44 protein-coding genes and 1 pseudogene (2 of these 45 only partly in view) are annotated in these 57,671 nt (G+C 72.6%); 24 read left to right on the top strand and 21 right to left on the bottom strand.

Going from position 1 to position 57,671, the window contains the following annotated elements; all coding sequences use genetic code 11:
- On the top strand, positions 1–263 hold the 3' portion of the coding sequence (locus ATL31_RS05180) for a DUF4245 domain-containing protein (RefSeq protein ID WP_245861951.1). It extends 295 nt beyond the left edge of the window; only the last 263 of its 558 coding nucleotides appear in the window; its start codon lies beyond the left edge, outside the window; its stop codon occupies positions 261–263.
- 70 nt (positions 264–333) lie between these two features.
- On the top strand, positions 334–654 hold the full coding sequence (locus ATL31_RS05175) for a hypothetical protein (RefSeq protein ID WP_101394840.1): 321 nt from the start codon (positions 334–336) through the stop codon (positions 652–654).
- A gap of 78 nt (positions 655–732) precedes the next feature.
- Here the strand turns inward: ATL31_RS05175 and ATL31_RS05170 are convergent, their stop codons facing one another.
- The 3 genes from ATL31_RS05170 to xseA form a co-directional block, all read right to left on the bottom strand.
- Positions 733–2,223, bottom strand: a complete 1,491-nt coding sequence (locus ATL31_RS05170) for an HNH endonuclease signature motif containing protein (protein WP_101394839.1) — start codon at positions 2,221–2,223, stop codon at positions 733–735.
- A gap of 135 nt (positions 2,224–2,358) precedes the next feature.
- The gene (locus tag ATL31_RS05165) at positions 2,359–2,586 is read right to left on the bottom strand and encodes an exodeoxyribonuclease VII small subunit (RefSeq protein WP_101394838.1); all 228 of its coding nucleotides are present in this window, start codon (positions 2,584–2,586) and stop codon (positions 2,359–2,361) included.
- Between the two features lie 59 nt (positions 2,587–2,645).
- Positions 2,646–3,896, bottom strand: coding sequence for an exodeoxyribonuclease VII large subunit (xseA, locus tag ATL31_RS05160; RefSeq protein ID WP_101394837.1), 1,251 nt, complete (start codon positions 3,894–3,896; stop codon positions 2,646–2,648).
- Positions 3,897–4,057: 161 nt separating this feature from the next.
- On the opposite strand from xseA, the gene ATL31_RS05155 reads away from it, so the two are divergent.
- The 4 genes from ATL31_RS05155 to ATL31_RS05140 all read left to right on the top strand — a co-directional run bounded on the left by ATL31_RS05155 (position 4,058) and on the right by ATL31_RS05140 (position 8,986).
- A complete protein-coding gene (locus tag ATL31_RS05155) occupies positions 4,058–4,963 on the top strand; it encodes a hypothetical protein (protein ID WP_101394836.1) in 906 nt (301 codons plus the stop codon).
- Positions 4,964–5,009: 46 nt separating this feature from the next.
- The gene (locus ATL31_RS05150) at positions 5,010–6,023 is read left to right on the top strand and encodes a 4-hydroxy-3-methylbut-2-enyl diphosphate reductase (protein WP_101394835.1); all 1,014 of its coding nucleotides are present in this window, start codon (positions 5,010–5,012) and stop codon (positions 6,021–6,023) included.
- Positions 6,024–6,156: 133 nt separating this feature from the next.
- Complete coding sequence (locus tag ATL31_RS05145) at positions 6,157–7,152, top strand: methanogen output domain 1-containing protein (RefSeq protein ID WP_158239789.1); 996 nt, start codon at positions 6,157–6,159, stop codon at positions 7,150–7,152.
- 58 nt (positions 7,153–7,210) lie between these two features.
- A complete protein-coding gene (locus ATL31_RS05140) occupies positions 7,211–8,986 on the top strand; it encodes a GAF domain-containing SpoIIE family protein phosphatase (protein ID WP_158239788.1) in 1,776 nt (591 codons plus the stop codon).
- 12 nt (positions 8,987–8,998) lie between these two features.
- Here ATL31_RS05140 and ATL31_RS05135 read toward each other — a convergent pair whose 3' ends face one another.
- Positions 8,999–10,198 (bottom strand): DNA recombination protein RmuC, encoded by a 1,200-nt coding sequence (locus ATL31_RS05135; protein WP_101394832.1) that lies wholly within the window; start codon positions 10,196–10,198, stop codon positions 8,999–9,001.
- Positions 10,199–10,315: 117 nt separating this feature from the next.
- Here ATL31_RS05135 and ATL31_RS05130 point away from each other — a divergent pair, with 117 nt between their 5' ends.
- From ATL31_RS05130 to ATL31_RS05110, 5 genes are all read left to right on the top strand, one after another.
- Positions 10,316–10,801, top strand: coding sequence for a glutathione peroxidase (locus tag ATL31_RS05130; RefSeq protein WP_101397272.1), 486 nt, complete (start codon positions 10,316–10,318; stop codon positions 10,799–10,801).
- 113 nt (positions 10,802–10,914) lie between these two features.
- Positions 10,915–11,424 (top strand): NUDIX domain-containing protein, encoded by a 510-nt coding sequence (locus ATL31_RS05125; protein ID WP_101394831.1) that lies wholly within the window; start codon positions 10,915–10,917, stop codon positions 11,422–11,424.
- A gap of 44 nt (positions 11,425–11,468) precedes the next feature.
- Complete coding sequence (gene ychF, locus ATL31_RS05120; RefSeq protein WP_101394830.1) at positions 11,469–12,554, top strand: redox-regulated ATPase YchF; 1,086 nt, start codon at positions 11,469–11,471, stop codon at positions 12,552–12,554.
- Positions 12,555–12,694: 140 nt separating this feature from the next.
- Positions 12,695–13,156 carry a helix-turn-helix domain-containing protein gene (locus ATL31_RS05115; protein ID WP_158239787.1) on the top strand — a complete coding sequence of 154 codons (462 nt, stop codon included), beginning with the start codon at positions 12,695–12,697 and terminating at the stop codon, positions 13,154–13,156.
- Between the two features lie 19 nt (positions 13,157–13,175).
- Positions 13,176–13,871: a nucleotidyl transferase AbiEii/AbiGii toxin family protein gene (locus ATL31_RS05110; protein ID WP_211283966.1), complete on the top strand. Its 696-nt coding sequence runs from the start codon at positions 13,176–13,178 to the stop codon at positions 13,869–13,871.
- 253 nt (positions 13,872–14,124) lie between these two features.
- On the opposite strand, the gene ATL31_RS05105 is transcribed toward ATL31_RS05110, so the two are convergent.
- The 5 genes from ATL31_RS05105 to ATL31_RS05085 form a co-directional block, all read right to left on the bottom strand.
- A complete protein-coding gene (locus ATL31_RS05105) occupies positions 14,125–15,495 on the bottom strand; it encodes a ferredoxin reductase family protein (RefSeq protein WP_245861949.1) in 1,371 nt (456 codons plus the stop codon).
- A gap of 174 nt (positions 15,496–15,669) precedes the next feature.
- A complete protein-coding gene (locus tag ATL31_RS05100; protein ID WP_101394826.1) occupies positions 15,670–17,403 on the bottom strand; it encodes a sensor domain-containing diguanylate cyclase in 1,734 nt (577 codons plus the stop codon).
- A gap of 125 nt (positions 17,404–17,528) precedes the next feature.
- Positions 17,529–17,984, bottom strand: coding sequence for a hypothetical protein (locus ATL31_RS05095; RefSeq protein WP_101394825.1), 456 nt, complete (start codon positions 17,982–17,984; stop codon positions 17,529–17,531).
- 2 nt (positions 17,985–17,986) lie between these two features.
- Positions 17,987–20,350, bottom strand: a complete 2,364-nt coding sequence (locus ATL31_RS05090) for a molybdopterin oxidoreductase family protein (protein ID WP_101394824.1) — start codon at positions 20,348–20,350, stop codon at positions 17,987–17,989.
- A gap of 67 nt (positions 20,351–20,417) precedes the next feature.
- Positions 20,418–20,906 (bottom strand): hypothetical protein, encoded by a 489-nt coding sequence (locus ATL31_RS05085; protein ID WP_143598327.1) that lies wholly within the window; start codon positions 20,904–20,906, stop codon positions 20,418–20,420.
- Positions 20,907–21,377: 471 nt separating this feature from the next.
- Between ATL31_RS05085 and ATL31_RS05080 the strand changes: the two genes are divergently transcribed.
- From ATL31_RS05080 to ATL31_RS16810, 7 genes and pseudogenes are all read left to right on the top strand, one after another.
- Positions 21,378–27,368, top strand: coding sequence for an SdrD B-like domain-containing protein (locus tag ATL31_RS05080; RefSeq protein ID WP_158239786.1), 5,991 nt, complete (start codon positions 21,378–21,380; stop codon positions 27,366–27,368).
- 64 nt (positions 27,369–27,432) lie between these two features.
- Positions 27,433–28,836: a multicopper oxidase domain-containing protein gene (locus ATL31_RS05075; RefSeq protein ID WP_101394821.1), complete on the top strand. Its 1,404-nt coding sequence runs from the start codon at positions 27,433–27,435 to the stop codon at positions 28,834–28,836.
- A gap of 2 nt (positions 28,837–28,838) precedes the next feature.
- Positions 28,839–30,173, top strand: a complete 1,335-nt coding sequence (locus ATL31_RS05070) for a multicopper oxidase domain-containing protein (RefSeq protein WP_101394820.1) — start codon at positions 28,839–28,841, stop codon at positions 30,171–30,173.
- A gap of 15 nt (positions 30,174–30,188) precedes the next feature.
- Positions 30,189–33,086 carry a multicopper oxidase domain-containing protein gene (locus ATL31_RS05065; protein WP_101394819.1) on the top strand — a complete coding sequence of 966 codons (2,898 nt, stop codon included), beginning with the start codon at positions 30,189–30,191 and terminating at the stop codon, positions 33,084–33,086.
- A 58-nt stretch (positions 33,087–33,144) separates the two neighbouring features.
- On the top strand, positions 33,145–33,660 hold the full coding sequence (locus ATL31_RS05060) for a hypothetical protein (RefSeq protein WP_101394818.1): 516 nt from the start codon (positions 33,145–33,147) through the stop codon (positions 33,658–33,660).
- A gap of 11 nt (positions 33,661–33,671) precedes the next feature.
- Entirely contained in the window at positions 33,672–35,588 is a 1,917-nt protein-coding gene (locus tag ATL31_RS05055) for a copper resistance CopC/CopD family protein (protein ID WP_101394817.1), read from the top strand.
- Positions 35,585–36,919, top strand: a pseudogene (locus ATL31_RS16810) (S8 family serine peptidase); the annotation flags it as partial. The gene ATL31_RS05055 and the pseudogene ATL31_RS16810, both read left to right, overlap by 4 nt.
- 305 nt (positions 36,920–37,224) lie before the next feature.
- Here the strand turns inward: ATL31_RS16810 and ATL31_RS16805 are convergent.
- The 3 genes from ATL31_RS16805 to ATL31_RS05035 all read right to left on the bottom strand — a co-directional run bounded on the left by ATL31_RS16805 (position 37,225) and on the right by ATL31_RS05035 (position 39,976).
- Complete coding sequence (locus tag ATL31_RS16805; RefSeq protein WP_101394815.1) at positions 37,225–38,391, bottom strand: sensor histidine kinase; 1,167 nt, start codon at positions 38,389–38,391, stop codon at positions 37,225–37,227.
- Positions 38,372–39,046, bottom strand: a complete 675-nt coding sequence (locus ATL31_RS05040; protein WP_101394814.1) for a response regulator transcription factor — start codon at positions 39,044–39,046, stop codon at positions 38,372–38,374. The genes ATL31_RS16805 and ATL31_RS05040 overlap by 20 nt, the downstream gene beginning before the upstream one ends.
- A 132-nt stretch (positions 39,047–39,178) precedes the next feature.
- On the bottom strand, positions 39,179–39,976 hold the full coding sequence (locus ATL31_RS05035; RefSeq protein WP_101394813.1) for a PIG-L family deacetylase: 798 nt from the start codon (positions 39,974–39,976) through the stop codon (positions 39,179–39,181).
- Positions 39,977–40,137: 161 nt separating this feature from the next.
- Here ATL31_RS05035 and ATL31_RS05030 point away from each other — a divergent pair, with 161 nt between their 5' ends.
- From ATL31_RS05030 to malQ, 3 genes are all read left to right on the top strand, one after another.
- Entirely contained in the window at positions 40,138–40,506 is a 369-nt protein-coding gene (locus ATL31_RS05030) for a DUF3311 domain-containing protein (protein WP_211283965.1), read from the top strand.
- Positions 40,503–42,155 (top strand): monocarboxylate uptake permease MctP, encoded by a 1,653-nt coding sequence (mctP, locus tag ATL31_RS05025; protein WP_101394812.1) that lies wholly within the window; start codon positions 40,503–40,505, stop codon positions 42,153–42,155. The genes ATL31_RS05030 and mctP overlap by 4 nt, the downstream gene beginning before the upstream one ends.
- 78 nt (positions 42,156–42,233) lie before the next feature.
- Complete coding sequence (gene malQ, locus ATL31_RS05020) at positions 42,234–44,366, top strand: 4-alpha-glucanotransferase (RefSeq protein WP_101394811.1); 2,133 nt, start codon at positions 42,234–42,236, stop codon at positions 44,364–44,366.
- A gap of 58 nt (positions 44,367–44,424) precedes the next feature.
- On the opposite strand, the gene ATL31_RS05015 is transcribed toward malQ, so the two are convergent.
- From ATL31_RS05015 to ATL31_RS04975, 9 genes are all read right to left on the bottom strand, one after another.
- On the bottom strand, positions 44,425–45,456 hold the full coding sequence (locus ATL31_RS05015) for a hypothetical protein (protein WP_101394810.1): 1,032 nt from the start codon (positions 45,454–45,456) through the stop codon (positions 44,425–44,427).
- Positions 45,457–45,653: 197 nt separating this feature from the next.
- Entirely contained in the window at positions 45,654–46,361 is a 708-nt protein-coding gene (locus ATL31_RS05010; protein ID WP_101394809.1) for a type 1 glutamine amidotransferase, read from the bottom strand.
- The gene (locus ATL31_RS05005; protein WP_101394808.1) at positions 46,361–47,092 is read right to left on the bottom strand and encodes a VIT1/CCC1 transporter family protein; all 732 of its coding nucleotides are present in this window, start codon (positions 47,090–47,092) and stop codon (positions 46,361–46,363) included. The genes ATL31_RS05010 and ATL31_RS05005 overlap by 1 nt, the downstream gene beginning before the upstream one ends.
- Positions 47,085–47,393 (bottom strand): 4a-hydroxytetrahydrobiopterin dehydratase, encoded by a 309-nt coding sequence (locus ATL31_RS05000; protein ID WP_101394807.1) that lies wholly within the window; start codon positions 47,391–47,393, stop codon positions 47,085–47,087. The genes ATL31_RS05005 and ATL31_RS05000 overlap by 8 nt, the downstream gene beginning before the upstream one ends.
- Before the next feature lie 70 nt (positions 47,394–47,463).
- Entirely contained in the window at positions 47,464–48,660 is a 1,197-nt protein-coding gene (locus ATL31_RS04995) for an ABC transporter ATP-binding protein (RefSeq protein WP_101394806.1), read from the bottom strand.
- A 4-nt stretch (positions 48,661–48,664) separates the two neighbouring features.
- Entirely contained in the window at positions 48,665–49,675 is a 1,011-nt protein-coding gene (locus tag ATL31_RS04990) for an ABC transporter ATP-binding protein (RefSeq protein ID WP_101394805.1), read from the bottom strand.
- Between the two features lie 7 nt (positions 49,676–49,682).
- Positions 49,683–50,654 carry an ABC transporter permease gene (locus tag ATL31_RS04985; RefSeq protein ID WP_101394804.1) on the bottom strand — a complete coding sequence of 324 codons (972 nt, stop codon included), beginning with the start codon at positions 50,652–50,654 and terminating at the stop codon, positions 49,683–49,685.
- Positions 50,651–51,658 (bottom strand): ABC transporter permease, encoded by a 1,008-nt coding sequence (locus ATL31_RS04980; RefSeq protein ID WP_101394803.1) that lies wholly within the window; start codon positions 51,656–51,658, stop codon positions 50,651–50,653. Before ATL31_RS04980 ends, ATL31_RS04985 begins: the two co-directional genes overlap by 4 nt.
- Before the next feature lie 111 nt (positions 51,659–51,769).
- A complete protein-coding gene (locus ATL31_RS04975) occupies positions 51,770–53,440 on the bottom strand; it encodes an ABC transporter substrate-binding protein (protein WP_101394802.1) in 1,671 nt (556 codons plus the stop codon).
- 253 nt (positions 53,441–53,693) lie between these two features.
- On the opposite strand from ATL31_RS04975, the gene typA reads away from it, so the two are divergent.
- The 3 genes from typA to ATL31_RS04960 form a co-directional block, all read left to right on the top strand.
- A complete protein-coding gene (gene typA / locus ATL31_RS04970) occupies positions 53,694–55,589 on the top strand; it encodes a translational GTPase TypA (RefSeq protein WP_101394801.1) in 1,896 nt (631 codons plus the stop codon).
- A 93-nt stretch (positions 55,590–55,682) separates the two neighbouring features.
- The gene (locus tag ATL31_RS04965) at positions 55,683–57,440 is read left to right on the top strand and encodes an ABC transporter substrate-binding protein (protein WP_101397269.1); all 1,758 of its coding nucleotides are present in this window, start codon (positions 55,683–55,685) and stop codon (positions 57,438–57,440) included.
- Positions 57,437–57,671, top strand: the start of a protein-coding gene (locus tag ATL31_RS04960; RefSeq protein WP_101394800.1) for a PIG-L family deacetylase. Its footprint extends 632 nt past the window's final position; the window shows 235 of its 867 coding nt (coding positions 1–235); it begins with the start codon at positions 57,437–57,439; its stop codon lies off the right edge, out of view. The genes ATL31_RS04965 and ATL31_RS04960 overlap by 4 nt, the downstream gene beginning before the upstream one ends.

The following is a 57,671-nucleotide window of genomic DNA, read 5'->3' as shown; positions in this document are numbered from 1 at the left end:
CGTCCGGCAGCTTCGTGGCCGTCGAGCAGACCAAGGACCCGAGCCGCGCCTGGGTCGCGGCCCAGACCAACCGCGCGCCGAAGGAGGGCACGGTCGAGATCGCCGGGCGCACCTGGGACGAGTACGTGCGCGACAACAAGGTGCAGAACAGCCTGCTGTCGGTGCCGCCCACGGGCTCGGGCGAGCTGGCCACGCTGGTCACGGGGAACGCGAGCTTCGACGAGATGACCACCTACGTGCAGGCCCTGCGGCCGGTGCGCTGAGGGCCACGGCTGCGCGGGGGGCCGTTGCTCCGGGTGGGCGCCGGTCGGGGCGCGTAGCAGGATCGACCCCATGACGGGGGAACAGCGATGGCGCGACGTCGAGGACCTCCTCGCGTCGTTGGAAGGGGTGCGGCTGCACCAGGACCCGCGTGGGCGCCGCTGGTGCGTGCGCGGCCGCCTCGTGGCCCGGCAGATCGACGAGGCGACGCTGCTGGTCCGCGCGACCCCGGAGCGCCGCGAGGCGCTGCTCAGCCGGTGGCCCACCACCTTCTCGGTCCGGCCGGAGCTGGAGGCCCACGCGAAGGTGCTGGCCGACGTGGTCGAGGGTGATCTCGACGCCGTGAGGTCCTCGCTCCGGGAGGCTTGGGAGCTGCAGCGCGGCGACGCCTGACTGCGGGCCGACCCGCCATCGTCGCAGCGGGCTTCACACAGGGCACCAACCTCGCCAAACCGGCCTGGGTGCCGCCGGTCAGAAGGGGGGAGGGGCCGCCTCGGCGGCGAGCGGGGACCGATCCGGCGCCGGCAGGATGCGGTGGACCGGTTCGGTGACGCGGCGCTTGCCCGATGGTGAGGTCCAGGTGAGGGTGCCGTCGGGGTCGAGGGTGGGGCGCCAGCGGCCCTGCTGCTTCAGCCGGTGGTGCCGCCGGCACAGGCACGCCAGGTCGGTCGGTGAGGTGGCGCCGTGGGGCCAGGGTCTGGTGTGGTCGAGGTCGGTGTACTCGGCGCGTCTCAAGCACCCCCACATCCGGCAGGTCCCGTCGCGGGTGGCCACGAAGTCGCGCATGGCCTTGTTCGGTCGGTAGGCGCTGGTGGTGAGGGAGGCGAGGGTGCCGGTGTCGGCGTCCAGCACGGCCCGGGCGACGTCCATCGGGAGGGTCTTGAGGAGGTTGGCGACGGTGGCGGCGTCGACCCAGCCCAGCCCGGGCAGCTGCGTGCCGGACACGGCGAACCCGGGCGTGACTTGGGCCATGAGCACCGGTCCCGGGTCTGGGTCGACGGTCATCGTGGTGGTCTCGAACAGCCGCTGCGCCTCCGGCGGGAGGTCGCCGAAGCGGGTCTCTTCCCCGGTGTAGGCGTCGATGACGGTGTCGTCGTCGGCCCAGGGGACCTCGATGGTCTCGACGGTTGCGGGTTCGGGCGCGGGGCGGTCGGTGACCACCGGCACCCCGAGGGTGACCGAGGCACTGACCGTCACGTTGCGCAGGAGCAGGTCCCCGAACGCGTCGGCCCGCGCCTCGGACAGGGTGAGGGTGTCGTCGACCTGCCGGTACTCGGACGCGAGCTGCTCGGTCGCCGCCCAGGCCGCGGCCACGGTCGCGGTGGGGAGGAGCGCGTACACGTCGGTCAGGCCGTCCGGGCCCGGACGCACCTCCACCGTCCGGGTGCGGCGGGTCTTCGCGACCTGCGCGGCGACCTGGTCGGCCGCCACCCGCGTCGCGACGCGGCGGACGTGCGCGGTCACCTGCGCCGGGTCCAGGTCGGCCAACCGACCCGACACCTCGGCATCGACCCGACCGCACGCCACGACGTCCAGCCCCGCGCACGCGTCGACCACCTTGTGGGCCGTCGCGGCCGCCACGTCACCGGCCAGGACCCGGTCACGGACCCGGGGGAACCGCTCACCGAGGGCTGCGCCGAGGTGGACCTTCCGCCCGGCCAGCCCCTCCGTCAGGCCCGCTTCGAGAGCGACGAGGCTGGGCGCCATCTGGTCGACGTACCCCACCGGGTGGACCCGCTCGACGGGCCCGTCACCCGAGAGCCGCACCTCGACCCGAGCCCCCAACGCGGCCGCCACACCCTGGGCCCCCTCGGCGGCGTTCACCACCCCTTGGAGCTCACCGGCGAGCTCGTAACACTCCACGGCATCCAGGCCCCGGCTGTGCTCGGCCAGCTCACGCCCCAGCGCCGCGACCTCCGCCCGCACGGCCGCGACGCGGCTGCTGAGCTGCCCCCTGTCCATGGAGAGATGATACCCGAACACGCGTACGAGAACAAGGTTCTATCCACAGGTGTTCGCCTTCAGCAGAACGGGATTGCGATGAGTCCGCACGACGGTTCGCGCTACGGGCTCGCCGGCCGGGACGACGCGCCCGGGTCACTCGCCGGAGGTCGTGATGCGCTCCTCGGCCTGGTCGAGCCACTGTCCGCAGCGGGCGGCCAGCGCCTCGCCCCGCTCCCAGAGCGTCATGCTCTCCTCGAGCCCCACCTGGCCGCTCTCGAGCCGCGCCACGATGTCGACGAGCTCGTCGCGCGCCTGCTCGTAGCCGAGCTCGGCGACGTCCGCGTTCGCGGTGGGGGCCGGGGCCGGGGTGTCCTTCGCCATGCCGGGAGCCTACGCGGGCGGGCCGACGACGCCGGGGACCCGCAGGTCGTCGTTCTCGGCTACCCGACCGCCCCGGCCACCGTGACCCCGAAGTCGCCCCGCGACACCCGGACCCGTAGCGGCTCAGCGGGGGAGAGGTCCGCGGGATCGGTGACGACCTCCCCGGAGACCCGCGAGACCACCGCGTAGCCGCGGTCGAGGGTCGACTGGGGGGAGAGGGTGCGGGCCTGGGCCCGCAGGTGCGCGACCTGGTCGCGCTGGCGGTGGACCACCGCCTCGACCCGCTGGTGCGCGCGTCCCCGCAGGGCGGAGACGACCTCCCGCTGCACCCGGAGGAAGGCGCCCTTGTCGGCGAGGACCGGGCGCGAGGTGAGCTCGGTCAGCCGGCGCCGCTCGTGGTGCACGCGGCCCGCCAGCGCCCGCCGTCCCCGCTCGCGCGCCGTGTCGACCCCCCGGCGCTCGGCCTCGGCGTCGGGCACGATGGCCTTCGCGGCGTCGGTGGGGGTGGACGCGCGGTGGTCGGCCACGAGGTCGAGGAGGGGCGTGTCGACGTCGTGCCCGATGGCGCTGACCACGGGCGTGCGGGCCGCGGCGACCGCCCGCAGCATCGTCTCGTTGGAGAACGGCAGGAGGTCCTCGACCCCGCCGCCGCCGCGGGCGATGACCACGACGTCGACCTCGGGATGCGCGTCGAGCTCCTGGAGGGCGGCGGTCACCTCGGCCACGGCGCCGTTGCCCTGCACCGCGACCTGGCGGATCTCGAAGCGGGCCGCCGGCCAGCGGCGGAGGGTGTTCTCGACGACGTCCTTCTCGGCTGCACTGGCGCGCCCGCACACCAGCCCGATGCGGCGCGGCAGGAACGGCAGCGGCTGCTTGCGGTCGCGGTCGAAGAGGCCCTCCTGCGCCAGGTGTCGCTTGAGGTACTCGAGGCGTGCCAGCAGCTCGCCCACGCCGACCGGCCGGATCTGGCGCGCGTCCATCACGAGCGACCCGCGCTGGGTCCAGAACGACGGCTTGGCCTGGACGACGACCCGGGCGCCCTCGGCGAGGGGCCCCGGCATCGCGTCCAGGGCGTTGACGTGCACCGAGCACGACAGGCTCATGTCGACGTCGGGGTCTCGCAGGGTCAGAAAGGCGGTGCGGGCCCCGGGCCGGCGGGTGAGCTGGACGACCTGTCCCTCGACCCACAGCACCGACATCTTCTCGACGTACTCGCCGATCTTCATCGACAGCAGGCGCACCGGCCAGGGATGCTCGGCACTGGTGTCGGCGGCGCGCTCGGGGAGTGTGGGGCGGGCCGGCGTGCTCATGGCGCCACTCTAGGGAGGGACACCCGGCCCCCGAGTCGCTACCGTCGGAGGGACGCCGGAGCTCGCCGACGTCCGGGTACTGACGGAGGGCGCACATGGCTCGGACCACACCCGGGGGACGCAGAGCCCGACGCCGTGCCGCGGCCGCTCTGACGGCGCTCGTGGCCGTGGTCGCCCTGGCGGCCCCCGCGTGGGCCTACACCGAGGTCGCGTACGCGCGGCGAGGCACCACGATGACGGAGAGCCCACCCGGCAGCATCGGCTCCGTCCGCGCCACGCTGGTGCTCGAGAACCTCGCGGCCGGCGACGTCCGGCTGCTGCGGGCCCAGTCGGTCACCTACCGCGGCACCCCCGACCGCAACGCCCTCGCCCAGAAGATCACCTGCGAGAAGCCCGACGGCACCATCGTCTCGGAGTCATGGACCGGCACCAACCTCCTGGCGGTCAACGGCCTCCAGCCGCTCGCGCAGCGGCTGCTGTTCGTCGCCCCGGCGGCCGGCACCTACTACTGCCGCGAGCGCATCTACGTGAACTCCCACTACGCCCAGCCCGCGCGGGCCACCCTGTACAGCGCGTTCGTGGGTGACGTGGCCGGGCCGGTCGCGGCCGAGAAGGTCATCCCGGCCACCCCGCTGCGCGGCGCCGTGGTCTTCTTCTCGGGCACCGACACCACGGCGCACCGGGTCCTGCCGATCTCCCGGTACCTCCCGCCCGCCGGGGCCACCCGCCTGCAGGTGCGCAACGACGTGTTCTTCACCAACTGCTACGGCTCGGGCGGGGCGGGGTGCCCGCGCGGCTCGTTCCCGCCCTCCGGGAAGAGCACGTACACGCACCAGGCCTTCCTCGTGCCGTCGAGCCCGGCCTGCCCGGTGGCGTCGACGACCCGGGTCACCCGCACCTTCGACTACCTGCTGCACCACCAGGGCGGCTCGCTCGACGTGGTGGCCCCGCTCCCCGCGGGCGGATGCGGGTCGTGGTCGAGCTACGTGGTCGTGCGGCGCGTGTCGGGGCTGCCGTTCGTCGTGCAGCTCTATCCCTACTCGCAGGCGTTCATGTACGCGAGCTGACCGGCGCGATTCGGGATGCCGCCGCGCCCGACCTACCATGGAAGGCATGGCTGACACCCGTAAGCGCGTGCTCCTCGCGGCCCCCCGCGGCTACTGCGCCGGGGTGGACCGGGCCGTGGTCACCGTCGAGCGGGCCCTCGAGCTCTACGGCCCGCCGGTGTACGTGCGCAAGGAGATCGTGCACAACAAGCACGTGGTCACCACCCTGCAGAAGCACGGTGCGGTCTTCGTCGACGAGACCGACGAGGTGCCCGAGGGCGCGACCGTGGTGTTCTCGGCGCACGGCGTGGCACCGGTCGTGCACGACGAGGCACGGGCCCTGTCGCTGCGCACCATCGACGCCACCTGCCCGCTGGTCACCAAGGTGCACCGCGAAGCCGTGCGCTTCGCCTCCAGCGACTACGACATCCTCCTCATCGGCCACGAGGGCCACGAGGAGGTCGTCGGCACGGCGGGCGAGGCGCCCGAGCACATCCAGCTCGTCGACGGCCCCGACGACGTCGCCAACGTGAGCGTGCGCGACCCCGAGAAGGTCGTCTGGCTGTCGCAGACGACGCTCTCGGTCGACGAGACCATGGAGACCGTGCGCCGGCTGCGCGAGCGCTTCCCCTCGCTGCAGGACCCGCCCAGCGACGACATCTGCTACGCCACCCAGAACCGGCAGCTGGCGGTCAGACAGATGGCGGCCGACTGTGACCTGATGATCGTCGTGGGCTCGCGCAACTCGTCGAACTCGGTCCGCCTGGTCGAGGTCGCGCTCGAGCACGGCTCGCGCGCCGGGCACCTGGTCGACTACGCCGACGAGATCGACGCGGCGTGGCTCGAGGGCGTCTCGACGGTGGGAGTCACCTCGGGCGCCTCGGTGCCCGAGATCCTGGTGCGCGGCGTGCTTGACTACCTGGCCGCCCGCGGGTTCGACGACGTGAGCGCGGTGACCGCCGCCCAGGAGTCGCTCGTCTTCGCCCTCCCCAACGAGATCCGGCGCGACCTCAAGGCCGCAGGGATGTCGGACACCATGCGCCACGACGGGGGCTTCGTCGAGTCCGGCTCCCTGCACTGAGCCTGCGCAGAGGGCCGGGGTGGCGGCCGCTCCCGGCGTGCGCGTAGGGCGTCCGGAATCCCGCTCCCTGGACGGACCGAACTGCTCGGGACGCAGCCCGCCCTCGGCCAGGGCGACGGGGCAGACTGCCTTCGTGGACTGGTACCTCGACCGACCCGAAGAGATCGCAGCGGTGCGCCACGAGCTGGTCGCCTACCTGACCCGCCACGCCGTGTCGGGCTCGGACGCGGGCATCGCCGATGCGGAGCTCATCAGCTCGGAGGCGATGGGCAACGCGCTGCGGCACACCGCCGGGCCGACCTGGGTCTCGCTCTCCTGGGGCGGGGAGCATCCCGTGCTCTCGGTGTACGACCTGGGCGAGGGTTTCGACCCCGACCTCCTCGTCGCGGCGTCCGAGCCCGACCCGGGCCACGCGGGGCTCGACGACGAGGACGAGTTCCGCGAGTCGGGCCGCGGTCTGCTCATCATGCGGACGCTCTCACCGGAGGCCCGGGCATCGGTCCGGGCCGGGGGCGGAATGCTGTTCCAGACGCCGCTCCCGGTGCGACGGCAGCCCACCGTGAGCCACGACCCGCCGCGCCGGCGCACGGGCGTGCTGCCGTCGCCCGACGAGGCCGAGCCGGGAGGCGGTTTCGGCAAGGAGGCGTTCCTGCGGGCGATCGTCGTCCAGCTCGCGCAGGCCGTGGAGGGCCAGCAGGGGCCGCAGGCGGCCGAGGCCGCGGTGGCCCAGGTGGGTATGGACGTGGGTGGGCAGATGGAGGCGGAGTTCCGGGCGGCCACCGACACGGTCGGGAGGATGACGCCCGAGCAGATGGGGACCTGCTACGTCCGCCTCAAGCACGCGATCGACGGCCGGTTCAGCGTGGTCGAGGCCGGGCCGGACCGCATCGTCCTGGAGAACCGCGCCTGCCCCTTCGGCGAGGCGGTGCTGCGAGCGCCGGCACTGTGCCGCATGACCTCCAGCGTCTTCGGGGGGATCGCGGCGCGCAACAGCCCGGCCGGCGCCTCCGTGGTGCTGGAGGAACGGATCGCGCTCGGCGACCCCGGATGCCGCGTCACCGTCCACCTCGGGCCACCGCCTCCGGAGTCGGTGCCTTTCGCGCACCGGTACGGCGGTTCGGAGGCGTAGACCCCGACATCCGCCCAGTGAGCCATGCGACGGCGTCTCACCTGCGACGATGGCGCGCATGGACCAACCGTCGGCCGCCCTCGATGCTCTCGCGCGCATCGAGGCCCTGACGCGACTGGCCCGCGTCACCGCCGAGGTGGGCACGGCCGACACCGTGGCAGCCGTGGCCGAGATCGTGACGAGCCACGTCGCGGAGGCGGTGGGCGCGACCGTCGCCGCGCTGGCGCTGCGGGAACAGGACGAGGTCCGGGTCGTCGCAGCCTGCGGGCTGAGCGCGAAGGACGCCGCGCGTTGGCAGACCTTCCCTTTCGCCGCCCCTACGCCCGTGAACGACTGCATCCGCAGCGGGGCGCGCATCGTCGTGACCGGTGCGGCGGACTTCGCGGCCCGGTATCCCGAGCTGACCGGCTCCGATGACATCGACCGCACCCTCGTCACGATCCCGCTGCGCGTCACGAGCCGGTCCATCGGTGCCCTCGTGCTGTCCTTCGAGGAGTCCCACCCGCTGGACCCCGCCGAGCTGGACGTGCTCGAGATCCTGGCCGGCTCGTGCGCCCAGGCCATCCAGCGGATCGAGGCGTCGGCGGTCGCGGCGCGCCAGACGGCGCGTCTGGCGTTCCTCGCGGAGGCCTCGATCGAGCTGGCCAGCAGTCTCGATCTCGCCGTGACCACCGCGAGGGTGGCTCAGCTCGCGGTGCCGTCGTTCGCCGACTGGTGCGCCATCGACGTCGTCCGCGACGGGCGGATACACCGGCTCGCGGTCGCGCACGTCGACCCGGCGAAGGTCGAGCTCGCGGTGCGGCTGCACGAGCGGTGGCCCCCAGCGCCGTCCTCCGACGCCGGCGTGTGGAGAGTGGTCCGCACCGGCCAGTCCGAGCTGGTCCGGGAGGTCACCGACGACATGCTCGCGGCGGCGGCCCAGGACGAGGAACACCTGCAGGTGGCCCGTGAGCTGCAGCTGCGCAGCGCGCTGGTCGTCCCCCTCGTGGTCCGTGACCGGGTGATCGGCGGCCTCACCTGGGTGTCGACCGACGAGGAACGCCGGTACGACGAGGACGACGTGCAGTTCGCCGAACACCTGGCGCGGCGCGCCGCCACGGCGATCGACAACTCCGAGCTGCACAGCCAGACGCTCGAGGCGGCCGTACGGCTGCAACGGGCGGTCCTGCCCGAGCGCGTCACCGGGACCGCCGCGTTCGAGGTCGCCCACGACTACCACCCCTCGGGCCGTACGGCCGTGGGCGGGGACTTCTACGACGCGTTGCCGCTCGAGGACGGCCGGCTCGCGGTCTTCATCGGTGACGTCATGGGTCGCGGGGTCTCGGCGGCGGCGGCCATGGCGATGATGCGGGCGACCGTGCGGGCGTTCGCGTCGGTGGACCCCACCCCGAGCGTGGTCATGAGCAAGCTCGACGTCATGCTGTCCCGCCACGGCCCCGAGCAGCTGGTGACGCTGCTCTACGCGCTGGCGGAGCCGGGAGAGGACACGGTATGGGTGGCGAACGCCGGCCACCCCCCGCCGATGGTGCTGCGGCGCGGGCGTCCCGCCGAGCAGCTGGCCTTCGCCGACGGCCCGCCGCTGGGGGTGGCTGTCGGCGTCCGCGAGCAGACGGCCGTCCCGCTGCACCCGGGTGACACCCTCGTGACCTTCACCGACGGCCTGGTCGAGCGCCGGGACGAAGGCATCGACGCGGGGCTGGAGCGCCTGCGGCACGCCGTCGACGCGATGGCGGGCCTTTCGCTGGACGCCGGCGTGGGCGGCCTCGTCAGGTCGTTGCGGGACGAGCGTTCCGACGACGACGTCGCCGTGCTCGGCCTGCGCCGCTTGGGGTAGGCCCGGTCCTGGTCAGCCGGCGTCCCGGGCGCCGGCCGACGGGCCGGCCTCCGGGCCGCTCACGTCCAGGAGGAGCTCCGGACGTGAGTCGGGGGCGGTGGCCGCGTCGATGAGCTCCTGGGCCGTGAGGGGCCGCGGCCCGACCCGGACCGGCGCGAGCTCGGCGAGGTCGTCGGTGACGACGTCGAGGTCGCGCATCCGGCGGGCGGTGACCAGGACGCGGGACTCGAGCGCACCGACCATCGCGTTGTAGGCCTCGACGCTGCTCTGCAGGCTGCGCCCGACCTTCGCGGTGTGCGCCCCCAGGGTGCCGAGGCGGGCGTGCAGCTCGCGACCGAGGTCGAGCAGCTCGCGGGCGCTGCTCGAGAGCGCCTCCTGCTGCCAGGTGAACGCGACGGTGCGCAGCAGCGCCAGCAGCGCGCCGGGGCCGACCAGGACGACGCGGCGGGCCAGCGCCTTCTCGTGCAGCGACGGCCGCGCGGCCAGCGCCGCCCCCAGCATCGCGTCGCTGGGGACGAAGCACACCACCATCTCGGGGCCGTCGCGGAAGGCCGACCAGTACTCCTTGGCCGCCAGCGCCGTGACGTGGCCCTCCAGGGCGTCGGCGTGCCGCCGCAGCAGGGCGGCGCGCTCGTCGTCGCCGAGCCCGTCGGCCTGGGCGTCGAGGAAGTGCGTCATGGGGGCCTTGGCGTCGACCACCAGCACCTTGGCGCCGGGCAGCCGCACCACGACGTCGGGCCGGACGGCCCGTTCGTGGGTGCTGACCGCGCCCACCTGCTCGTCGAAATCGCAGCGCGCGAGCATCCCGGACGCCTCGAGGACCCGGCGCAGCTGCACCTCGCCCCAGGCGCCGCGCACCGAGGACGAGCGCAGGGAGCCGGCGAGCGAGGCGGTGGCGCGCCCCAGGCCCTGGGTCTCGGCCTCGACCCGCCCCAGCAGCGAACGCAGCGAGCCGAACTGCTCGACGCGGTCGCGCTCGAGCACCCCCACGTGCTGCTCGACGCGCACCAGGGCGTCCTTGAGCGGCGCCAGCAGCGCGGCGGTCTCCATGTCCTCGGCCAGCGAGGTCTCGAGGTCGAGCACCCGCTCGCGCAGCAGGTCGCGCTCGGTGGCCAGGCCCGCCAGCCGCGCGGTGGCCACGAGCCGCGCCACGACCCAGGCCGCCAGCGCCCCGACGACGAGCCCGGCCACGCCCCACATCCATCCGTCCATGCGCCGAGGGTGACAGCCTCCACCGACAACCCCCGGCAATCCGGGGGACACGCCCGGTCCGAACCACGGGTGACCGCGTCGCCGCCCCTGCGCGACGCCCACCGGAAGGACGCCATCGTGCCCGTGCTCCAGGACTTCTCCGCCACGACCCTGTCGGGGGCCCCGCAGAACCTCGACGCCTACGCCGGGCAGGTCGTGCTCGTCGTCAACACGGCCTCGCAGTGCGGCTTCACCCCGCAGTACGACGGCCTCGAGAAGCTCTGGCAGGAGTACCAGGACCAGGGGCTGGTCGTCCTGGGCTTCCCCTGCAACCAGTTCGGCGGCCAGGAGCCGGGCACCGCCGAGGAGATCGGTGAGTTCTGCCGCGTCAACCACGGCGTCACCTTCCCGATGTTCGACAAGGTCGAGGTCAACGGCGACGGCGCCGACCCGCTCTTCCGGTGGCTCCGCAAGGAGGCCAAGGGCGCCCTGGGCAGCGAGAAGATCAAGTGGAACTTCACCAAGTTCCTCGTCGGCCGCGACGGCCGGGTCATCAAGCGCTTCGGCTCGAGCACCAAGCCCGAGAAGCTGGCCGGCGCCGTCGAGAAGGCGCTCGCGGCCTGACCGGGCCGGCGGGCACCGGTCGGCGGGCTCGCCCGGTGCGACCTTCGCGGCCGGGCGTCCCCACGCACGCCGGGGCGGCATCGTGGTCGGTGCCGCCGGGTAGCCTCGCTGGCATGGCGCGACGCGAGGAGACCGAGCAGGAGCGCCGGCGGCGGATCGGCATCCTCAACGCCCGGCTGCCCAAGAAGCGCAACATCGCCCAGGGCCTCCTGCGCAACCCCGCGGGTGAGGTGCTGCTGTGCGAGCTGTCGTACAAGGCCGAGTGGGACCTGCCCGGCGGTGTGGTCGACCCCGGCGAGCCGCCCGCCCTCACGGTCACGCGCGAGATCGAGGAGGAGCTCGGCCTGCGGCTGCCGGTCGGCCCGCTGGTGGCCGTCAACTGGCTGCCGCCGTGGCGCGGCTGGGACGACGCGCACCTGTTCCTGTTCGACCTCGGGGTGTTCGCGGGCGAGCTCGACCCCTCGCTGTTCCTGCCCCGGGAGATCGCCGGCGCGCACTGGGTGCGCCCCGAGGCGGCGGCCGAGCACGTCGCCCCCTACACCGCGCGGATGCTCGAGGTCGTCGCCCGGGCCCCGGCGGGCGGCACCCTCTACCTCGAGAACAGCGAGCTCCCGGGCGGCTGAGCCGGTTCGGCCGCGCATCCTCGCGCCGGTAGACTCCTGACCTCGTGGCACTCACCATCGGAATCGTCGGTCTCCCGAACGTCGGCAAGTCGACGATGTTCAACGCGCTGACGAAGAACAACGTCCTGGCCGCGAACTACCCGTTCGCGACGATCGACCCCAACGTGGGCGTCGTCCCGCTGCCGGACGAGCGGCTGGGGCGCCTGGCCGAGATCTTCTCGTCCGAGAAGATCCTCCCCGCCACCGTCTCCTTCGTCGACATCGCCGGCATCGTGCGCGGTGCGTCCGAGGGGGAGGGGCTGGGCAACAAGTTCCTCGCGAACATCCGTGAGGCCGACGCCATCTGCCAGGTCGTGCGGGCCTTCGAGGACGGCGACGTGGTGCACGTCGACGGCAAGGTGTCGCCCGGCTCCGACATCGAGACCATCCACACCGAGCTGATCCTGGCCGACCTCCAGACCCTCGAGAAGGCCGTCGCGCGGCTCGAGAAGGAGGCGCGCATCAAGAAGGAGAGCAAGCCCCTCCTCGAGAATGCGCTCGCCGCCCAGAAGGTCCTCGAGGACGGGCGCACCCTGTACGCCGCGGGGGCGGCTGCCGGCGTCGACCTCGGGCTCGCGTCGGGGCTCGGGCTGCTCACGACCAAGCCCTTCATCTTCGTGTTCAACCTCGACGAGGACCAGCTGGCCGACGCCGAGCTCCACGCGCGCCTCGGCGAGCTCGTGGCCCCGGCCGAGGCGGTGTTCCTCAACGCCAAGCTCGAGATGGACCTGATGGAGATGTCGCCCGAGGACGCCCTCGAGATGCTCCAGTCCTTCGGCGCCGAGGAGTCCGGGCTCGACCAGCTCGCCCGCATCGGCTTCCGCACCCTCGGGCTGCAGACCTACCTGACGGCCGGGCCCAAGGAGTCGCGCGCCTGGACCATCCACCAGGGCTGGACCGCCCCGCAGGCGGCCGGGGTCATCCACACCGACTTCCAGCGCGGCTTCATCAAGGCCGAGATCGTCTCCTTCTCCGACCTCGACGAGCTCGGCTCGATGGCCGCGGCCAAGGCTGCCGGCAAGGCCCGCATCGAGGGCAAGGAGTACGTCATGCAGGACGGCGACGTGGTGGAGTTCCGCTTCAACGTCTGATTCTGCGCATCTGCGCAGGTCAGGGCCAAGCAGCTCCGGGGGAGTGCGGAGACGTAGCCGTGACGTCGATGGCCCCTCGGGGTGGCATTCAAGTGTTTCTCATTATTGACTCAACGGGTCGAATGACTAAAATGAGAAACATGCCAGCCCCCAGCCCGTACACGAGCCCCCAGCAACAGGCAGAGCTCCAACGCCTAGGCGCCCGCCTGCGTGAACGCCGAAAGGCCCTCGGTGTCACGGTAGTCGCCTGTGCCGAAGCTGCTGGCGTTTCGCGTGTCACCATGCACAGGATCGAGGCAGGCAACCCCTCCGTCACGATCGGCGCCTACATCAACGTTGCAGCCGCGCTCGGACTTCACCTCGTCGTCCCGATCCTCGACGCTCCAACAACTGAACCGACGACGATCACGGTCGGCGACTACCCCGGCCTTCGCACGCTGGCATGGCAGACCGATGCCGGCGTCACCATCACCGAGACAGAGGCACTCAACCTCTACGAACGCGGTTGGCGACACCTCAACCAGGAAGCGCTCACCGATCGCGAGAAGGCGTTCATCCAGCACCTCGCGGACACCTACAGCAACGGGGAGCTCCTTGTTTAGGCGGCTACACCACCAACGGGTGGCCGAGGTGCTGTCGATGCTCGACGCACCTCTCCTGGCCGAGCACAACTGCTGGTTCGGAGGCGGCACCGCGATCGTCCTCGCCAACGGTGAGTTCCGCGAATCGGTCGACATCGACTTCCTGGTCTCCGACCAGCAGTCGTACCGACAGCTGCGCCAGATCGTCAGGGATCATGGGCTCGAGGCGCTGGCTACACGCCAACTTGAGCTAGGTCGAACACCTGTTGTCGACGGTTACGGGATCCGGACGTCGGTGCTCGTTGCGGGGATTGCGATCAAGTTCGAGATCATCCATGAAGGCCGTATCGACCTCGACCCTCCCTCCCTGGGCGATGAGATCTGTGGCTTGCGGGTCCTGACGCGAACAGACCAGGTCGCAACCAAGCTGCTTGCCAATGACGACCGCTGGGCAGACACCTCGACGTTTTGCCGCGACCTCATCGACCTGGCCATGATGAAGCCCGACACGGTCGCCCTGAAGGCCGGCGCGCGCAAGGCGGTCGATGCATACGGCAAGACGGTTGGCGAGAGCCTCAACAAAGCAGTCACCTACCTCCAAGATCGCCCGCAACGTCTCGACGAATACATCCGAGCACTCAAAATCGACGTGCCCCGCGCAGCTGTCTGGCAGAGCATCCGCGACTTGTCCGCAAGATCCGCGAAGATCGAAGGTCTAGGTCGGGGCTCGCACTAGCCTGACGTCATGTCGGTGAGTCCGCGACGAATGACCTCGGGGTCTCCTACCGGCCAGCGGTCCGCAAACAGTCCGCAAGAAGTTCGGCCGAGACCGACGATCGCCGACGACGTCCAACCCTCCCACGAACGCGTTTCCGCAGGTCAGACCGCATTCACCGGCATCGACTAACCATGACCAACGACCACCGGCACCCCGCGTGATCGTTCCGCTTCAACGTGTGAGTCGGCACGTCTGCGCAGGTCCCGTCCGGTCAGCGCAGGTTGTAGTACTCCCGGTGGATGTTGGCGGCCTTCACGCCCTGCCTGCCCAGGTCCTTCTGCAGCGCGTCGACCATCGACTCAGGACCGCAGAGGAACGCCGACAGCTCGGACGGGCGGCCGTCGACGGTCGCCATGATCTGGTCGACCGTCAGGCGGGGTGAGACCTCGGTGTCGACCAGGTGCAGGTGCAGCTCCTCGTGGTGGCCCGCGAGGTGGGTGACCTCCTCGGCCAGCGGCGGGTTCCCGCGGGAGGTGTAGAAGAAGTCGACCCGGTGCGGCAGCCGGCCGGGCCGAGCGGACCGGAGCCAGCTCAGCATGGGGGAGACGCCGATGCCTCCGGCGACCCAGACCTGGTGCTCGGTGCCGCGGCCGTAGTCGAAATGGCCCTTCGGGCTGCTGATGACGGCCGGCATGCCGGGCTCCACCAGGTCGGCGATGTTCGTGGTGAAGTCACCCAGGGCGCCGACCGTGATCCGGACGTTGTCCTCGGCCGGGCCGCTGGCAATCGTGAAGGGGTGCTTGTGCCAGCCGTCCCGGGCCTCGAGGTTGACCAGGGCGAACTGCCCCGGCGTGAACTCGAAGCGCCGGCCGAGCGGGCGGAGCCAGATCTCCACCGATGACGCGGTGATGGGGGCGACGGACGCCACCTGGTAGTCGTGGGTGCGCGCGAAACGGCGCGCGAACAGCTCGCGGTAGACGTAGAACGCCAGGCCCACCCCGCCGGTGACCATGAAGGTCCAGCGCAGGACCTGCGAGCCGAACAGGGAGGCGTCGAGCAGGGCGTGGGCGAAGCCGAGGGCGAGGAACAGCCCGGTGAGGCGGTGGAAACCGCGCCACAGCCCGTAGCTGCCCACCCACCCGTGGACCTGCGCGGCCGCCCGGGTCTCCATCAGCATCGTGACCGGCTCGCGCAGTCGGCGCGGCACGATCGAGCGCCACCGCGGCGCGATCGCCCAGACCACCAGCGTCGCCAGGCCGATCATGCCGACCGTCCCCAGCGTCGGGCCCAGCTGGGAGGGGTTGGGGTTGCCGGTCGTCGCAATGTGGATGCCGATCAGCACCGTGCCCACGATGGCCACGCGGCGGTGCCACACGGCCGCCTTGTCGACGCCGTCGAAGAACTGCTCGACCGCACCGAGCGTGCTGATCAGGACCAGCCCGACCGAGAGCAGCAGGACGCCCTCGGCGCCCAGGAGCTGCCCGACGAACGATCCCGCCGGCGGATCCGTCGGACGGGCCACCACCCACACCACCGCGAAGGCCACGGCGAGGGCCGCGATGGTCGTCGGCCCGACCAGCCGGGTCGCGATGTGCGAGCCTCGGTACTGCTGCCGATGCACGGGAGGGGGCCCAACGGTCACGGCGGTCTCCGCATCCTCTCGGCCGGGTGCGCGGCACCTCGAACAGTGACGTCTGCGCTCCAGCAGCGTAGCGGGGAGGCCACGGAGGCACCCCTCGTCGCTCCGGTCTTCCGCCGGCCGGGCCGGCACCGGGAGGAACCGGTGCCCTGACCCCGGTTCCGCCGGGTGCTCGCGTCAGGCCAGGACGACGCGGTCGCGGCCGGCGTGCTTGGCCTCGTACAGCGCCCGGTCGGCCTCCCGGGTGAGGGTGGCGGGGTCGGTGTCGGCCCGCAGCGCGGCCACGCCGATCGACAGGGTGAGCCGCCCGACGCCCGCGAACGGCCGGTCCGACACCTCGCGCCGCAGCCGCTCGGCCGCCTCGCGGGCCTCGTCCGGCCCGGTCTCGGGCATCAGCCACGCGAACTCCTCGCCGCCGACCCGGGCGAGCACCTCACCCTCGCGGGACGCGGCGCCCAGCCGCCGACCCAGCTCGCGCAGCACCTGGTCGCCGGCAGCGTGCCCGAAGCGGTCGTTCACGCTCTTGAAGTGGTCGAGGTCGAGGGCCGCCAGGCACAGGGGGCGCCCGTGCCGGTGCGACCGCTCGACCTCCGTGGCGAGCTGGGCCCGGAGCACCCGGCGGTTCGGCAGGCCGGTCAGCTCGTCGACGCGGGCCTGGCGAGCCAGGGTCTCCCAGGCCTCCGTGCTGCTGATCGCGAGCTCCACCAGCTCGGCGAACCGCGTCAGGGGCTCGAGCACCTCGGGGTCGAGCCCGCCCTCGTCGGACGAGGCCAGCACGACGGCGCCCCACAGCTCGCCGCGGTGGCGGATGGGCGCCCCAGCGCTGGAACGCAGCCCGCCGGCCCGGGCCTGCCCGGCGATGCTCCCCCCGCCCGTGTCGTACGGTGCGACCACCGGCCTCCCGGTCTCGTAGATCTGGGCCGTCGTCGACCGGTCGCCCACGGCGAACACGACGCGCTCGGGCACGGTGGGCAGGTGCTCGGGCGCCATGGCGAGGACGTCGGCACTGGCGCCGTCGACGTAACGGACCACGGCCGCGGTGTTCACCCCGAACACCTCGACCAGCGCGGACGCGATCGTCCACGCCACCTCCTCCGGGGTGCGCTGTTGGGCGACGTCGGTGGCGACCCGGTGCAGCGCCGACCAGGTGCGCTCGTCGATCCGCGCGTCGGTGACGTCGTGCGAGACCACGATGCCGGCGGTCACCTCGCCGTCGGAGACCACCGGGCCGGCCGTGAGCTCGAGGGTGCGCGCGCCCAGCACGCGCTCCCAGGTGGTCGTCCGCCCGGCCAGCGCGGCCCGGTAGCGCGGGGCGAGCTCGGCGGCGCGCTCGGGGCTCAGCACCTCGAACACGGTCCGGCCCTCCATCGACTCGCGGTCGAGGCCGAACCGCGCGAGCGCGGGCCCGTCGGCCACGGTGTAGCGCAGGTCGCGGTCGAAGACCAGCACGAACCCGCCCGGCACACTGCGGGCGAGGGCCCGCCAGGTGTCGATGGTCTCGCGGAGGGCACGCTCGGCCGCGACGCGCGCGGTGACGTCGGTGACCAGCACGAAGAAGCCGGTGACCTCGCCGTCGCGGATGTCGGGGATGTAGGAGGCCTGGGTGTGGCGGACCTGGCCGTGGACGTCGACGAGCTCGCGGTCGAACATCACCTCGCGGCCGGCGAGGGCTTCCCGGGCGTACGGGAGGTTGGCCTCGTACACCGCCTCTCCGAGGAGGTCACGCAGGTGGATCCCGCGGATCTCGGCCGGCGTCGACCCGAAGTACTCGACGTACGCGGCGTTGGCGTGCAGGTTGCGCAGGTTCGTGTCCCAGTGCCCGACCAGCCCCGGGATGCCGTTGAGCACGGCGAGGACGGTCCGCTCGGCGTCGGAGCCGACCGCCGGGGAAGAGGGATCGTCCGGGGCCATGGGCCCATCCTGTCCGCATCCGGCGCGCGCGGGCGCACCTTCGGCCCCGAGGCGCGGATGTCGTTCTCAGCCGCCGGCGCGTCCTGGCCGCCTCGGGCCGTTCCGGGCCCCGGGACCGGGCGGGCTCACCCCACGACGAGGGCCTGGGGCGCCGCCGCCTTCATCCGGGTCCTCAGCCACGCCAGCTGGCCCTGGACGTCCTGCTCACAGGTGGAGACGACGTCGACGAGCTCCTGGTCGCGCACGGCCCGCGCGGCCTGCCCGACCATGGTCCAGGCGATGTCGAGGTAGCTGGCGAGCAGGTAGAGGTCGTGCAGGTCGCGGAGCAGGCCGACGCCGCCGCTGCGGGTGCCGGGCAGGCCCTCGGCGTGCAGCCGCTCCGGCTCCTCCTCGGCGTGCTCCCCGTAGCGCTCGGTGAGCGGCGCGAGGAGCCGCCGGTGCTCGTCGCACTGGTCGGCGAAGCGCTCGGTCAGCTCGCGGACGTCGGGCTCGTCCCCGTGACCGCTCGAGACCTGGCGGAAGGAGTCGGCGAGGGTCTGCTCGCCGGTGTCGGCGAGGCCGAGGTAGGTGGTGAGATGCATCGTCAGGCCCCTTCCGGGGAGGGCGTGGTGGGCGGGGCGGGAGCAGGACCGTCGCCGGCGCGGACACGGGTGACCCGCACCGCGCCGCCCTTGAAGGCAGGCTGCTTCGAGACGGGGTCCCACACCGACATGGTCAGCTCGTTGGCGGCGCGGCTCGGCCGGTCGCCCTTGTCGACGTCGCCGTAGTGGAACGGGACGAAGACGGCTCCCGGGCGGACGCCGGCGATCCGGGCGGGGACCTCGATGGCCCCGCGACGCGACTCCACCCGCACGATGTCACCCTCGGCGACGCCCAGGGGCTCGGCGTCCTCCGGCGAGATCTCGACCCAGGCCTCGGGCGCCGCGGCGTCCAGCTCCGGCGCACGGCCGGTCTTGGTCCGGGTGTGGAAGTGGTAGACCGTGCGCCCGGTGCCGAGACGGAGGGGGTAGTCCTCGTCGGGAGCGTCCGGGGCGGGGGTCCACTCGGCGGCCTTGAGCCGCGCGCGGCCGTCGAAGCGGGCGGCCCGGTGCTGCTCGGGGGTCGTGCTGGCGCCGGTCAGGAGGTCGTGTCCGTACGTCTCGCAGTAGTCGTCCTGGGTGTTGAACACGTGGTCGGTGTAGATGCGCTCCGTCCCCGTCGGCGCGTCCTCGGTGCACGGCCACTGGATGCCGGGGCTCCCCCGGAGCAGCTCGTACGACATCCCGGAGTAGTCGCACGGGCGCCCGCGCGAGCAGTCCCGCCAGCCGTCGAACGCGTCCTCGGGGGTCTCCCAGCGAGGGATGGGGCGCCCGCTGCGGTCGCGCAGGTCCATCCGCCGGGCGTAGTCGACCCAGATGTCGAGGTCGCTGCGCGCCTCCCCGGGCGGCCGGACCGCCTGCTCGGAGAGGTGCACGGTGCGGTCGACGTTGGTGAAGGTGCCGGTCTTCTCGCCCCACAGCGCCGCCGGCAGGACGACGTCGGCCAGCTCGGTGGTCTCGTTCGGGAAGGACTCGTTGACGACGACCAGGACCGAGTCCGAGGACAGGATGCGGCGCACCCGCTCCAGGTCGGGCAGCGAGACCGCCGGGTTGGTGCCCGCGACCCACAGCAGCCCGATCGAGCCCTGCTCCACGTACCGCATGATCTGCATCGCATGCGTCGGCGGGGCCCAGTGCGGGATCTTCATCGGGTCGACGTCCCAGAGCTCCGCGAGCTCACGCACATGGGACTCGTTCTCCCAGTTGCGGAAACCCGACAGGTCGCCGTCGACCCCGGTCTCGCGGTTGTTCTGCGCGGTCGGCTGCCCGTTCATCTGCAGGATGCCCGCCCCGGGGCGGCCCAGCATGCCGCGCAGCAGGTGCAGGTTGTTGACCTGGCACGACGCGGCCGTGGCCTGGTGGGACTGGTAGAAGCCCTGCAGCACGGTGGAGACGATCCGCTCGGAGGTGCCGAAGATCTCGGCCGCGGCCTCGAGGTCGCGCGCCGACACCCGGCAGATGTCGGCCACGTGGGACGGCGTGTACGGCTCGACGGTCGCGACGAGCTCGTCGAAGCCCCGGGTGTGGGCGGCGACGTACTCCTCGTCGACCCACCCGCGGTGGATGACCTCGCGCAGCAGGCCGTTCATGAGGGCCAGGTTGGTGCCGGGACGCACCGCGAGGTGGACGTCGGAGCGCTGCGCCACCGCGGTGCGCCGGGGGTCGACGCAGACGTGCCGGGGCGGGTCGCTGCCCTCGAGGCGGTCGAGCATCCGGGCCCAGAGGACCGTCTGGGTCTCGGCGACGTTGTGGCCGTAGTGGAAGACCGCGTCGGCGTGGTCGAGGTCGGTGTAGCTGCCGGGCTGGCCGTCGGTCCCGAAGGTCTCCTTGAGGGCGGCCGCCGCGGTCGCGGTGCAGAGCCGCGTGTTCCCGTCCATGTGCGGGGTCCCGAGCCCGGCCTTCCCGATGACGGCGAGGGTGTAGTACTCCTCGATCATCAGCTGCCCACTGGTGTAGAAGGCGTGCGAGAGCGGGCCTCTGCTCTCGAGCAGCTCGCGCGAGCGGGACACGACCACGCCCATCGCGTCCTCCCACGTGGTCTCCTCGAGCTTCCCGTGGCGTCGCACCATCGGCCGGAGCAGCCGGTCGCGGCTCTGGCCCTGCCAGCCGAACAGGCCCTTGGGCCCGAGGCGGCCGTGGCTGACGCGGTCGTCGGCGCGGCCCCGCACCCCCACCATCCGGTCGTCGCGGACGGCGATGTCGAGCCCGCAGCCGTTGCTGCACAGCACGCAGGCGGACTGCACCCACCGGTCGACGTCCTGGTCGGTCAGCCCGTCGACCAGGTGCTGGTCGACGCGCTGGGGCCACGGGGCGCCAGGCCCCATGGGTGTGCGGGTGCCCCACACGTCGGCGATGCGATCGGCGGTCATGGTCGGTCCTTCTCTCGTCTCGCACCAGGCGGGGTGCCGGGGGTGGTCGTGGGGGTGGTCCTGCCGGTCAGGAGGTGATCCCGCCGTAGTACCCGAGACCGCTCCCGGGTGGGAGCACCGGAACGTCGACGACGTGGCGCCCCCCAGGCTCGATGACGACCTCGAGGTGGACGAGGGCCCCCGGTGGTGCGGGAACCGGGCCCAGCCTCAGCGGGATACGCCGGCTCGTGATGCCGTCGCCGGTGTCGGGCGGGATGGTGACCGGCTCGGAGACCTCCCCGCCGTCCACCGACACGGTCACGTCGACCGGGTGGGTCACCGAGCTGACGGCCTGCCCCACGAGCACCCCCACCTGGTGCACGTCGTCGACGACCACCACGAGGTTCTCGAACTCGACGGAGGGGGTGGAGAGGGCGAGCCCGTCGGCGGGGACGTACGGCCGGCTGGTCTGGACGGGGGCCCACATCGAGCACCCCGAGAGCAGGAGCGCCACGAGGGCCGCCAGGGCCGTGCCGACGCGGCCCGCTCGACCCCTCCGGCCCCGAGCGGGGCGCATCGGTGTCCGTGCGGCTGGATCCCGCGGGGTGGCGGCGACGACGGGCGGCACGGCTGGTCCTTCCAGGGGGTCGGGATCTCGCACTATTGTCCTAGTGCAATTATTGCCGTTCGTCAAGTTTCCGGGCAGGCGGACGGGGCCGGACATGACAGCTCCATGACAGCGACCTGACGGCCGCCTGACAGGGGCCGAACACCTTGGTGACATTCGGGCCCAACCTGTCGCCCCGACGCGCGTGGAGGGTCCTAATGGTCAGCGGCGAGCGCCCGCAGGGGGGCGCCCAGACCACAAAGGTGATGAGTCGCCATGCAGGGACACGGCTCGGTTGTATCCGGAACTCCTTCGACGGGCTCCACGCGCAGCGTGCGAAGCGCGGTCGGGCGACCCCGATGGTGGGGCGCACGAGCGCGCCGGGCCGTCGGCGGTGCCCTCGCGGCGGCGCTCAGCATCGGAGGTGCGGTCGCGATCCCGGTGGTCGCCGCAGCTCCGGCGCAGGCGGCCACGACGAGCAAGATCACCGTGAAGGTGGAGTCGGCCCGCACGGAGGCCCACCACCCCGGTGGGGCGGTGAGCAAGGGGGATGCGGTCACCACGTACCGCTACATGATCAACGTGGACAACAGCGGCGGCTCCAGCCCCGCCGGCGGGCCCCAGCCGGGATCGGGCTGCAACGCCGACGACGTCAACTACCTCACCGAGTGCCCGTGGGCCTCGATCCAGGAGCACCCCGGTGCCGCCCCGATCGTGCGCCAGGGGACCGAGGCCGACTTCGCCGACGGCGCCAAGGGTCTGACCCTGCCGGAGGGCAAGTACCTCATCACCGTGCTCGCCGACGACTACAAGATCGACGGCGAGCACTTCTCGGTGCCGATGGAGGCCAGCTCCGCCGTGGGGGGCATGGGACTGGTCACGGTCGGCGTCCAGCCGGACCCCCTCCCGGACTCGACCCTGCGGGCCCAGGTCTACCGCGACGAGGCGTCGACCAACGGCGCCATCGACAACGGCGAGCAGGGGCTGGCGGGCTTCCAGGGCCACATCAACGACACCCTCGGTGAGGTCACGACCGACGTCTACGGCAACCCGCTCTGCACGCGCTACGTCAACGAGGACCCCACCACCTACGAGATCCCCTGGGAGCCCGTGGGGGGTGTCGACTCGCGCGACGCCGAGGGCCTCCCGATCGTCGCGACCATCGGCGGCAAGTGCTTCAGCGACGCCGACGGGATGCTGGTGATGCCGCACCTGGGCACCAACCGCTACACCACGACCGTCACCGCCCCCGACAACACCGACTTCATCCAGACCACCACCCTCGAGGGCAACCACGACTGGGACACCTGGCTGATGGAAGGCGCCACGGGCTACGACACCGAGGCCACCGTGGGCGGCGAGCCCGTCCCCACACCGCAGTTCGGCTTCGTCGAGCCGCGCAACGACTTCGCCACCTCCACCGCCGCCGGCTCGATCACCGGCGTCGTGGTGGCCGCCAAGCAGTACTACCCGCCGGTGGGCGGCAGCTTCAACGGCTACAACGGGATGACGGGCAGCAAGCTCGACAAGCCCATCGTGAACCCGGTCCTCTCCCTGGTCGACCTCAACAACGGCGACCAGGCCGCCTGGGTCGGGCGCGGGGCCGCGGACGGCACCTTCACGATCCCGCACGTGCCGGACGGCAACTACCAGCTGACCTGGTGGGACGAGCCGCAGAACTACATCCTGCAGCTGGTGAACGTGACCGTCGCGAACGGTGAGGCGGTCGACCTCAAGCAGCTGCCGATCAACGGCTGGTGGACCGAGCTGACGGGCCACGTCTTCCTCGACACCAACAAGAACGGCAAGCGCGACACCGGGGAGAGCGGGGTCTCCGGCTTCCCGCTCACACTGCGCAAGAAGGACAACTCGCTCATGGACCGCGGGATGAACGCGGTCACCACCGACATCACCGGTGCCTACGCGTTCGACAGCGCCTACCCGCTGGCCGAGTGGATGATCATGGAGGCCTACTCCGACAACTTCTACACCACCGGCGTCACCTACCAGGCCGACAACCAGCCGACCCCGACCACCGTGCTCGGCGCCGGGGTCGACGTCGGCACGCTGAACGTCATCGGCCTCGGGGGCACCGTCGACTGGGGTGTGCAGAAGTACGACGCCACCGGTACCAAGGGCGGTCCCCGCAACGGCGGCATCGTCGGGTCCGTCTCGTACGACACCACCCGTAACGAGCTCGACCCCCAGTACGCCGCGTCCGAGGACTGGCAGCCCGGGGTGCCCAACATCCCCGTGAAGCTCTACGCGCCGGTCGACTGCCCGGCCGACGGCAGCGCCCCGTGCGACCTGTCCGGGAGCTACGTCGTCAACACCGACGGCTCCTACAAGCACGGCGCCCTCCTCAACACCTACGTCTCGGAGTCCTGGAACCGGCCCACCGGATGCACCGCCCGCGACGCCGACGGCACGCCGATCACCCACGGCCCGGGCCAGGGCGAGGACGTCCTCGCGCCGGACCAGGCCACGACCGGCGAGTGCCTCTCGGCCCTCGTGAACGGGGTGCAGATCGGGACCTACGCCACCGACCAGGGCACCCCGGACGCCAACTTCGGCGCGGCCGTCGACGGCAACTACGGCTTCGGGGACGGCTGCTTCGACGGCACCCTCGACGCCACCGACCCGGCGGCCCCCGTCTGCACCGGGGGGACCTTCACGGCCCTGCCCGCTGCCGACTACATCGTCCAGGTCGACATCCCGAAGGACGCCGGCGGCAAGCCGATGTACTCGGTGACCGCCGAGGAGGACATCAACATCGCCCGCGGTGACACGGTCGTCCCGCAGGTCCCGCCGCCGGCCTGCGTCGGTGCGCTGCACACCGTCGACGTCCTGGGCATCGGCACCGACGGCTACGGCGCCGTCACCGGGGACGGCACGTCCGTGCCCACCGGTGTGACCGTCCCGGCGTCGGTGTCCGTCGACAACCCCACGTTCCAGAGCATCGACGGCTCGCCCTACGAGGGCATGGCCAAGCCGAAGTGCGACAACAAGCTCGTCACGCTGAACAACGGCAAGTCCATCGTGCCGATGTTCAACATCTTCACCGACGTGCCGATCCCGTCCCGCCTGCGTGGCCTGATCGTCGACGACCTCAACTTCTCGACGAACAACCAGACCGTGCTGTTCGGCGACAAGGCCGGGGTGCCCTACGCCCCGGTCGGGATCTACGACTTCACCAACCGTCTCGTCGACACCGTCGAGTCCGACTTCAACGGCTACTACGACGTGCTGATGCCGTCGACCGACCACATCAGCTGCCCGACACCCTCCGGTGTGTGCACGAACCTCTACCGGTTCGTCGGCAACGACCCCGGCGCGCCGAACCGGCTCAACGCCAACTACGACCCCCGGTTCCGCACCATCGCCACCGAGTTCGAGGCGATGCCCGGCGTCACCATCCCCACCGACCTCGCACCGACCCAGGTCGGCGTCAGCATCGGCCGACCCGGCACCAGCCCCATCACGGTCAAGTGCATGGTCAACCAGGCTGCGCCCCAGCTGTTCCGGGTCTCCAAGCCCTTCGTGGCCGCTACCGACACCGCGCGGACCGTCACGATCACGGGCCTCGGCTTCGGGGCCACCCAGGGCACCGGCAAGGTCCTCCTGGGCACCACCAGCCTCGCCACGACGTCGTGGACCGACACCCAGATCGTCGCGACCGTCCCGGCCGCCGGTGACCTGGCGGACCAGGTCAAGGCCGGCGCCTACCAGCTGTCCGTGACGGCGGCCAACGGGCTCTCGACGGTCAACGGGATCACCTACCACGTCCTCGGCACCGGCTACTCGCCCACCGTCTACGAGGTGGGCCCCGGTGTCAGCGTCGCCGCCTACGACCCGACCGACGCCGCGAGCCGCACCGGGACGGGCGGGGTCAGCCACGCCATCCAGAACGCCCTGGACGACGCCGACGCCAACGAGCGCGCGGCGGGCCAGCCGGCCGGGGCCGACGGGAACACCCAGCTGGTCGTCGTCTACCCGAACGCCGCCACCACGACCAACCCCCGTGGCGCGTACTACGAGAACCTCGTGATGTCGACGCCCGTCAAGCTGCAGGGGGTCGGGGCCGGAGGCTTCCAGGGGCCCGACACCAACAGCCCCTACGTGCAGGGCACGGTCCTGGACGGCATCGGCTTCAGCGGCGACTCCGCCCAGGCCAGCGACTGGATCACCAAGGTCGCCGCCCTGACCTGGGACGGCAACCAGACGGTCAACGACGGGGCGGTCGTCTCGGTCTTCGCCTCCGACAGCCGCAGCACCGCGGCCGGCCGGGCCCGGCGCTTCGACCCGGCTGCCACGTACCTGCCGGCGATCGACGGCTTCGACCTGCGAGGCGGTGACCAGCAGGGCTTCCCGGGCAACATCGACAGCATCACCGGGCTGCCCACCGGCCTCCCGCCGAACATCTCCACCCAGGGCGGCGCGGTCTTCGCCAACGCCTACGCCCGCCGGCTGCAGATCACCAACAACGTCGTCGAGAACAACGGCGGCGCCTACGGCACCATCCGGATCGGGACGCCCGACATCCCCGCGCCGGACACCAGCCAGCACAACGAGGGGGTGCGGATCGCCTCCAACCGGATCGTGCAGAACGCCGGCACCAACCTGGCGGGAGCCATCGGGATCTTCGCCGGGGCCGACGGCTACGAGGTCGCCGGGAACGACATCTGCGGCAACTTCTCGCTCGAGTACGGAGCCGGTCTGAGTGTCTACGGACTCAGCCCCGACGGCACGATCCACGACAACCGGATCACGCTGAACAACTCCAACGACGAGGGTGCCGGGATCATGATGGCCGGCGAGCTGCCGGGTGTCCCCGGTGACTTCTCGCCGGGAACCGGGCCGGTCGACATCTACGCCAACCGGATCCAGGGCAACCTCTCCAACGACGACGGTGGCGGCATCCGGTTCCTCATGGCCGGCGACTTCCCGATGAACGTGCACGACAACGTCATCGCCAGCAACATCTCGACCCACGAGGGTGCGGGCATCGCCATCAACGACGCTCCCGACGTCCGGATCTACGACAACACGATCATGGACAACCTCACGACGGCCACGGCCGTGACCTCGAACGGGCTGCCGGCGCCGGCCGGGGTCTCGACCTCCGAGAACAGCGTCCAGCTGCAGTCGACGCTGCCGGCCTCGGCCCCCACCTTCAGCACCCCGACGCTCTTCAACAACGTGCTGTGGAACAACCGGGCCGGGACGCGGGCCGGGACCACGGTGACGGGCATCGGCCTCGCGGGAGACACCAGCGCCATCGACTACTGGGACGTCGGCGTGGCCGACGGCACCGGGGTGCTGACGCCGGTGAACTCGGTGATCCAGCAGGATGCGGCCCGCCACGACTACGCGGTGGACGCGTCCAACAGCACCACGGACCCGCAGGTCGTCGAGCCCTGGACCGTCTCGGTCGCCTTCGCGACCTGGCGCCAGAACCCGGCGTTCGTCGACGCGACCCTGGTCGCGGTGGAGGCGCCGCCGGACCTCATGGGCGACTACCACCTCCAGGGCTGCCCGGCCTCACCGGCCTGCGACCTCGGAGCCGCCAGCCGTGGCGACATCGTCGCCCAGCCGGTCGACATCGACGGTGACGCCCGTCCGTCGGGTGCTGCGTACGACGCGGGCGCCGACGAGGTCGTGCAGCCGGTGCAGCCCCCGCCCCCGCCGGTGACCACGCCGCCGTTCGTGTTCTCGACCGCGGGGAACGCCAACCCCCCCGGGGTCACGGGCACCGGCGACGACGCCGACGTCTACGCCTGGAACGGCACCGGCTACGCGCGCACCGTGGACATCACCTCCGCCAAGTACGGCGTGCCGGCGCGGGTCAACATGGACGGCTTCTCGCAGGCCGCGCCGGACCGCTTCTACGCCTCCTTCAGCAGCGACACCGTGCTGAAGACGCCCGGACGCCCGGCCATGAAGGTCAGCGACGAGGACGTCGTCTACTGGAACGGCACCCGCTGGAACATGATCTTCGACGGCTCGCGCTACCGGATGACCAGCCCGGCGCTCGACGTGCGGGCCATCACGTTCCTCGGTGGCGAGCGGCTCTACTTCTCGACCACCGGGGCCTGGAACCCCCCGGGTGTGCGCGGGGTGCCCAGCTCGGCCGACGTCTACCTGTTCCGGGACGGCCGCTTCACGCGGGTGTTCGACGCGCGGGCCAAGGGTGTGCCGCGACGCGCGGTCGTCGACGGTGCGCAGGTGGTGGATGCCCAGCACATCTACTTCTCGTTCGCCGCGAACACCACCCTCCCGGGCATCGGCCCGGTGGAGGACGAGGACATCGTCCTCTACGACGGGACGACCGACACCTGGAGCACCTGGTTCAACGGGACCTCCCACGGGCTGACGTCCAGCGAGCTCCAGATCGACGACTTCTCGCTCCCGAACGGATCGGTCAAGCCGTGACGCCCGGGCCGGACCGCGGCCCACACCACCACCCACATCTTCAGCTCCAGACAGGGGAGAGCAGATGAGCAGCACGCAGCGAAGGGACGAGCAGGTCGTCCCGGGCCCCGTGGGCACCCCGCCCACCGGGTCCCACCTCAGCCGACGGCGGGCCCTCGGCCTCGCCGGGAGCGCAGCCCTCGTGACCGGCGCCTTCGCCTGGGCCGGCCCGGTCCTGCGGCCGGAGCAGGTCGCCGAGGCCGCCGGCGCCCCCGCCGACCTCTACCTGGCCGGCACCGACGGGTGGATGTCCCTCCCGAAGACCCCGGCCATCGCGCCCTACCACCCCGACGTCCTGGCTCCGGCCGGGCTGTCGACCTACATCTTCGGCTTCCGCAACGTCACCGGGATGAGCACGACCCAGCGGCTCAACCAGAAGAACAAGGCGCAGCACAACGCCCCGCTGTTCTGGGTCGACCAGTACGACGAGAACACCAAGAAGGACTTCCGGGTCCAGCTGACCAACCTGGGGCTGGCGCTGCGGCCCGACCTCTTCGACGCGCACACCCTCCACTGGCACGGCTTCCGCAACGTCATCCCGTTCTTCGACGGCGAGCCCTCGGGCTCGGTGTCGGTGCGGGCCGGCAGCGAGTTCACCTACGTCTACCGCCCGCGGGACCCCGGGACGTACATGTACCACTGCCACGTCGAGGACGTGGAGCACGTGCACATGGGGATGACCGGCCTGGTGTTCGTCCGCCCGCTCCAGAACGGGCAGGCCAAGACCCACGACGGCCGCACCTTCACCCAGTTCCTCTACAACGACGGCGACGGGTCGACGGGCTACGACCGGGAGTTCTCGCTCTTCCTCTCCGAGGTCTGGGCCGAGGCCCACTGGGCCGACGCGCACATCCAGCTGCCGGAGTGGAGCGACTACCGCGCCGACTTCGCCCTGATGAACGGGCGCGTCTACCCCGACACCCTCGTCCCCAACGGGCCCGGCGTGAACCCGTTCGGCCAGGTGTCCGGCACGGCCTTCGACGACTCCGGTGACCTCATCGCGCCGGCCGGCCGGCCGGACCTGAAGTACCAGCCGCACTCCTCGCTCGTCAGCTGCAACGAGGGGGAGCGGGTGGCGCTGCGCTTCGCGAACCTCGGGTTCAAGGAGTCGGCGATGACCACCACGGGGCTGCGGATGCGCGTGGTCGGCCGGGACGCCACCCCGATGCGGGGACGCGACGGCACCGACACCTCCTACGAGACCGAGACCCTCAACATCGGCCCGGGCGAGAGCTACGACGTGGTGTTCACCGCCCCGGCGTACGTCACGGACCCGAAGGGCTTCAACACCTACATGCTCTACAACCGCTCCTTCGCCCGGTCCAACAACCGTGCGGCCGGCGGCTTCGGTGGCCAGGCCACCGAGATCCGCGTCCACCCGCCCGGGGGCGTCCGGGCCCAGCAGTTCCCGAACGACGGGGGGATCTGACCATGACCTCGCCCAGCTCCGCGCGGCGCGCCCTGCGCCGCGGGCTCGCGCTCGCCACCACCGCCCTCGTCGCGGCCGGCGCTGCGGTGGCGACCGTGCCCAGTGCGGCGACGGCCGCGCCGACGCCCCGCAACGGGATCGTCTGCACCACGGGTGGCCCCTCGGCCGCCGACCACCAGCCGGTCTTCGACCTGACGACCCGGACCGGGTACATCGACCTGCCCGACGGCAACACGATGTTCATGTGGGGGTACTCGAACGGCTTCGACGCCTTCCAGCACCCCGGGCCCGTCCTGTGCGTGCACGAGGGCGACCAGGTGACCGTCATCCTGCACAACACCCTGCCGGAGGCGTCCTCGATCGTCTTCCCCGGCCAGGAGGGCGTGCTCGCCGACGGTGTCCCCTCCCAGCCGCAGACCGACGGCACCGGGATGATGTCGAGCCTGGCGCAGCCGGCCGCGGCCCAGAGCGGCACCGTGACCTACAGCTTCACCGCCCACCACGCGGGGACCTTCCTCTACGAGTCGGGCACCGACCCGGAGAAGCAGGTCCGGATGGGCCTCTTCGGGGCGCTGGTCGTGCGCCCGACCCTCGGCGACGACTACGCCTACGACTCGGCGGACAGCAGGTTCAACCCGTCCGAGGAGTTCATGGTCCTGCTCTCGGAGATCGACCCCTACCAGCACCAGGCGGTCGAGCGGAACAAGCCGTTCAACCTCACCACCTACAAGCCGCGCTACTGGCTGATCAACGGCCGGGGCTACCCCGACAGCATCGCCGACAACGGTGCGTCGTGGCTGCCCAACCAGCCCTACGGCTCACTGGCCACGGTGAAGCCGTACCAGCCGGACCCGACCAAGCCGGGCTACCACCCGGAGTCCGGGATGGCGCGCTACCTGAGCGTCGGCAGCGAGGACTACCCGTTCCACCCGCACGGGAACAACGGGCTCGTCGTGGGCCGGGACGGGCGCCCGATGAAGACCGACGCCGGTCAGGACCTCTCGATGGAGAAGTTCGCCATCAACATCGGGCCCGGCCAGACCTGGGACGTGCTCTTCCGCTGGTTCGACGCCGAGCACTACTCGAAGGAGAACCCGGTGCCCACCACGGTGCCGGACCTCGCGAACCAGGTGGTCGGCACGTTCTACAGCGGCAGCCCCTACCTGGGGAACAAGGAAGCCCTACCGCCGGGAGTGGAGTCGCTCAACCAGTGCGGTGAGTACTACATCATCTCGCACAACCACGCGCTCTACCAGATCACCTCCTGGGGTGTGACCATGACCGGCCCGATCACGTACATGCGGATCGAACCGCCCGAGCCCAACACCTGCAACTGAGAGGCGGTGACCATCATGAGAACCTCCCTACGGACCACCCTCCTGTCGGCCGCGGCCGGCGGCGCACTGACCCTCCTCGGTCTGCTCGTGGGCCCCGCCGGGGCCGCGAGCGCCGACACCGTCGAGGTCCACCTCGACGCGACGGCGGGCACCATGGCCTTGCCCATCAAGGGCGGCGCCCAGTCCGTCACGACCTGGGGCTACTGCCGCCGGGCCGACGCGGCCACGCCGTGCGGTCCGGTCGACGCGCCCGGCGGCCCGACGATCCGTGTCGCCGTCGGTGACGTCGTGCACCTCACGCTGCACAACACCCTCACCGAGACCATGTCGCTGTCCGTGAACGGCCAGGCGATGGTCCCGGACCTCACGGGGATCGGCGGGGGGAGCTCGAAGGAGTACACCTTCACGGCCTCCCGGGCCGGCACCTACCTCTACGGGGCGGGCCTCACGCCGAACAGCCAGCACCAGGTGGCCATGGGGCTCTACGGGGCCTTCGTCGTCTCCCCGGCCGCCGGCCAGGCCTACGACGCGGACACCGGCTTCGACACCGACGCGGTGATGGTGCTGAGCGAGGTCGACCCGGCCCTGAACAACGCTGTCGACCCCGCGGCGTTCGACATGCGCGCCTTCAGCGCCCGCTGGACCCTCGTCAACGGCCGGGTCCACCCCGCAGCGGCCCACGTCCCGGCGACCTCGGGGCAGAAGGTCCTGCTCCGCTACGTCAACGCCGGGGTGGGCTACCACTCGATGGCCGTCCTCGGAGCCGAGCAGCACATCGTCGGGATCGACGGCAGCCGGCTGAAGAACGGCGCGGTCGACACCTCGCGGCACTACGTGGCCGACACCTTCGGCCCGGGCCAGACGGTCGACGCCATCGTCACCGCGCCGACGACCGAGAGCGACCAGAAGCTAGCCGTCTACGACGCCAGCCTGTCGCTGCACAGCTCCACGGCCCCCGGCACCGCCGGGATGCTCACCTTCATCGACGTGACGGGCAGTGGCTCGACCGGCGACCTCGCCGGGCCCGCCACGACCCACGTCGACTGGGCGGCCGGCACGCTCACCGCCACGGTGAGCGACGCCGCCACCGGCGGCGGGAACGTCGCCGCGGCCGAGTACCGCCTGGACTCGGTGTCCGCCACCGCGACGCCCATGACCGGGACCTTCGGGGGCCCGACGGCCGCCGTCACCGCCTCGGTACCCGTGGCCAGCGGCCAGCACGTCCTGTACGTGCGCGGTCAGGACGCCGCCGGCAACTGGGGACCGTGGAGCTCGGTCCTGGTCACCGGCGCCGACGCCACCGGTCCCACCACGTCCGGCATGTCCCTCACCCCGGAGCTCGGCAACGGGTCGGCCGACGTCACCATCAGTGCGACGGCCGACGACTCCGCCTCGGGCAACAGCGACATCGCGGGCGCCACGTGGACCCTGGACGGCGGAGCTGCCGCCGACATGACGCTGGGCGTCGCGGGCCCGGTCACGGCACTCTCCGCGACGATCCCCGCGGCGACCGTCGCCGGTCTCGCTGAGGGCCCGCACACGATCGCGGTGAAGGCCAAGGACAGCGCCGGCAACGAGGGCGCCGAGACCACCGCGACGCTCACCATCGACCTGACGGCGCCCGCCGTCACGGCCGTCGACGCGACCCCCAACCCGAACAACGGGACGATGGCCGTGAACGCCTCGTCGCCGGCGGTCCGGCTCTCCGCGACGGTGACCGACCAGACCTCGACCGTCGTGCGGGCGGAGGCCTACCTGGACGACGTCGCGACCGCCATCCCGATGGAGGCCGCCGACGGTGCCTGGTCCGGGTCGCTCGAGAACGTCTACGTCGACGTCCCGCTCGCCACGGTCCGCCAGCTGACCGACGGCAACCACAGCCTCGCCGTGCGCGGGATGGATGCCGCCGGCAACTGGAGCCCGCGGGTCAGCACCACGCTCGTGGTCGACAAGACCGCGCCGGCTCTCGCCGGCCTGGCCGTCGCGGCCGACGGCGGGACGACGGTCACCCTCACCGGCTCGGTCACGGACGTCACGGCCGTGTCCCGGGTCGAGTGGTTCGTCGGCACCGACCCCGGGGCCGGCAAGGCGAGCGCCGCCACCATCGGGACCGACGGTGCGTTCAGCGCCACCATCCCCATGGCGACCTACCTCAAGGGCGACCAGATCGTCCGGGTCCGGGCCATCGACGGCCTCGGTAACCGGTCGGCGGTCAACGTGGTCCGGCCGAAGCTGTGGTTCTCGCTGCTGGGCGCCTCCACCCTCCCGGGGGTGGGGAGTGCCGACGTGACGGACATCTTCTTCCGTCCCGACTCCGGTCTCGGCCGGGCGGCCGACCTCAACGCCAGGCCCTACGGGATCCCGGCGGGGGCCAACGTCGACGGGTTCAGCCGGCTCGACGCGACGCACTTCTACGTCTCCTTCACCGGCAACGTGACCGTCGGTCGCGTGCAGATGGCGGACGAGGACGTCGCGTACTACAACAACGGCACCTGGACGCGCTGGTTCGACGGGAGCGCGCGTGGGCTGACCAACAGCGGCTTCGACATCGACGCCGTCAGCGTCCGAGGTGGGCGGCTCTACTTCTCGCTCAACTCCACGCTCGTGCCGCCCTCGGCCGGGGGAGCGGGCGACACGTCGGACATCTACCGCTGGAACGGTGGCACGAGCTACACGCGGGTCGTGGACGCCTCGACGGTCGGCATCCCGGCCGGGGCTAACGTCGACGGCTTCGTGTGGCGCTCGGCGACGGACTACTACATGTCCTTCGCCCCGGACACCACCCTCGCCGGTATGGCGGTCGCGGACGAGGACGTCGTGCACCGGGTCGGCACCACGTGGTCGGTGTACTTCGACGGCACCGCCGCCGGCCTGACCGCCGCCCAGGACGTCGACGCGTTCGACATCCCGTGAGTCATGGGGCGCCGGCCGGCACCGGCCGGCGCCCCATCCCCCTTCAGGAGAGAGCACCATGACCACCACCCTCACCCGCCCGCTCCCCGGGCCCGACGCCACCGCGGGGCGGGGCCGCGGGCGCGCTCGCCGGCTCGTCTGGCTCCTGGTCGTCCTGGCCCTGGCCGTGGGCGCGACCTTCGGCTACCGGGCCTACGCGGCGCACGCCGCCGACGTCCGTACCGGGACCGACGCCGTCTCCGCCGACGAGTTCGCGGCCCGGACCGGCATCCGGGTCGACCTGCTCGGAGTCACCGCCCAGGGCGGCATGATCGAGTTCCGCTACCAGGTGCTCGACCCCGACAAGGCCAGCCTGATCCTCCACGACGAGAGCAAGCGCCCGATCCTCGTCGCCGAGGGCTCCGGCCAGACCCTCGCCATGGTCTCCAGACCGCACAGCCACAAGGCGGACCTCCGGGCCGGCGGCACGTACTTCTTCCTCATGGCCAACACCGCCTCCGCCATCCACGACGGGACCGAGGTCAGCGTGATCATCGGTGACGCCCGCCTCGAGCACGTCGCGGCCCGAGCGTGAGGACGGCCGGCGTGCGGACCCCGGGCAGCGGGCGGCACCTCGTGCGGCGGGCGCTGCGCGCGCTCGTCGTCGTGCTCCTCCTGCTCGTCGGGACCGCCGCGCCGGCCCTCGCGCACAGTGACGTCGAACGGTCCGACCCGAGCAACGGCGGCATGGTCGCTCCCGGCAGGACCGAGCTGGCCCTCCGCTTCGACGCGCCCATCGTCCCCGCGGGGTCGAGCTTCACCCTCGAGCGGCGCGACCGGGGCGCCGGCGCCGTCGCGACCACCACCGCCTTCGCTCCCGACGGCGTGTCGGTCCGGCTCACGACCCCGCCGCTCGAGACGGGAACGTACCTCCTGACCTGGGCCGTCACCGGAGCGGACGGGCACTCGACGCACGGCACGGTGATCTTCGGGTCCGGGTTCCGTCCGGACGGCATCGCCATCAGTGACGCGGTGGCACCGTCGGCCCCGGCCGTCGGGGTGCGGTTGCTGGACCTCGGCGGTGTCCTCCTGGCCCTCGGCGCCCTGGTGGTCGTCGGCCGGGTCCTCGGCGCCCTCGGCGGGCTCGGGACGCGGCTGCGTCGCCGGGTCCTGGTGGTCGGCACGCTGGGCGGCCTCGTGTCGCTCCTCGGTGTGCTGGCGACGCCGCTGCTCACCGTCGCGAACCAGGTGGGCTCCGACGCGGGCGCGGGTCGCTGGGCCTCCGCCGTGCAGGGACTCGTGCTCTCCAGCGGCTGGGGGCGGTTGTGGCTGGCCCGTGTCGTCGGCATCGTGGTCGCCGTCGCGGCACTCTCGGTGGCCGTGCACGTCGAGCGCCGGGCCGCCGGCGGTAGCCGGGGCCGTCGCTGCCTCCAGGTCGCTCTGGGGGCGCTCGTCACCGCGGTCGTCCTCGACGGCTTCTCCGGCCATTCGGCCTCCCTGCCCGCCCGGACGGTGCCCGCCGCCCTGGTCGCGGCCCTGCACGTCCTGGCGGCGTCCGTGTGGGCCGGCGGCCTGGTGGTCCTGGTCCTGGTGGTCGTCCCGCTCATGCGCGTCGGCGCCCCGACCCGCCGGGAGCTGACCCCCGCGACGTGGCGGGCCTTCGGCCCGCTGGCGGTCGTGTCGACCATCGTCCTCGCCGCGACCGGTCTCTACGAGGCCGGGCGCCACGTGGGGTCCCTCGGCGCCGTCACCGACAGCACCTACGGGCTCGCTCTGGTCACCAAGGTTCTGCTGGTCGGGGTCGTGCTGGCCATCGCCGGCTACAACGCCACCCTGGTCGAGCCGGCCGTCACGCGCCGGGTCGGCGTGCTGCTCGGCAAGGGGGCGGCCTGGCGCCCCCGGACCCGGAAGCTCGCCACCACGGTGACGGTCGAGGGTCTGCTGCTGCTGCTGGTCGTCGCGGTCGCGGCCGCGATGACCAGCGTCCCCACCGCCCGCGAGTCGGACGTGGCACGCGCCGTCGTCACGCCGCACAGCGCGACCCTCGACGGGTACTTCGTGGTCGCCGAGATCGCCCCGAACGGCGACACCCTGCACGCGGTCGTCCGTACCGAGCCCGTCGTCCGCCCGGTCGTCCACCCGGTGACCGGTGTCGACGTGGCCGTGGCCCGCGGGGACCGGACCGGCCCGGTGCCCGCCCCGGCGCCGGCCCGGCTGCAGGGCACCGAGGGCACCCGCTTCGAGGGCACCGTCGCCGGGCCCGCGGACGGGCCATGGACCGCCTCGGTGGTCGTGCATCGCGCCGGGCTGCCCGACGGTGTCGTCACGGTGCACGGCGAGACGCCGTCACCCTCGGCCGTCGGGCGGCCCGAGGTGCTCGGAACCCTCGGAGGCCTGGCCCTCCTGGTGCTCGCCGGGGTGCTGCTGTTCCGACGGGGCCGCGGTCGTCCTTCCCCGTCCGCTCCTTCCCCCGCCGCCCCGGCCGCGGCCCAGACCCCCAGCCTGCAGGAGGCGTCCCGATGAGACCCGTCCGTGCCACCGCCCTCGTGGCCGTCCTGGGGGTCGCGGCCCTGGGGACGGTCCAGGCCCCCATGGTCGCGGCTCAGCCGGCCCCCGACCCGGTGTCCTCCACCATCGACCCGGACCTCGCGCGGGTCCTCGACGGGCTCGCCCCCGGTGAGGAGACGACGGTGGTCGTCACCCTCCAGGGCCGGGTGGACACCCGCGGAGTGGGGGGTCGCAAGCGCGAGCGGACGGCCGAGGTCGTGCGCCGGCTCCGGGCCGGCACCGAGGCCGCCCAGGCCCGTGGTCTCGGCGCCCGCCTCAGGACGTTGCAGGCTCGGGGTGCGGTCTCCAGGACGAGGACCCTGTGGGTCTCCCACGCCGTGTCCGTCACCGGGACCGCGGCGGCCATCCGGGACATCGCGGCCCGCACCGACGTGGCCGCGGTCCAGCCCGACGCGATCCCCGTCACCCTGTCGGCCGTGTCGTCGGCCCCCGCGGAGCCGAACATCGTCGCCGTGCGAGCGCCCGAGCTGTGGGCGCGGGGCCTGACGGGCGCGGGGGCCGTCGTCGCGACCCTCGACACCGGCGTCGACCTCTCCAAGCCCGACCTCGCGGCACGCTGGCGGGGGGGCAGCAACAGCTGGTACGACCCGTACGGCCAGCACCCGACCCAGCCGGTGGACCTGAACGGCCACGGCACGGCGACCGCCGGAGTGATCGTCGGCGGTGACGCGGCCTCGTCCTACGGGGTCGCTCCCGGGGCCGGACTCATCGCGGCCCGCGTCTTCGACGACCGGGGCGCCACCACCGTCACCGCGATGCACGAGGCGTTCCAGTGGCTCCTCGACCCCGACCACGACCCGGCCACGGCCGACGCCCCGGACGTGGTCAACGCGTCCTGGGCCCTCGGCACGGGGCCGTCCTGCGACCTCACGTTCCAGCCCGACGTCCAGGCGCTGCGCGCCGCCGGGATCGTCCCGGTGTTCGCCGCCGGGAACTTCGGGCCCGGCGCGAGCACCAGTGCCAGCCCGGCCAACTACCCCGAGTCGCTGTCGGTCGGCGCCGTCGGCGCCGACCGGGCCATCTGGCCGGCCACGAGCGCCGGCCCGTCGGGGTGCGGGGGCCGCGCCCGGGTCTTCCCCGACCTCGTGGCACCGGGGGTCTCCATCCTCACCGCCGACCGGTTCGACTCGATGCAGTACGTCTCGGGCACCTCGATCGCCGCTCCGCACGTCGCGGGGGCCCTGGCGCTGCTCATCGGCGGCCACCCGGGCGTGGCCCACTCCGGCAGCGAGCAGGCGCTGACGTCGACGGCGGTGGACCTCGGTACCTCCGGCCCGGACGACCGCTTCGGTCAGGGCATGGTCGACGTCGTGGCCGCGGATGCCGCCGTGCCGGCGCCGCCGCCCCCACCGCCGCCGCCCGTCGCCGCCGACTTCTCGCTGACGGCGCCGGCCTCGGTGACCGTGTGGCGCGGGCAGACGGTCCGTGTCCCCGTCGCGGTGGGGACGGTGTCCGGGTCGCCCACGGCGGTGACGCTGACGAGCTCGAAGGCACCCGCGAGGGTGGGTCTCTCCTGGACGGGGAACCCGGTCGCGGTCCCCGGCACGGCGACCCTCGTGGTGGCGGTGGGCTCGAGGGCGGCCAAGGGGACCTACCGGGTGGTGGTCACCGGCGTCTCGGGCGGGGTCTCCCACTCGGTGACGGTCTCGCTCGTGGTGCGGGCGTCGTCGTCCAGACCCCCCGCAGCGCGCACCCTCCGGAGGTCGATGGTCAGCTGAGCCCCGCCCTCGGGAGCGGTGCCGGCGAGCAGTCGCCCCCCGGCGGACTGGGCCACGGAGGCGACGATGCGTAGGCCGAACCCGGTCTGCGAGTACACGTCCCGCAGACGCTCCTGCGGCGACTCCGCCGCGGCGCCCTCCTCGTCGTCGAGGGCACGGTCGACGCCGGCGTTGACGAGGTCGACGAGCTGGGGCGACAGGCCCGGGCCGGAGTCGGCGACGCCGACCACGACGCCGCGCTCGTCCTCGTGGGCGAACAGGCGGATCCGGCCGCCGTCGCCGGTGTAGCGCACCGAGTTCTCGACGAGGGTGTCGAGAGCCGCCTTGAGGCGACCGATGTTGACCGGGATGCTCTCGGCCCGGCAGTCGACCACGATCTCGCGGTCGACGACCAGTCGCCACCGCCGGGCGACCTCCTCGAGGAGCGGCCGGGCCTCGGGCCGCTCCTCGGGGGCGCCGAGGTCGAGCGCCACCGCGCGCACGAGGCGTTCACCGAGCCGGGAGATCTGCTCGAGCTCGTCCCGGACGGTGAGGAGCTCCTCGCGGCGCTCCTCGTCGGTCTCGGCCGTGAGGAGGTGGTCGACGTAGCCCGAGGCGATGGTCAGGGGGGTGCGGAGCTCGTGCGACGTCATGCGGCTGAGGCGCTCACGGGCAGCGGCCTGGCGTCGGTCGAGGGCCGCCAGCAGGGTGAGCCTGCGGACGGCCTGCTCCCGGCGGCGCGCGTGGTAGATCACCGCGAACCCCAGCGCGAAGGGCGCGGCGAGCTCGACCAGCTCGTTGGAGGGGAGGTCGCCGTCGGCGGACCGAGGGATCATCGTGCTCGCGGCGATGACGACGAAGGCCGTGACCGAGGCGATGGTGGGCAGGACCGGCCACATGCCGAAGCCGTAGACGACGGCGAACGTCATGACGACGACCTCGATGGCGACCGTCTCGGTGCGCGGCCGGCAGATCATCACGACCGAGGCCAGCACGAGGACCGTGAGCCAGACGATCAGGAGCCGGTTGCCGAGTGCCCGTTCAGCCGGCGGCGACGACATACCCCACGCCGCGCACGGTCTCGATGACACTGGCGTCGCCGATCTTCCCCCGGAGCCGGCCCACGCAGACCTCGAGGACGTTGCTCCCGGGGTCGAAGTCGTAGCCCCAGATGTCGTGGAGCAGCTCCTCGCGCGTGCAGACGTCGCCCCGCCGGCGCAGCAGGGAGGCGAAGACCGCAGCCTCCCGCTCGCTCAGCGCCCGCGGCCCGTCGGGGGTCTCGAGGCGCCGGCGCCGGATGTCCAGCCGCAGCGAGCCGGTCTCGAGGAAGCGGCCGGTCTCGGCCCCGACGCTGCGCGGGCCGCCGAGGTGGCGGTTGACCCGGGCGACGAGCTCGGCGACGACGAACGGCTTGGTCACGAAGTCGACGGCCCCCTCGTTGATGGCCTGCACCCGCGTCCCGACGTCACCCACACCCGACAGCACCATGACGGGGGACGGCGACTCGCCCAGCGCGACGTGACGCAGCACCGAGAGGCCGTCCATGCCGGGCATCACGAGGTCGAGCAGGACGAGGTCGGTGGAGTGGGCGTCGAGGTGCGCGCAGGCCGACTCGCCGTCGGGGACCGTCACCGGCCGGTGCCCGGCGGACGCGAGTGTGCGCGCCAGCAATGTGCGCAGCTTCACCTCGTCATCGACGATGAGAATGTCTCCCATGAGCGCTCATCACCCCTCCATGCCCCTGAGTTGACGAAATCATAGGGAACTTTTTACCGATCGGGGTGGTTTTGTCGAGGCTCGCCACCCGCCCGGTGGTGTAGTGGGAGCAGAGCGACGGACGGAGTGCGCTCAGCGGCCCGTGAACGGCCAGCCGCGCACCATCTCGGCCTCGCGGCCGGGCTCGACGAAGTGCTCGTAGCCGAACACGGCCGTGAAGACCTCCGGCGGCATCGCCAGCATCATCCCGACGTCGCTGGTCTGGCTGGCGTGGGCGGTGAGAGCGGCCCGCTTGCGGTCGATGAGCCCCGTGACGTCGACCTGCCAGTGGATCTCGGCCTCGGGGGTCCCCATGGGGTTGCCGTCATCCATGGGGCGGTCGGGGTCCCAGTCGTCCTGCTGGCCGGCCGCGCGCGCCAGCCGAGCCAGCTCGCGCATGGCGTCGCGGTTCATCGTCGACTCGAGCACGCGGGGGCGGCGGGCCGCCAGCTCCGCTGCCCGGTGCAGCACGTGGTGGACCTTGACGTGGTCGGGATGCCCGTAGCCGCCGTGCCAGTCGTAGCCCACAACGACGTCGGCGTCCTCGTCGTCGAGCACCGCGGCCACCCGGCCCGCGGCCTCGTCGAGGTCGGCGGCGGTGAAGGCGCCGGCGGCGGCGTTCTGCTCCCAGCCGGTCATGCCGGAGTCGGCGTAGCCGAGCCACACGACGCGGTGCAGGCCGATGGCGCGCGCGGACGTCTCGAGCTCGCGGCGGCGGCGGTCGACCAGGGTCTCGCCGTCGGCCAGGTCCTCGGGAACGGTGCCGTGCTCGCCCCCGGTGGCGACCACCAGGACGACCCGGTGGCCCTCGTCGACGAGGCGGGCCATGCTGCCGGAGGTCTGCGAGGCCTCGTCGTCGGGATGGGCGTGGAGGAAGACGATCGTGGACACGCGACCATCCTGCCCGCTACCGGTGACAGCCGCCGCGGGCCACCCCCTCCGACACCGGACAACCCGTGCGCGTCACACCTTCCATCCGGGGCCCCCAGTCCCTACGGTGTGTGTCGGCCTGTCCGGACGGACGGCCACGCCCGTGGCAACGAGGAGGTTCCGTGAGCACGACAGAGAGGACCGACCCCGGCGGACACCGCCGGGACGAGGTCGACCACGACACCGTCCCACCGGCCAGGACGGGGCTGCTGGTGCTCGCCGGCGTCCTGCTGGCCATCCCGATCGTCGCCCTGCTGTGGACCTCGAGCTACAGCCGGGTCGAGCCGCGCCTCGGCGCCTTCCCGTTCTTCATCTGGTACCAGTTCGTCTGGGTCTTCCTCTGCTCGGCGCTCACCTACACCGCGTACCGGATCATCCTCGTGGCACGGCCGCACCGACCGATGACCGGCGACGACGCGCACCTCCCGCGGGCGGAGCGCGCCGAGCGCGACCGGCTCGACCGTGACGAGCGGACGGGGGAGGGGGCATGAACGGCGGTCTCGACGGCGTCGCGCTGGCCGTCCTCGTCGTCCTGTTCGCGCTCGTCACCGGCATGGGCTTCTGGGCCACCCGGTGGCGCCGGCCGACCTCCATGGAGTCGCTCGACGAGTGGGGGCTGGGCGGCCGCTCGTTCGGCACCTGGATCACCTGGTTCCTGCTCGGCGGTGACCTCTACACGGCGTACACCTTCGTGGCCGTCCCGGCGGCGATGTTCGCGGCCGGTGCGGTCTCGGGCTTCTTCGCAGTGCCGTACACGATCATCCTGTACCCGATCATCTTCGTCTTCATGGGCCGGCTCTGGTCGGTCAGCCACCGCCACGGCTACGTGACGACGGCCGACTTCGTGCGCGGGCGCTTCGGCTCGCGCGGGCTGTCGTTGGCCGTCGCGGTCACCGGCTTCCTCGCGACCATGCCCTACATCGCGCTCCAGCTCGTCGGCATCCAGGCCGTGCTCGAGGTCGTGGGGCTGGGCGGCGGTGGCAACATCCTGGCCAAGGACGCGCCGCTCTTCATCGCGTTCGTGCTGCTCGCGGCCTACACCTACTCCAGCGGCCTGCGCGCGCCGGCGGTGATCGCCTTCGTCAAGGACATCCTCATCTACCTGGTGATCATCGTGGCCATCATCTACCTGCCCACGAAGGTCGGCGGCTGGAGCGAGGTGTTCTCGGCGGCCGAGGCGAAGATGGCCGCGCCCAGCAAGGTCGACGGCAAGCCGGTGGGCGCGTTCATCCCCGGCGTGCAGGCGCACTGGGCCTACGCGACGCTCGGTCTGGGGTCGGCGCTGGCGTTGTTCATGTACCCGCACTCGATCACGGCCAGCCTGTCGGCCAAGAGCCGCAACACCATCCGGCGCAACGCCTCGATCCTGCCGGCCTACAGCTTCGTGCTCGGCCTGCTGGCGCTGCTGGGGTGGGTGGCCATCGCGGCCGGCACCAAGCCGATCGGCCTCGACGGCAAGCCCAACGCCCAGCTGGTCATCCCGCAGCTGTTCGAGGACATGTTCCCGTCCTGGTTCACGGGGATCGCGTTCGCGGCCATCGCCATCGGCGCCCTCGTGCCCGCGGCCATCATGTCCATCGCGGCGGCCAACACCTTCACCCGCAACATCTACAAGGAGTGGCTCAAGCCCGACGCCACCCCCCAGCAGGAGGCCAAGGTCTCGAAGCTGGTGTCGCTGGTGGTCAAGGCCTTCGCCCTGGTGTTCGTGCTCGCACTCGACAAGCAGAACGCGATCAACTTCCAGCTCCTGGGCGGCATCTGGATCCTCCAGACCTTCCCGGCCGTGGTGCTGGGGCTCTACACGCGCTACTTGCACCGCTGGGCGCTGGTGGCCGGCTGGGCCGTGGGGATGGTCTACGGCACCTACGAGGCCTACCAGGTGGCCAACCCGCGCGCCGGGATCAGCCACTTCGGCGGCTCGCTCGCGCAGATGCCGGTCATCGGGCAGCTGGGCTACATCGCGGTCTCGGCCTTCGTGCTGAACCTCGTGGTGGCGGTGGTCGGCACCCTGGTCCTGCGGGCCGCGAAGGCCCCCGCGGGGGTCGACGAGACCATCCGCGGCGACTACTTCGCCGACGAGGACGACCCGCGCGTGGTGCGTGACCTCGACCCGATGGACCCGGCCACGCCCCGGTACTGACGGGCCGGCGCTCCGGCAGCCGACGGCGGGTGTGGACCGAGGTCCGCGCCCGCCGTCGCTGTTGGCAGGATGGGGGCCATGCCGTCCGCCCTGCCGTCCGCCCGGCTCGCCGAGCTCGCCCAGGCGCATGGCGTCGCGACGGAGTACTGGGACTGGTTGGGCCGGCACGTCACCGTCTCCGAGGCCTCCATCCGCGCCGTCCTGCTGGCGCTGGGCGTCGAGGCCGGTGACGAGGACGCGGTCGAGGCGGCGCTGGCCGACCATGCCGACGCGCCCTGGCGGGCCACGCTGCCGCCCACCGTCGTCGCGCGGGCGGGTCGCGGTCTCGAGGTCGCGGTCCACGTGCCCGCGGGCTCCGGGGTGCGGGTGGGGGTCGAGCTCGAGGACGGTGGCCGGCGCGAGCTGACCCAGCTCGACCGGTGGGTGCCCGACCGCGTGGTCGACGGCGCCGCGGTCGGCGAGGCCACCTTCGCGATCCCCGACGACCTGCCGCTGGGCTGGCACCACCTCGTGGCCGACGTCGACGCTCCCGTGGCCCGCCCCGCCACCACCCGCAGCACGCTGGTCGTCACGCCCGAACGGCTGGAGCTGCCGGGCCAGGTCGCCGAGCGCCGGGTGGTCGGGCTGATGGCGCAGCTGTACCAGGTGCGCTCGTCGGCGTCCTGGGGCGTCGGCGACCTGCGCGACCTGGCCGACCTCGCCACCTGGGCGGCGGCCGCCCACGACGCCGACTTCCTGCTCGTCAACCCGCTGCACGCCGCCGAGCCGGTGCCGCCGATGGAGCCCTCGCCCTACCTCCCGACGACGCGTCGCTTCGTGAACCCGCTGTACCTGCGGGTCGAGGACATCCCCGAGGTCGCGGCCCTCGACGCCACCGCCCGGCGCGCGATGGCTGCCCTGGCCGCCCGGGGCCGAGCCCTCAACGCCGGCGACCGCATCGACCGCGACGCCGCGTGGGCCGTCAAGAAGCCGGCGCTGCGGCTGGTGTTCGAGGCCGGGCTGGGCGAACGGCGGGCCGCGGCCCTGGCCGAGTTCTGCGAGCGCGAGGGGGAGGGGCTGACCCGCTTCGCCACCTGGTGCGCGCTGGCCGACGCCCACGGGCTGCCCTTCACCCAGTGGCCGGCCGCGCTGCAGGACCCCGAGGGAGCAGCCGTCAGCGCCTTCGTGGCCGCCCACCCCGAGGACGTCGACTTCTACCGCTGGCTGCAGTGGCTCCTCGAGCAGCAGCTGGCCGCAGCCCAGCACGACGCGACGATGGCCGGCATGCCGCTGGGCGTCGTGCACGACCTGGCCGTGGGCGTGCACCCGGTCGGCGCCGACGCCTGGGGGCTCGGCGACGCCCTGGCGCGGGGCGTGACCGTCGGCGCACCCCCCGACCCGTTCAACCAGCTCGGGCAGAACTGGTCGCAGCCGCCGTGGCGGCCCGACCGCCTGGCCGAGCAGGGCTACACGCCCTACCGCGACATGATCCGCACCGTGCTGCGCGACTCCGGCGGCATCCGGGTCGACCACATCCTCGGGCTGTTCCGGCTGTGGTGGATCCCCGAGGGCGCGACGCCGGCCGACGGCACCTACGTCTACCTCGACCACGAGGCGCTCGTCGGCATCCTGGTCCTGGAGGCCCAGCGCGCCGGCGCCGTCGTCATCGGCGAGGACCTCGGGGTGGTCGCCCCCAACGTGCGGGACGTACTGGTCGAGCGCGGGCTGCTCGGCACCTCCATCCTCTGGTTCGAGTGGGACGGTGACACCGTGCGCCCGCCCGAGAGCTACCGCGAGCTCTGCCTGTCGTCGGTGACGGTGCACGACCTCCCGCCGACGGCCGGCTACCTGACCCTGGAGCACGTGGCGGTGCGCGAGCAGCTCGGGCTGCTCACCCGGCCCGTCGAGGAGGAGCGCGCCGTCGAGGAGGCCGCCGTCGACCGGGTGCGGGCCGCGCTCGTCGACCGCGGGCTGATGGCCGAGGGTGCCGACGTCGACGAGACCGTGGTCGCCCTGCACCGCTGGCTGGCGCTGACCCCGAGCCGGATGCTCGCGGTGGCGCTGCCCGACCTCGTCGGTGACCGGCGTGCCATCAACCAGCCGGGCACCAACGACGAGTACCCCAACTGGCGGCTGCCCCTGGCCGGCCCCGACGGCGTGGTGCTCGACCTCGACGACGTGCGCGAGGCCCCGTTGGCCGAGGCCGTGTTCGAGGCGCTGCGCGGCCGCTGACCGGCGGGCGGGTCCGGGGGAGCCCGATGGTGCCCCCGATGGCTCGGACCCGGGGTCATCACGCCGGTTCCGACGCCACGAAGGGCTCCAGCGGCGCCCCGGGCCGTCGGGCAACGCTCCCTGCGCCGTCACGGGCCCAGGGGTTGCGCGGCCGGGCCGTCACCGGCGGTCGTGGACGCCGAGCGGCCACCGCGAAGGCGTCCTCGACCCGGCGCAGGGTCCCCGCGGGGTCGCGCCGCATCCCCGACGGGGTGACGCCGACCACCACGACGCCGGCCGCGATCAGCCCCGCGTCGGCATCGATGGTCGCCTCCCACTGGGCGCCCCGGGCGTGGAAGCGGTGCGAGTGCACCATCACGGCCAGGGCCACGTCGTCGAACCAGACGTCCGGGCTCACCAGCGCCACCCCGGCGGCCGACGACAGCCACGGGTTGGCCCACGGGGACGACAGGACCCGGGACGCCCCCACGAGCCCCAGCAGCTCCGCCTCGGGGCGGGACCAGGCGCCGCTTGCCGCGGCGGCTAGGGCGGCGGCCACCCCGGACCGTGCCGGCGGCCGCACCCGGTGGACCCACTCGGCGACGTCGTCGAGCGAGGCGACGCGGCGCTGGACGCCTTCGACGAGGATAGCCGTGGCGGTCGAGGCCGACCCGCACGCCACCGCGGCGTCGACGAGCGACCGGGCGGGGGAGGACAGCCGGAGCGGCCCGCGGGTGACGACGCCGGGGTCGTGCAGCACCGTGCGGGTGGCCGTCGCGAAGCCGGCCGTCCGGCTGGTGGCCGGGCGCGGCACGAGGAGGCTCACCTCGCCCCGCACCTCGGCTGCCGTCACGCCGTACAGGGAGGCCGCCGTGGGGCCGGCCAGGACCGACCGCGGACCGGCCCACAGCAGGGCGGCGACCATCCGCTGCCGCGGGCGGGGCTCGTGGCGGCCGACGAGCACCACACGCGGGAGCAGCACCCGCCACGAGCGGCCGGCGTTCCACCGCCAGGCATCCTGGCTCACGCCGGCGGCGAGCAGTTGCGCCCGGCTCGCGACGCCGTCCTGGCGGGCGAGCACCCTGCGGGCGGCTTCGGGGAGGTCGGTCATGGCCACAGGATGGCCGGGCGGGCGCCGCGGCACCGACGCTCGAGGCCCGGCTGTGGACGACGGGGTGCGCGGCGCCCGGCTGTGGACGGCGCACAGGGTGGCTGGCGCGGCTCAGGGCGGCGGCGGTGGTGTCGGAAGGGGGGCGATCACCCCGGTTCCGGCGCCATCACACCCGCCAGCGCCCGGCCCGTCCCGGGTCAGCCCAGCTGGGCGGCGAACCGGGCCGCGAACGTCTCCCAGCTGCCACGCAGCCGGTCACGCGCGGCGGTGACACTCGCCAGCAGGGCCTCGTCGGCCGGCTCGAGCCCGTCGGGGCGCTCCCAGCGCAGCCAGGCGCCGAAGATCTCGGGGGAGGTCTCGGGGTGGAACTGCACGCTCCAGGCCCGCTCACCCAGCCGCAGGGCCTGCGGCGACCCGTCGGGCAGGCGCGCCAGGACGGTCGCGCCCGGGGGCGGGGTCCCGACCACGTCGTCGTTGAAGTGCACCGCGCCGGCACCGTCGAGCCCCGCGAGCAGCGGGTCGTCGGCCCCGTCGGGGGTGAGGGCCACCGGGACGACCCCGACGGTGCGCCCGTGCGGGTTGGGGCCGGCCGCGCCACCGAGCCCGACCGAGGCCAGCTGGTGGCCGAGGCAGACCCCGAGGGTCGGCAGGCCGCCCCGGACGGTGTCGCGCAGGAGCTCCTTCGTGTGCGTCAGCCACGGGTGGAGCGCGTCGTCGTTGGCCCCCATGGCGCCGCCGAGGACCACCAGGCCGTCGTGGTCGCCGTCGGCGAGGCGTGCCGGCACCGGCTGCCCGAGGTCGGCACGCACGACGTCGAGCTCGACACCGCCGGCCTCCCACCACTCGCCGAGCCAGCCGGCCGGGGCGTCGGGCTCGTGCTGGACCACGAGCAGGCGAGCGCCCATCAGCCGACCTGGGTGCCCACGAGGGACCCGATGCCGAACGTCACGGCCATGGCGACGATGCCGCCGGCCACCACGCGTACCGTGGCGCGCCGGGCACTGGAGTCGCCCAGGCGGGCGCTCAGCAGGCCGGTGGCCGCGAGGGCCAGCACGACGGCGACGACGGTGACGGGGACCCGCCACGCCACGGGCGGCAGCACGATGGCCAGCACCGGCAGCAGCGCACCGACGGTGAACGCGATCATCGAGGCCCAGGCGGCGTGCCACGGGTTGGTGTAGTTCTCGGGGTCGATGCCCAGCTCGGCCTCGGCGTGCGCCCCGAGGGCGTCGTGCGCGGTCAGCTGCTCGGCCACCCGGGCGGCGAGGTCGGGGGAGAGGCCCTTGCCCACGTAGATCTCGGCGAGCTCGGCGAGCTCGGCCTCGGGCTCCTCGCGCAGCTCGCGGATCTCCTTGGCGATGAGGGCCTGCTCGGAGTCGCGCTGGGTGCTGACCGACACGTACTCGCCGACGGCCATGCTGAGGGCACCGGCGGCCAGCCCGGCGAGGCCGGCCGTGAACACCGGGCCCCGCTCGGTGGTCGCGGCGGCGACGCCGATCACCAGCCCGGCGGTCGAGACGATGCCGTCGTTGGCGCCGAGCACCCCGGCGCGCAGCCAGTTGAGGCGCCCGGCGTGGGACTCCCCGTGTGGCTCGGCGTGCCCGGTGACCTCGGGGGGCGTGGTGGGCTCAGCCATCGAGGACCGCCCCCTCGGCGCGCGCGGCGGTCGAGATGCGGTGGGCGAGCTCGATGTCGAGCTGGGTCAGACCGCCGGCGTCGTGGGTCGTCAGCCGCCAGCGGGTGGTGCGCCAGCGGATGTCGATGTCGGGGTGGTGGTTCATCTGCTCGGCCTCGTCGGCCGCGGCGGTGACCAGGCGGATGGCGGCCGGGAAGTCCGGCGCCTCGATGCCCGCGACGAGGGCGTCCCCCTCGCGCGACCAGCCGGGCAGGTCGGCCAGCTGACGGGAGACCTCGTCGTCGGTGAGGAGTCGGCTCATGGCGCCATCATGAGCCACGGACAGCCGTCGTGGCACGTCAGGTGAGCCTCACCGACGCCGGCGTCCCGGGTCAGAGGCCGCCGGACTCCTCGGTGTGCCGGGCCAGGCCCTGCGCCTCGGCCACCGAGGCCGGCCCGATGGCGTCGCCGTCGTCGTCACCGCGCCAGTCCTGCACCGTGGCCGTGGGGGCCACCGCGTGCCGCTGGATCTCGCCGCTCGCGATCTGCTCGGCGAAGTGACAGGCCACCTTGTGCGTCCCGGGCATCCCCGGCAGGTCGAGGACCCGCAGCTGCGGGCGCTCCTCGTCGCAGCGGGTCTCCTGGCGCCACGGGCAGCGGGTGTGGAAGCGGCAGCCGGCCGGCGGCCGCGACGGCGAGGGCAGGTCGCCCACCAGCAGGATCTGCTCGCGGGCGTCCTCGACCTCGGGGTCGGGGACCGGGACGGCCGACAGCAGCGCCCGGGTGTACGGGTGCAGCGGCGTGGAGTAGAGGTCGTCGGCGGTGGCCTCCTCGACCAGTCCGCCGAGGTACATGACGCCGATCCGGTCGCTGATGTGCCGCACCACGGCCAGGTCGTGTGCGACGACGAGGTAGGTGAGGTCGAAGTCGTCCTGGAGCTGCTCGAGCAGGTTGATGACCTGCGCCTGCACCGACACGTCGAGGGCGCTCACCGGCTCGTCGGCCACGATCAGCTTCGGCTCGACCGCCAGCGCCCGGGCGATGCCGATGCGCTGGCGCTGCCCGCCCGAGAACTCGTGCGGGTACTTCTTCAGCGCCGCGGCCGGGAGCCCCACCGCGGCCAGCAGCTCGCGCAGGCGCCGCCCCGTGGCCTGCGGGTCCGTGGCCAGGCCGTGTGCCTTCATCCCCTCGACCAGCAGCGACTCGACCGACTGGCGCGGGTCGAGGCTGCTCATGGGGTCCTGGAAGACCATCTGGAAGTCCTTGCGGCGCTTGCGCAGCGCCTCGCCCCGGAGCGCGGCGACGTCCGTGCCGTCGACCAGGATGCTGCCCTCGGTGGGCTCCTCGAGGTTGAGGATCGCCTTGCCCAGGGTCGACTTGCCACAGCCGGACTCGCCGACCAGGCCGTAGGTCTCACCCCGTCGGATCTGCAGGTCGACGCCGTCGACCGCGTACACGTGGCCGATGACCTTGTCGAAGATCACGCCGCGCTTGATCGGGAAGTGCACCTTGACCCCACGGGCGTCGACCAGCAGGTCGCGTGCGTCGTCGTCGGGGGCGGTGGGGGCGGTCTCGGTGGTGGTGGTCATGGCGTCACCTCACGGGGTTGTGGCAGCGCAGGGCCCGGCCGGCGGACTCCTCGAGCGCCGGGGTCTGCTGGGTGCACACGTCGACGGGCTGGGAGCACCGCGGGGCGAACGCGCAGGCGTGGGTCCACGGCAGGTTGTCGGACACCGACCCCGGGATGGGCGTGAGCGGCGTGCCGCGCGCGCCGTCGAGGCGGGGGATGGAGGCCAGCAGCCCGTTGGTGTAGGGGTGGCGCGGCTGGCCGAAGAGCTCGTGACGGGTGCCGCGCTCGACGATGCGGCCGCCGTACAGGACGTTGACCTCGTCGCAGAGCCCGGCGACGACGCCGAGGTCGTGGGTGATCATCACGAGGGCGGTGCCGGTGTCGCGCACCAGCTCCTTGAGCAGGGCCAGGATCTGCGCCTGGATGGTGACGTCGAGGGCGGTGGTCGGCTCGTCGGCGATCAGCAGGCGCGGCGCGCAGGCCAGCGCCATCGCGATCAGGGCCCGCTGGCGCATCCCGCCGCTCATCTGGTGCGGGTAGTCCTTGAGCCGTCGGTCGGGGTCGGGGATGCCGACCCGCTGCAGCAGGTCGCGCGCGACCGGGGTGGCCGCCTTGCGCGACATCCCGCGGTGGCGCTCGAGCACCTCGGTGACCTGCAGGCCGACCGGGACGACCGGGTTCAGCGACGACAGCGGGTCCTGGAAGATCATCGCGATGTCGCGGCCGCGGCGGTCGCGCATCTGGTCGGTCGGCAGCCGCAGCAGGTCGGTGCCGTCGAACGTCGCGCTGCCCTCGACGGTGTTGCCGCGGGCGGGGAGCAGCCCCATGATCGCCAGCGACGTGACGGACTTGCCGCAGCCGGACTCGCCGACCAGGCCCACCGTCTGCCCGGGGCGGACGTCGAAGCTGACGCCGTCGACGGCGGTGAAAGGCTCCTCGCCCTGCCGGGTGAAGGTGACGCGCAGGTCGCGCACCGACAGCAGGGGCTCGTCGCGGCGGGTGGTGCTGCGGGGTGTGGACGCGGTGGCGGTCATCGGCGCGTCACCTCCTGGTCTTGGGGTCGAGGGCCTCGCGCAGCGACTCGCCCATCAGCGTGAACCCGAGGGCCACGATGATGATGCACACCGCGGGCAGCACGGCCAGGTGCGGGTAGTCGTAGATGAACGGCTGGGCGCGCCCGAGCATCTGGCCCCACTCGGGCTGGCGGTCGTCGGGGTTGCCGAGCCCGAGGAAGGACAGGGCCGCGGCGTCGATGATCGAGGTCGCGAGGACCAGGGTCGACTGCACGATGACCGGGCCGAGCGAGTTCGGCAGCATGTGCCGGAACACCACGGCCCGCTGGTTCACGCCCAGGGCGCGCGCGGCCAGGACGTGGTCGCTGGAACGCTGCGCCAGCATCGACCCGCGCAGCAGTCGCGCGAAGACGGGCACCTGCACGGCGGCGACGGCGATGATGACGGTGAGCTGGCTGGGCCGGCTGGCCAGGGCCGCGATGGAGAACGCCAGCAGCAGCGAGGGGATCGACAGCAGCACGTCGACGAAGCGCATGACCAGCGCGTCGACCCAGCCGCCGAAGGCACCGGCCAGGATGCCGAGCGTCATGCCGCCGGCCAGTCCGAAGAGGGTGGCGAAGACGCCGACGACCAGGGTCTGGCGGCTGCCGACCAGCAGCCGCGAGAGCAGGTCGCGCCCGGCGTCGTCGGCGCCCAGCGGGAAGCCCGCCTCGGGCCCGGGGACGGGGTTGGACTGCGGTCGGACCTTCTCGATGAGCAGGTTCGCGGCGGGGTCGTGGGGGGCGACGAACGAGGAGACCAGCGCCAGCACCACGAAGCCGACGGTGATGATCGCGCCCACCAGGAAGACCGGGTTGCGTCGTAGGCGCTGCCAGGCGCTGGCGATGAGCGAGACGCCGGGCTTCTCGTCGACGCTGCCGGCCTCCCGCACGGTGGCGGAGCCGGCCGCGAGCGCGTCGATGCGTTCCTTGCGGCGGTTCATCGGGTTGGCCGGGCTCATCGGGTCCTCACCCTCGGGTCGATCACGGCGTACGAGATGTCGACGAGCAGGTTGATGATCACGTAGATGCCGGCCGCGGCGAGGATCAGCACCTGGAGCACGGCGTAGTCGCGGCGTTCGAAGGCCACGGCCAGCGCGTCGCCGATCCCGCCGAAGCCGAAGACCCGCTCGGTGAGCACGGCGCCCGCGAGCAGGCCGCCGGTCTGGAGGCCGATGGTCGTGACCACCGGCAGCAGCGCGTTGCGCATGACGTGGCGGCCGCGGACGACCCGGGCGGTGAGGCCCTTGGACTCGGCGGTGCGCACGTAGTCCTCGCCGAGCACCTCGAGCACCGAGGCGCGGGTGATGCGGTAGATGACCGCGAAGGGGATGGTGGCGAGCGCGACCGACGGCAGCACCAGATGTTTCAGCGCGCTGGCCGAGCAGTCGAGCTCGCGGGTCAGCAGCCCGTCGAGGACGAAGAAGTTGGTGACCCGGGTGCAGCCGAGGTTGTCCTGGCGGCCCGACACGGGGAAGAGGTGGTGCTCGACCGAGAGCTGGTACTTCAGCAGGAAGGCCAGGAAGAACACGGGGACGGCGACCCCGATGAGCGAGACGATGACCAGCCCGCTGTCGAGGGGGCTGTTGGCGCGCTTGGCCGAGACGTAGCCGAGCGGGATGGCGAGGACCACGGCGATCACGAGCGCGGCGACGCTCAGCTCGACGGTGGCCGGCAGGCGGCTCAGGAAGACGTCGAAGGCGTCGGTGCCCGGCAGGACGCCGGTGGAGACCCCGAACTCGCCCTGGGCCGCCCGCTGCAGGAACTTCAGGTACTGCACCCACACCGGCTGGTCGAGCCCGAAGGCCTGGCTCAGGGCGGCGCGGGTGGCCGGGGTGGCGCGCTCACCGAGGATGGCCGAGACGGTGCCACCCGGCAGGGAGCGCAGCCACAGGAAGACCAGCAGGGACAGGATGAAGACCACCCCCACCATCTGGAGGATGCGTCTGATGATGAATCTCGCCAACGGAGGGCTCCTGGGGGTTCCGAGGGGACGGCGATGGCCGCCCCGAACCTAGTCGTTCGAGGCGGCCATCGACCATCTGTGTGCGAACGGGTGGGGGCGGACCCCCTCCGCTCACTTGCCGACCGAGACCCCGTCGAAGGTCTCCGCGGTCAGCGGGCTGGCGACCAGGCCGGTCACCTTGCCGCTGATGACCAGCGCCGGCGGGGAGTGGCTGATCGGGACACCGGGGAGGTACTCCTCGGCGATCTGCTGGTTGATCTTCTGGTACGCGGCGTCGCGCTGGCCCTCGTCGACGATCGCGTCGGCCTTCTTCAGGTCCTCCGAGAGCGTCTTGCCGAACGGCAGCACCTTGGTGTGGAAGTCGTTCTGCTCCAGGTTGCTGAAGAACGTGCCGAGGAAGTTGTCGGCGGCGTTGTAGTCACCGGTCCAGCCGAGCAGCCAGGCGTCGAACTGGCCGTTGGAGACGCCGTCGAGGTACCCGCCGTTCCAGGGCTTGCTGACGACGTCGACCTTGAAGCCGGCGGCCTCGAGGTCCTTGACGAAGGCCGCGTGGATCTTCTGCGGGTCCGGCATGTACGGACGCGAGACCTCGGTGGGGAACGCGAACTGCAGCGTCATCCCGGTGGCCCCGGCCGCGGCCAGGAGCGACTTCGCCTTGGCCGGGTCGTACGGGTAGGGCTTGAGGTCCTTGTTGTAGCCCGAGACGGTCTCGGGCATGAACTGCGAGGCCACGGTGGCGCCCTCGGGCAGCTGGGTCTTGACCATCTGGTCGCGGTTGAGGGCGTAGGCGATGGCCTGGCGGACGCGCAGGTCCTTCAGCTTGGGGTTCTTCTCCGGGTTCAGCCCCATGTAGAGGATGTTGAACGCGGGGCGGACCAGGACCTTGTTGCCGGCGTCCTCGAGACCCTTCCAGTCGACCGGGTTCGGCAGGTCGTAGCCGTCGATCGAACCGGCCTGCAGCTCCTGCCGGCGGGTGCTCTCGTCGGGGATGATCTTGAAGACGAGCTTGGCGGTCTTGGGCTTGTCGCCGTAGTAGGCGTCGTTGGCGACCAGCGTCACCGTCTTGTTGGCCTCGTCGTACTTGTCGAGCTTGTAGGGCCCGATGCCGACGGGGGCCTTCGAGTAGGCCGGGTAGGTGAAGCCCTCACCCTGGGCCTGGACGTTGTTGGCGTCGCCCGCCTTGAGCGCGGTGGGGGACTGCATCGAGAACGAGTCGAGCGACAGGATCGTCGGGAAGCTCGAGGTCGACCGGGTGATGTCGATGACCGCGGTGTTCTCGTCCTTGGCCTCGCACGACTTGTAGAGCGAGTCGGCCGGCTTGTCGCTGAACGAGCCGAAGAAGTAGGTCCAGTACTCGGCGGCCTGCTGGCCGGCGCCCTTCTGCTCGAACATGCGCTGCATGTTGTAGCAGACGGCCTCGGCGTTGAACGGGGTGCCGTCGGAGAACTTCACGCCCTGGCGGAGCTTGAAGGTCCAGGACAGGCCGTCGTCGGAGGGGGTCCAGCTCTCGGCCAGCTCGGGCTGGATGTCGGCGGTGCCGGGCTTGACGCCGAGCAGGCCCGAGTGGATCTGGCGGGTGACGCGGAAGGTCTCGCCGTCCGTGGCGTACAGCGGGTCGAACAGCTTGGGGGCCCCGGCCGCGCCGAAGGTGAAGGTGTCCTTGGTGCTGCTCGTGCCGCCGCTGCCGGTGCCGCCGGAGTCGCGCTCCGACTGGGCGCACGCCGTCATGCTCATGGCGGCCACCGTCAACAGGACGAGGGGCGCCGTGCGCTTGAGTGTCATCAGAGTGAACCTCGCTTGGGTGGGCGAATCGCTCGGCCCGGCCGGGTCGGCCGGACGAGACCCGCGCAAGGAACATGCCGTCCCGTCCGCGGTTTCGCAGACCCTAGTGGCAAATCCGCGCGCTGCACCCGTCCGCCACCAGTGGTTATCCAAGTGAGACCGAACGCCGCCGCAGACCTTGCGGGGGCGGGGGCCGCCGGCCGCCGGGGCGGCCCGATTCGGTCGGGAGCGCCATCACTGAGAGACTGGGTCCATGTCTCTCTCACGCCGCGACGACCTTCGTAACGTCGCCATCGTCGCGCACGTCGACCACGGAAAGACCACTCTGGTCGACAAGATGCTCTGGCAGTCGGGGGCGTTCGGCGAGCACGAGCACATCGCCGACCGCGCCATGGACAGCGGTGACCTCGAGCGCGAGAAGGGCATCACCATCCTCGCGAAGAACACCGCCGTGCACTACTCGGGCAAGGCCGCGATCGACGCCGGCGTGGCCGACGGCATGACGATCAACATCATCGACACCCCCGGTCACGCCGACTTCGGCGGCGAGGTCGAGCGCGGCCTGTCGATGGTCGACGGCGTCGTGCTGCTGGTCGACGCCAGCGAGGGCCCGCTGCCGCAGACCCGTTTCGTGCTGCGCAAGGCGCTCGCCCTGAAGATGCCCGTCGTGCTGTGCATCAACAAGGTCGACCGCCCCGACGCCCGCATCGCCGAGGTCGTCGACGAGGTCTACGAGCTCTTCATGGACCTCATGGTCGACGCCGAGCACCACCAGGACCAGCTCGAGTTCCCCATCGTCTACGCCTCCGCCAAGGCCGGCCGCGCCTCGATGACCCGCCCCGCCGACGGCGGCATGCCCGACGGTGACGACCTCGAGCCGCTGTTCCGCACCATCATCGAGACCATCCCGGCGCCGTCGTACGACCCCGAGGCCCCCCTCCAGGCGCACGTCACCAACCTCGACGCCTCGAACTTCCTGGGCCGCCTGGCCCTGCTGCGCGTGCACAACGGCACCATCCGCAAGGGTCAGACCGTCGCCTGGTGCCGCCGCGACGGCTCGATCTCCCCGGTGAAGATCACCGAGCTGCTGATGACCGAGGCGCTCGAGCGCCGCCCCGCCGAGCAGGCCGGGCCCGGCGACATCATCGCCGTCGCGGGCATCCCCGAGATCACCATCGGCGAGACCCTGGCCGACGCCGACGACCCGCGCCCCCTGCCGCTCATCACGGTCGACGAGCCCGCCATCTCGATGACCATCGGCATCAACACCAGCCCGATGGCCGGCCGGGTCAAGGGCGCCAAGGTCACCGCGCGCCTGGTCAAGGACCGCCTCGACCGCGAGCTCGTCGGCAACGTCTCGATGCGCGTGCTGCCCACCGAGCGTCCCGACGCCTGGGAGGTCCAGGGCCGCGGTGAGCTCGCGCTCGCCATCCTGGTCGAGCAGATGCGGCGCGAGGGCTACGAGCTCACGGTCGGCAAGCCCGTGGTCGTGACCCGCGAGGTCGACGGCAAGATCCACGAGCCGGTCGAGCGCGTCACCATCGACACCCCCGAGGAGTACCTCGGCGCCATCACCCAGCTGCTCGCGGCGCGCAAGGGCCGCATGGAGCAGATGACCAACCACGGCACCGGCTGGGTCCGGATGGAGTACCTGGTCCCGTCGCGTGGGCTCATCGGCTTCCGCACCCAGTTCCTCACCGACACCCGTGGCACCGGCATCGCGAACCACGTGTTCGAGGGCTACGAGCCCTGGCTCGGAGACATCTCGACCCGCATCAGCGGCAGCCTGGTGTCCGACCGCTCGGGCGCGGCCACCGCGTACGCCATGGCCAACCTCCAGGAGCGCGGGACGCTCTTCATCCCGCCGACCACCGAGGTCTACGAGGGGATGATCGTCGGCGAGAACTCGCGCGTCGACGACATGGACGTCAACATCACCAAGGAGAAGAAGCTCACCAACGTGCGCTCCGCCGGTGCCGACGTCCTCGAGCGCCTCGCCCCCCCGCGGGCCCTCTCGCTCGAGCAGTCGCTGGAGTTCTGCCGCGAGGACGAGTGCGTCGAGGTCACCCCTGAGGCGGTGCGCATCCGGAAGGTCGAGCTCGACCAGACCCTGCGCGCCCGGGCGGCGGCGCGGGCCAGGAGGAGCTGACGCGTCGTGCCGGCGGAGCACATCGACCCCACCCCGACCCCCAGCCGCGCGGAGCGCCGGCGCACCCGGCGTCGGCCACGCCCGTGGCCTGCCATGCTGCTCGCCGCCCTGGTCGTCGTGGCCCTGGCCGTGGGCGGGGCCCTCTGGGCCGGCAACCGCGGTCCCACGGCCTCGCCCGAGACCCGGCCCAGCTCGGCGGTCGGTGACCGGGTCGACACCCGTGGCGGCGCCGTGCACGCCCTGTCGCTCGGGCCGGTCGCCACGTGGGACCCGCAGCGGATGGCCTCCCGCTCCGACATGGCCTTCGCCGGCCGGGTCTTCGCCCGCACCCTGACGGCCTACGCACCGAGCACCGACCCCGCGCGGCAGGCCCGGCTGGTCTCCGACCTCGCCACCGACGTCGGCACGCCGTCGCAGGACCTGCGCACCTGGACCTTCACGCTCCGCGACGACGTCACGTGGCAGGACGGCAGCCCCGTGACCTGCGAGGACGTCGCCTACGGCATCTCGCGGACCTTCGCCGTGGACGCCGTCAAGGGCGGCCCGAGCGACGCCCTGGCCGTGCTGGCCGTGCCGCGCAACGCCGACGGCTCCAGCGTCTACGCCGGCCCCTACGCCAAGGGCGCCAAGGCCGCGGCCGGCCAGGCGGCGTTCGACAAGGCCGTCGCCTGCGCGGGCCGGAAGCTGACCTTCTCGCTGAGCATGGCGGTGGGCGACTTCAACGAGATGCTCACCCAGCCCGCCTTCGGGCCGGTGAAGGCCTCGGTCGACCGCGGCGTCAAGGGGACCTACGACGTCTTCTCGTCCGGTCCCTACATGCTGCGCGGTACCTGGGAGCCCGGGCGCGGAGGGACCTTCGTCCGCAACCCGCACTGGACCGCGAGCAGCGACCCGATCCGCAAGGCCTACCCCGACGAGATCCGCTACCAGGAGGGCCTCACGACCCAGACGGTGGCGCAGCAGATCATGGCCGACAACGACAGCGGGCGGGTGTCGGTGTCGCTCGGCTCCGCACCCCCGGCCATCCAGCAGCACATCACCGCCGTGCAGAGCCTCGAGGAGCGCTCGCTCAACCCGCGCACCGGGGTCGTCGACTACCTCGTCCCCAACACCCGCAGCCCTGCCTTCAAGGACCCCCTGGTCCGCCAGGCCCTCGCGGCGGCCACCAACCGCGACGCCTACGTGACCGCCATCGGCGGCGCCACGGCGGCCGACCCCTCGCTCTCGCTGCTGCCGGCCGCGGTGCCCGCGCACCACGGCGACGACCCGGTCGGCGCCGGCACCCGGGGCGACGCAGCGCGGGCGAAGGCGCTGCTCGCCAAGGCGGGGGTCACGACCCCGGTGGCCTTCACGGTCGCGTACCGCTCCGACCCCACGTCCGACAAGGCGATCGCGGCCCTGGTCGCGGGGTGGCGCCAGGCGGGCTTCGCGCCCACGACCAAGCCCATCGCCGACGACTACTTCTCGACCATCTCCGACCCGGCGGCCGCGGCCGGCATCGACCTGTTCTGGTCGAACTGGGCCCCCGCCTGGGCCTCCGCCTCGACCATCCTCCCGCCGCTGTTCGACAGCTCCATCAACATCACCGCCGCCGGGCCGGGTCGCGACTACGGCTACTTCGCCGACCCCGACATCAACACCCTGATGGCCAAGGCCGGTGCCATGGTCGACCGCGGGGAGCGCGAGAAGGCCTGGGGCGAGGTCGACCGGCAGCTGCTGGCCCAGGGCGCCTACATCGGCCTGGCCGAGCGGCGGGCGCTGTACATCGCGGGGTCCGGGGTGCGCAACCTGTCGGCCAACGCGGTGCTCGGCGGCGTCGTCGAGTTCGCGGACATCGCGGTCACCCCGTGAGGGGTCTCCTCGACGGTCTCGTCAGCGCCGGGACCCCCGCGCGGCTCCTCTTCGTGCACGCCCACCCCGACGACGAGACCCTGACCACCGGTGTCGCCCTGGCGCACCACGTGGCGCGCGGCGACGACGTGCACGTCCTGACCTGCACCCTGGGCGAGGAGGGCGAGGTCATCCCGCCCGCGCTGGCCCACCTCGAGGGCGACGGCCCCGCCCTGGCGGCCCATCGCCGCG

The sequence above is a fragment of the Phycicoccus duodecadis genome (assembly GCF_002846495.1).
Lineage (GTDB): Bacteria > Actinomycetota > Actinomycetes > Actinomycetales > Dermatophilaceae > Phycicoccus > Phycicoccus duodecadis.
Note: the sequence above shows the minus strand (reverse complement) of the source record. Positions and strands in the feature narration are given on the sequence as shown.

Coding starts and splice junctions, on each gene's coding strand:
- ATL31_RS05140 (WP_158239788.1), top strand. CDS start 7,211: ATGGACCAACCGTCGGCCGCCCTCGATGCTCTCGCGCGCATCGAGGCC.
- ATL31_RS04985 (WP_101394804.1), bottom strand. CDS start 50,654: ATGAGCCCGGCCAACCCGATGAACCGCCGCAAGGAACGCATCGACGCG.
- ATL31_RS05125 (WP_101394831.1), top strand. CDS start 10,915: ATGGCGCGACGCGAGGAGACCGAGCAGGAGCGCCGGCGGCGGATCGGC.
- ATL31_RS05100 (WP_101394826.1), bottom strand. CDS start 17,403: ATGGCCCCGGACGATCCCTCTTCCCCGGCGGTCGGCTCCGACGCCGAG.
- ATL31_RS05135 (WP_101394832.1), bottom strand. CDS start 10,198: ATGGACGGATGGATGTGGGGCGTGGCCGGGCTCGTCGTCGGGGCGCTG.
- ATL31_RS04965 (WP_101397269.1), top strand. CDS start 55,683: ATGCTGCTCGCCGCCCTGGTCGTCGTGGCCCTGGCCGTGGGCGGGGCC.
- ATL31_RS05175 (WP_101394840.1), top strand. CDS start 334: ATGACGGGGGAACAGCGATGGCGCGACGTCGAGGACCTCCTCGCGTCG.
- ATL31_RS05040 (WP_101394814.1), bottom strand. CDS start 39,046: ATGGGAGACATTCTCATCGTCGATGACGAGGTGAAGCTGCGCACATTG.
- malQ (WP_101394811.1), top strand. CDS start 42,234: ATGCCGTCCGCCCTGCCGTCCGCCCGGCTCGCCGAGCTCGCCCAGGCG.
- ATL31_RS05095 (WP_101394825.1), bottom strand. CDS start 17,984: ATGCATCTCACCACCTACCTCGGCCTCGCCGACACCGGCGAGCAGACC.
- ATL31_RS05150 (WP_101394835.1), top strand. CDS start 5,010: ATGGCTGACACCCGTAAGCGCGTGCTCCTCGCGGCCCCCCGCGGCTAC.
- ATL31_RS05060 (WP_101394818.1), top strand. CDS start 33,145: ATGACCACCACCCTCACCCGCCCGCTCCCCGGGCCCGACGCCACCGCG.
- ATL31_RS04995 (WP_101394806.1), bottom strand. CDS start 48,660: ATGACCACCACCACCGAGACCGCCCCCACCGCCCCCGACGACGACGCA.
- ATL31_RS04975 (WP_101394802.1), bottom strand. CDS start 53,440: ATGACACTCAAGCGCACGGCGCCCCTCGTCCTGTTGACGGTGGCCGCC.
- ATL31_RS05090 (WP_101394824.1), bottom strand. CDS start 20,350: ATGACCGCCGATCGCATCGCCGACGTGTGGGGCACCCGCACACCCATG.
- typA (WP_101394801.1), top strand. CDS start 53,694: ATGTCTCTCTCACGCCGCGACGACCTTCGTAACGTCGCCATCGTCGCG.
- ATL31_RS04990 (WP_101394805.1), bottom strand. CDS start 49,675: ATGACCGCCACCGCGTCCACACCCCGCAGCACCACCCGCCGCGACGAG.
- ATL31_RS05015 (WP_101394810.1), bottom strand. CDS start 45,456: ATGACCGACCTCCCCGAAGCCGCCCGCAGGGTGCTCGCCCGCCAGGAC.
- ATL31_RS05070 (WP_101394820.1), top strand. CDS start 28,839: ATGACCTCGCCCAGCTCCGCGCGGCGCGCCCTGCGCCGCGGGCTCGCG.
- ATL31_RS05000 (WP_101394807.1), bottom strand. CDS start 47,393: ATGAGCCGACTCCTCACCGACGACGAGGTCTCCCGTCAGCTGGCCGAC.
- ATL31_RS05005 (WP_101394808.1), bottom strand. CDS start 47,092: ATGGCTGAGCCCACCACGCCCCCCGAGGTCACCGGGCACGCCGAGCCA.
- xseA (WP_101394837.1), bottom strand. CDS start 3,896: ATGAGCACGCCGGCCCGCCCCACACTCCCCGAGCGCGCCGCCGACACC.
- ATL31_RS05065 (WP_101394819.1), top strand. CDS start 30,189: ATGAGAACCTCCCTACGGACCACCCTCCTGTCGGCCGCGGCCGGCGGC.
- ATL31_RS05115 (WP_158239787.1), top strand. CDS start 12,695: ATGCCAGCCCCCAGCCCGTACACGAGCCCCCAGCAACAGGCAGAGCTC.
- ATL31_RS16805 (WP_101394815.1), bottom strand. CDS start 38,391: ATGTCGTCGCCGCCGGCTGAACGGGCACTCGGCAACCGGCTCCTGATC.
- ATL31_RS05165 (WP_101394838.1), bottom strand. CDS start 2,586: ATGGCGAAGGACACCCCGGCCCCGGCCCCCACCGCGAACGCGGACGTC.
- ATL31_RS05075 (WP_101394821.1), top strand. CDS start 27,433: ATGAGCAGCACGCAGCGAAGGGACGAGCAGGTCGTCCCGGGCCCCGTG.
- ATL31_RS05085 (WP_143598327.1), bottom strand. CDS start 20,906: ATGCGCCCCGCTCGGGGCCGGAGGGGTCGAGCGGGCCGCGTCGGCACG.
- ATL31_RS05170 (WP_101394839.1), bottom strand. CDS start 2,223: ATGGACAGGGGGCAGCTCAGCAGCCGCGTCGCGGCCGTGCGGGCGGAG.
- mctP (WP_101394812.1), top strand. CDS start 40,503: ATGAACGGCGGTCTCGACGGCGTCGCGCTGGCCGTCCTCGTCGTCCTG.
- ATL31_RS05010 (WP_101394809.1), bottom strand. CDS start 46,361: ATGGGCGCTCGCCTGCTCGTGGTCCAGCACGAGCCCGACGCCCCGGCC.